This is a genomic window from Actinoplanes sp. ATCC 53533, assembly GCF_003947245.1.
In genome coordinates, this window is sequence record NZ_QHHV01000059.1 from 1 (window position 1) to 57,671 (window position 57,671).

General features: G+C 70.7%; 48 protein-coding genes (1 of these 48 running past the window's edge). 24 read left to right on the forward strand and 24 right to left on the reverse strand.

Annotated elements, in window-relative coordinates; translation table 11 throughout:
- The 10 genes from DMB66_RS19900 to DMB66_RS19945 all read left to right on the forward strand — a co-directional run.
- Positions 1–935, forward strand: a 935-nt coding sequence (locus tag DMB66_RS19900) for a reverse transcriptase domain-containing protein (protein WP_125805605.1), incomplete at its 5' end; no start/stop codon positions are given.
- Between the two features lie 968 nt (positions 936–1,903).
- Positions 1,904–3,172: an ABC transporter substrate-binding protein gene (locus DMB66_RS19905; protein WP_199752512.1), complete on the forward strand. Its 1,269-nt coding sequence runs from the start codon at positions 1,904–1,906 to the stop codon at positions 3,170–3,172.
- Positions 3,173–3,179: 7 nt separating this feature from the next.
- Positions 3,180–4,136: a carbohydrate ABC transporter permease gene (locus DMB66_RS19910; protein ID WP_125805607.1), complete on the forward strand. Its 957-nt coding sequence runs from the start codon at positions 3,180–3,182 to the stop codon at positions 4,134–4,136.
- A 13-nt stretch (positions 4,137–4,149) separates the two neighbouring features.
- On the forward strand, positions 4,150–5,049 hold the full coding sequence (locus DMB66_RS19915) for a carbohydrate ABC transporter permease (RefSeq protein WP_125805608.1): 900 nt from the start codon (positions 4,150–4,152) through the stop codon (positions 5,047–5,049).
- Between the two features lie 31 nt (positions 5,050–5,080).
- On the forward strand, positions 5,081–6,484 hold the full coding sequence (locus DMB66_RS19920; RefSeq protein ID WP_125805609.1) for a Gfo/Idh/MocA family protein: 1,404 nt from the start codon (positions 5,081–5,083) through the stop codon (positions 6,482–6,484).
- 6 nt (positions 6,485–6,490) lie between these two features.
- A complete protein-coding gene (locus tag DMB66_RS19925) occupies positions 6,491–8,095 on the forward strand; it encodes a glycoside hydrolase 43 family protein (RefSeq protein WP_125805610.1) in 1,605 nt (534 codons plus the stop codon).
- Between the two features lie 37 nt (positions 8,096–8,132).
- Positions 8,133–9,026: a PmoA family protein gene (locus DMB66_RS19930; protein WP_125805611.1), complete on the forward strand. Its 894-nt coding sequence runs from the start codon at positions 8,133–8,135 to the stop codon at positions 9,024–9,026.
- Between the two features lie 51 nt (positions 9,027–9,077).
- Positions 9,078–9,947, forward strand: a complete 870-nt coding sequence (locus DMB66_RS19935) for a PmoA family protein (protein WP_125805612.1) — start codon at positions 9,078–9,080, stop codon at positions 9,945–9,947.
- Positions 9,944–11,236 carry an ROK family transcriptional regulator gene (locus tag DMB66_RS19940; RefSeq protein WP_125805613.1) on the forward strand — a complete coding sequence of 431 codons (1,293 nt, stop codon included), beginning with the start codon at positions 9,944–9,946 and terminating at the stop codon, positions 11,234–11,236. Before DMB66_RS19935 ends, DMB66_RS19940 begins: the two co-directional genes overlap by 4 nt.
- Positions 11,237–11,506: 270 nt before the next feature.
- Complete coding sequence (locus tag DMB66_RS19945; protein ID WP_158647290.1) at positions 11,507–13,492, forward strand: nitrate- and nitrite sensing domain-containing protein; 1,986 nt, start codon at positions 11,507–11,509, stop codon at positions 13,490–13,492.
- 21 nt (positions 13,493–13,513) lie between these two features.
- Here the strand turns inward: DMB66_RS19945 and DMB66_RS19950 are convergent, their stop codons facing one another.
- The 7 genes from DMB66_RS19950 to DMB66_RS19980 form a co-directional block, all read right to left on the reverse strand.
- Complete coding sequence (locus tag DMB66_RS19950; protein WP_233624711.1) at positions 13,514–15,253, reverse strand: VWA domain-containing protein; 1,740 nt, start codon at positions 15,251–15,253, stop codon at positions 13,514–13,516.
- A 146-nt stretch (positions 15,254–15,399) separates the two neighbouring features.
- The gene (locus DMB66_RS19955) at positions 15,400–16,254 is read right to left on the reverse strand and encodes a carbohydrate ABC transporter permease (RefSeq protein WP_125805615.1); all 855 of its coding nucleotides are present in this window, start codon (positions 16,252–16,254) and stop codon (positions 15,400–15,402) included.
- Positions 16,254–17,201, reverse strand: a complete 948-nt coding sequence (locus DMB66_RS19960) for a carbohydrate ABC transporter permease (protein WP_233624712.1) — start codon at positions 17,199–17,201, stop codon at positions 16,254–16,256. Before DMB66_RS19960 ends, DMB66_RS19955 begins: the two co-directional genes overlap by 1 nt.
- Position 17,202: 1 nt before the next feature.
- Positions 17,203–18,468 carry an ABC transporter substrate-binding protein gene (locus DMB66_RS19965; protein WP_125805616.1) on the reverse strand — a complete coding sequence of 422 codons (1,266 nt, stop codon included), beginning with the start codon at positions 18,466–18,468 and terminating at the stop codon, positions 17,203–17,205.
- A 65-nt stretch (positions 18,469–18,533) separates the two neighbouring features.
- Positions 18,534–19,715, reverse strand: coding sequence for a carbohydrate binding domain-containing protein (locus DMB66_RS63840; protein ID WP_370318798.1), 1,182 nt, complete (start codon positions 19,713–19,715; stop codon positions 18,534–18,536).
- Positions 19,716–19,829: 114 nt separating this feature from the next.
- A complete protein-coding gene (locus DMB66_RS19975) occupies positions 19,830–20,465 on the reverse strand; it encodes a hypothetical protein (RefSeq protein ID WP_125805617.1) in 636 nt (211 codons plus the stop codon).
- Positions 20,466–20,474: 9 nt separating this feature from the next.
- Positions 20,475–21,272: an alpha/beta fold hydrolase gene (locus DMB66_RS19980; protein ID WP_233624713.1), complete on the reverse strand. Its 798-nt coding sequence runs from the start codon at positions 21,270–21,272 to the stop codon at positions 20,475–20,477.
- Between the two features lie 172 nt (positions 21,273–21,444).
- Between DMB66_RS19980 and DMB66_RS19985 the strand changes: the two genes are divergently transcribed.
- Positions 21,445–26,358: a diguanylate cyclase gene (locus DMB66_RS19985; RefSeq protein ID WP_125805618.1), complete on the forward strand. Its 4,914-nt coding sequence runs from the start codon at positions 21,445–21,447 to the stop codon at positions 26,356–26,358.
- A 20-nt stretch (positions 26,359–26,378) separates the two neighbouring features.
- Here the strand turns inward: DMB66_RS19985 and DMB66_RS19990 are convergent, their stop codons facing one another.
- Positions 26,379–27,584, reverse strand: a complete 1,206-nt coding sequence (locus DMB66_RS19990) for an epoxide hydrolase family protein (RefSeq protein ID WP_125805619.1) — start codon at positions 27,582–27,584, stop codon at positions 26,379–26,381.
- A 63-nt stretch (positions 27,585–27,647) separates the two neighbouring features.
- Here DMB66_RS19990 and DMB66_RS19995 point away from each other — a divergent pair, with 63 nt between their 5' ends.
- Both DMB66_RS19995 and DMB66_RS20000 read left to right on the forward strand, forming a co-directional pair.
- On the forward strand, positions 27,648–28,601 hold the full coding sequence (locus DMB66_RS19995; RefSeq protein ID WP_125805620.1) for a YafY family protein: 954 nt from the start codon (positions 27,648–27,650) through the stop codon (positions 28,599–28,601).
- Positions 28,602–28,828: 227 nt separating this feature from the next.
- Positions 28,829–29,536 (forward strand): response regulator transcription factor, encoded by a 708-nt coding sequence (locus tag DMB66_RS20000; protein ID WP_233624714.1) that lies wholly within the window; start codon positions 28,829–28,831, stop codon positions 29,534–29,536.
- Positions 29,537–29,553: 17 nt separating this feature from the next.
- Here the strand turns inward: DMB66_RS20000 and DMB66_RS20005 are convergent, their stop codons facing one another.
- Positions 29,554–30,012 (reverse strand): nitroreductase/quinone reductase family protein, encoded by a 459-nt coding sequence (locus DMB66_RS20005; protein ID WP_125805621.1) that lies wholly within the window; start codon positions 30,010–30,012, stop codon positions 29,554–29,556.
- A gap of 379 nt (positions 30,013–30,391) precedes the next feature.
- Here DMB66_RS20005 and fdhA point away from each other — a divergent pair, with 379 nt between their 5' ends.
- Entirely contained in the window at positions 30,392–31,639 is a 1,248-nt protein-coding gene (gene fdhA / locus DMB66_RS20010; RefSeq protein WP_125805622.1) for a formaldehyde dehydrogenase, glutathione-independent, read from the forward strand.
- Between the two features lie 42 nt (positions 31,640–31,681).
- On the opposite strand, the gene DMB66_RS20015 is transcribed toward fdhA, so the two are convergent.
- Both DMB66_RS20015 and DMB66_RS20020 read right to left on the reverse strand, forming a co-directional pair.
- Complete coding sequence (locus DMB66_RS20015) at positions 31,682–32,140, reverse strand: iron chaperone (protein WP_125805623.1); 459 nt, start codon at positions 32,138–32,140, stop codon at positions 31,682–31,684.
- A 65-nt stretch (positions 32,141–32,205) separates the two neighbouring features.
- A complete protein-coding gene (locus DMB66_RS20020) occupies positions 32,206–32,661 on the reverse strand; it encodes a carboxymuconolactone decarboxylase family protein (RefSeq protein ID WP_125805624.1) in 456 nt (151 codons plus the stop codon).
- 172 nt (positions 32,662–32,833) lie between these two features.
- On the opposite strand from DMB66_RS20020, the gene DMB66_RS20025 reads away from it, so the two are divergent.
- Complete coding sequence (locus DMB66_RS20025; protein ID WP_233624715.1) at positions 32,834–35,095, forward strand: helix-turn-helix domain-containing protein; 2,262 nt, start codon at positions 32,834–32,836, stop codon at positions 35,093–35,095.
- Between the two features lie 16 nt (positions 35,096–35,111).
- Here the strand turns inward: DMB66_RS20025 and DMB66_RS20030 are convergent, their stop codons facing one another.
- On the reverse strand, positions 35,112–35,312 hold the full coding sequence (locus tag DMB66_RS20030) for a hypothetical protein (protein WP_370318860.1): 201 nt from the start codon (positions 35,310–35,312) through the stop codon (positions 35,112–35,114).
- Between DMB66_RS20030 and lexA the strand changes: the two genes are divergently transcribed.
- Both lexA and DMB66_RS20040 read left to right on the forward strand, forming a co-directional pair.
- Positions 35,218–35,991: a transcriptional repressor LexA gene (gene lexA / locus DMB66_RS20035; RefSeq protein WP_125805626.1), complete on the forward strand. Its 774-nt coding sequence runs from the start codon at positions 35,218–35,220 to the stop codon at positions 35,989–35,991. The two genes, DMB66_RS20030 and lexA, sit on opposite strands and share 95 nt — an antisense overlap.
- 85 nt (positions 35,992–36,076) lie before the next feature.
- Positions 36,077–36,736, forward strand: a complete 660-nt coding sequence (locus DMB66_RS20040) for a hypothetical protein (RefSeq protein ID WP_125805627.1) — start codon at positions 36,077–36,079, stop codon at positions 36,734–36,736.
- Positions 36,737–37,021: 285 nt separating this feature from the next.
- Here the strand turns inward: DMB66_RS20040 and DMB66_RS20045 are convergent, their stop codons facing one another.
- The 5 genes from DMB66_RS20045 to DMB66_RS20065 form a co-directional block, all read right to left on the reverse strand.
- Complete coding sequence (locus tag DMB66_RS20045) at positions 37,022–38,242, reverse strand: ADP-dependent glucokinase/phosphofructokinase (RefSeq protein WP_125805628.1); 1,221 nt, start codon at positions 38,240–38,242, stop codon at positions 37,022–37,024.
- Between the two features lies 1 nt (position 38,243).
- A complete protein-coding gene (locus DMB66_RS20050; RefSeq protein WP_125805629.1) occupies positions 38,244–39,104 on the reverse strand; it encodes a ketose-bisphosphate aldolase in 861 nt (286 codons plus the stop codon).
- Positions 39,105–39,133: 29 nt separating this feature from the next.
- Positions 39,134–39,976, reverse strand: coding sequence for a carbohydrate ABC transporter permease (locus DMB66_RS20055; protein ID WP_125805630.1), 843 nt, complete (start codon positions 39,974–39,976; stop codon positions 39,134–39,136).
- A 6-nt stretch (positions 39,977–39,982) separates the two neighbouring features.
- Positions 39,983–40,945: a carbohydrate ABC transporter permease gene (locus DMB66_RS20060; RefSeq protein ID WP_125805631.1), complete on the reverse strand. Its 963-nt coding sequence runs from the start codon at positions 40,943–40,945 to the stop codon at positions 39,983–39,985.
- Between the two features lie 63 nt (positions 40,946–41,008).
- A complete protein-coding gene (locus DMB66_RS20065) occupies positions 41,009–42,310 on the reverse strand; it encodes a sugar ABC transporter substrate-binding protein (protein WP_125805632.1) in 1,302 nt (433 codons plus the stop codon).
- Positions 42,311–42,583: 273 nt separating this feature from the next.
- Between DMB66_RS20065 and DMB66_RS20070 the strand changes: the two genes are divergently transcribed.
- The gene (locus tag DMB66_RS20070; protein ID WP_233624716.1) at positions 42,584–43,402 is read left to right on the forward strand and encodes a DeoR/GlpR family DNA-binding transcription regulator; all 819 of its coding nucleotides are present in this window, start codon (positions 42,584–42,586) and stop codon (positions 43,400–43,402) included.
- Positions 43,403–43,444: 42 nt separating this feature from the next.
- Complete coding sequence (locus DMB66_RS20075) at positions 43,445–44,386, forward strand: helix-turn-helix domain-containing protein (protein ID WP_125805633.1); 942 nt, start codon at positions 43,445–43,447, stop codon at positions 44,384–44,386.
- On the opposite strand, the gene DMB66_RS20080 is transcribed toward DMB66_RS20075, so the two are convergent.
- Positions 44,309–44,965, reverse strand: a complete 657-nt coding sequence (locus DMB66_RS20080; protein WP_125805634.1) for a response regulator transcription factor — start codon at positions 44,963–44,965, stop codon at positions 44,309–44,311. The two genes, DMB66_RS20075 and DMB66_RS20080, sit on opposite strands and share 78 nt — an antisense overlap.
- A complete protein-coding gene (locus DMB66_RS20085; protein WP_125805635.1) occupies positions 44,962–46,188 on the reverse strand; it encodes a sensor histidine kinase in 1,227 nt (408 codons plus the stop codon). The genes DMB66_RS20080 and DMB66_RS20085 overlap by 4 nt, the downstream gene beginning before the upstream one ends.
- Before the next feature lie 207 nt (positions 46,189–46,395).
- Here DMB66_RS20085 and DMB66_RS20090 point away from each other — a divergent pair, with 207 nt between their 5' ends.
- Positions 46,396–47,538, forward strand: coding sequence for an ABC transporter substrate-binding protein (locus tag DMB66_RS20090; RefSeq protein WP_125805636.1), 1,143 nt, complete (start codon positions 46,396–46,398; stop codon positions 47,536–47,538).
- Positions 47,539–47,668: 130 nt separating this feature from the next.
- A complete protein-coding gene (locus DMB66_RS20095; protein WP_233624717.1) occupies positions 47,669–48,544 on the forward strand; it encodes a universal stress protein in 876 nt (291 codons plus the stop codon).
- Between the two features lie 84 nt (positions 48,545–48,628).
- Here DMB66_RS20095 and DMB66_RS20100 read toward each other — a convergent pair whose 3' ends face one another.
- On the reverse strand, positions 48,629–48,985 hold the full coding sequence (locus DMB66_RS20100; RefSeq protein ID WP_125805637.1) for a metalloregulator ArsR/SmtB family transcription factor: 357 nt from the start codon (positions 48,983–48,985) through the stop codon (positions 48,629–48,631).
- 170 nt (positions 48,986–49,155) lie between these two features.
- Here DMB66_RS20100 and DMB66_RS20105 point away from each other — a divergent pair, with 170 nt between their 5' ends.
- Positions 49,156–51,000, forward strand: a complete 1,845-nt coding sequence (locus DMB66_RS20105) for a SulP family inorganic anion transporter (RefSeq protein ID WP_233624718.1) — start codon at positions 49,156–49,158, stop codon at positions 50,998–51,000.
- Between the two features lie 51 nt (positions 51,001–51,051).
- Here DMB66_RS20105 and DMB66_RS20110 read toward each other — a convergent pair whose 3' ends face one another.
- The 3 genes from DMB66_RS20110 to DMB66_RS20120 all read right to left on the reverse strand — a co-directional run bounded on the left by DMB66_RS20110 (position 51,052) and on the right by DMB66_RS20120 (position 53,974).
- A complete protein-coding gene (locus DMB66_RS20110) occupies positions 51,052–51,426 on the reverse strand; it encodes a hypothetical protein (protein ID WP_125805639.1) in 375 nt (124 codons plus the stop codon).
- 220 nt (positions 51,427–51,646) lie between these two features.
- On the reverse strand, positions 51,647–53,212 hold the full coding sequence (locus DMB66_RS65250; protein ID WP_125805640.1) for a GAF domain-containing protein: 1,566 nt from the start codon (positions 53,210–53,212) through the stop codon (positions 51,647–51,649).
- 174 nt (positions 53,213–53,386) lie between these two features.
- Entirely contained in the window at positions 53,387–53,974 is a 588-nt protein-coding gene (locus DMB66_RS20120; RefSeq protein WP_199752516.1) for a DoxX family membrane protein, read from the reverse strand.
- Between the two features lie 224 nt (positions 53,975–54,198).
- Here DMB66_RS20120 and DMB66_RS20125 point away from each other — a divergent pair, with 224 nt between their 5' ends.
- Both DMB66_RS20125 and adhE read left to right on the forward strand, forming a co-directional pair.
- A complete protein-coding gene (locus DMB66_RS20125; RefSeq protein WP_125805642.1) occupies positions 54,199–54,420 on the forward strand; it encodes a dsRBD fold-containing protein in 222 nt (73 codons plus the stop codon).
- Between the two features lie 140 nt (positions 54,421–54,560).
- Complete coding sequence (gene adhE / locus DMB66_RS20130) at positions 54,561–57,200, forward strand: bifunctional acetaldehyde-CoA/alcohol dehydrogenase (RefSeq protein ID WP_125805643.1); 2,640 nt, start codon at positions 54,561–54,563, stop codon at positions 57,198–57,200.
- On the opposite strand, the gene DMB66_RS20135 is transcribed toward adhE, so the two are convergent.
- Positions 57,188–57,671, reverse strand: partial view of a universal stress protein gene (locus tag DMB66_RS20135; protein ID WP_233624719.1) — the 3' portion only. It continues 407 nt past the right edge of the window; only the last 484 of its 891 coding nucleotides appear in the window; its start codon lies off the right edge, out of view; it ends in the stop codon at positions 57,188–57,190. The two genes, adhE and DMB66_RS20135, sit on opposite strands and share 13 nt — an antisense overlap.

Sequence of the window (57,671 nt, forward strand, 5' to 3'; positions counted from 1 at the left end):
ATCCGGACTCGTATGGCTATCGTCCGTGGCGGGCTCCTGGGGACGCGGTCGAGGTCTGTAAGCAGCGGTGTTGGAAACGTGACTGGGTGATCGATCTCGACATCCAGAAGTTCTTCGACACCGTGGCGTGGGACCTGGTCGTCAAGGCGGTGGAGGCCAACACCGACCTCTCGTGGGTGGTGCTGTACGTGAAACGGTGGCTTGAGGCGCCGGTGCGGCAGGCCGACGGGACAACGCTGGTGCGAGATCGTGGAACCCCGCAGGGGTCCGCTGTCTCGCCGGTACTCGCGAATCTGTTCCTGCATTACGCGTTCGACGTGTGGATGGCCCGGGAGTTTCCCACGGTCACATTCGAGAGATACGTGGATGACGCGGTGGTGCATTGCGTGAGTGAGCGGCAGGCACGAACGGTGCTGGCGGCGATCGGTGCGCGGATGGAACAGGTCGGGTTGCGGTTGCATCCCGATAAGACACGGATCGTGTATTGCCAGGACGATAAGCGGCGTGCCTCGTACGAGCACACCGAGTTCACGTTTTTGGGGTTCACGTTCCGTCAGCGAGAGGCGCGGGACAAAGGCGGGCGGCGGTTCAGTTCGTTTCTGCCCGCGATCAGCAAGAACGCCCTGAAGAAGATCAGCGCGGAGGTGCGGTCGTGGCGACTGTACAACCGTACTGGTCAGGACCTGATCGACGTTGCGCGGGACATCAACCCGATCGTCCGTGGCTGGATGCAGTACTACGGAAAGTTTTACCGGTCGGCGATGTACTCGCTCCTGGCGCGTATCAACGCCTATTTGATGCGTTGGATCCGTAAGAAGTACAAACGGTTGCGGGCGAAGGGGAAAGCGTTCCGGTGTTGGCGTGGGATTGTCCAACGGTTCCCGCGTATGTTCGCGCACTGGGTATGGGTGCCCTCCGTCCCAAGCGTCTGGTGAACAGGGTGACAGGAGCCGTATAAACCGAGAGGTTTACGTACGGATCTGTGGGAGCCCCGGGCTGAAATGCCCGGGGCGACCCGGCCTTCCCCATCGGAAACGTCCTGCTCTGCTTCCCCATCGGAAACGTCGCCCGGTCGAGGCGCGGCGACCGGCAAGCGGAACCCGCGCACCCCCTATCCGGTGTTTCCTATGGGGAAGCAGAGCAAAGTAGTTCTGACGCATCGTGGTGCCCGGGAGAGGTGCGCGGTGGTCGCGGCCGTGGCTCGGCACGAACCCCAACAAGCGCTGCCGCTCGACCCGATCCGGGAGATCAGCCCCGCCCGGTGCGGCTCGCCGCTCGCGTCGGCTCGCCGCTCGCGTCGGCTCGCCGCTCGCGTCGGCTCGCCGCTCGCGTCGGCTCGCCGCTCGCGTCGGCTCGCCGCTCGCGTCGGTTCGCTGGCGGTGTCGGGCTCGCCGTTCGTGTCGGTTTGCTGGCCGTGTCGGCGCGTTCGAGTAGTCGTCCGGGTCGTGGTCGGGCGGCGCCGTGGGATGTCGCTCGCAGGGCCACCACGGTAGCGATGGCTATCAATGGGCGTCAATGGATTCCGGCAATCCTGGTGAGTTTATTTTGTGGGTTGACGTAATCCGAAATTCGCTCTTAACCTGACCTGCGGGCTCGTCGGTTGGCGTCGGACGCCGGCCCTTGAGGGCTCGCAACTTCCATAGGTAAGCGCTGTCCTGGCGCAGCCCCGCAGTGGTTGCGCCGGGGTGGCCGATCGTGCATGCAGTGATTGATCTCGATGCGCGCGGGGTGCTTGGGTCGGCTCTGCCCGGCAGTGGCGCGCCCGGCGCGCAGTACCGAATTCTTGTCTCGTGACGCCGGTCCGCCGGCATTTCAGGAAGGGACAGCGATCCCGATGACCGATAGATCCCACGGATCCTTCCGGACGGCTGTGAGCCGCCGGGACATGATCAGAATGGCCGGGTTGTCCGGTCTCGGCCTGGGCCTGGGCGCGTGCGGCCGTGGGTTCGGCGGTGGTGGCGACGACTCCGCGGGCGATGCCGTTCGGCTGAACATGGTGTGGTGGGGCGACGCGACCCGGGCCCAGAAGACTCAGGCGGCGCTGGACATCTTCCAGCGCAAGCACTCCGGCATCACGGTCAAGACCGAGTATCAGGACAGCGGGCCGTACAAGGATAAGCTCGCGACCCGCTTCGCCGCGGGGGAGCCGCCGGACCTGCTGGCGATGCGCACCGACAGCCTGCGGGAATATGCCGATCGGGGCGCGCTGCTCGATCTCAGCAAGCATGCCGACATCCTGGACCTGGGCAGCGTCGTGGACAACGCGCGCAAGCTGGGCGTGGTCGGCGACAAGAACTTCGGCGTGCCCTCGGGCCTGAACAGCGTCGGCTTCGTGGTCAACAAGACCCTTGCCGACAAGTACGGCGTCACGATTCCCGACGGCGACACCTGGACCTGGGACGACCTCGCCTCGTTTGCCCGGCGGCTCACCCTCAAGAGCGGCCGCAAGGTGTACGGGACGGTGTTCGAGCCGGCCACCCTGGCCAACGTCATAGTCTTCACCCGGCAGCGGGGCGAGGACTTCTACACCGCCGACGGGAAGCTGGGCCTCACCGAGGCGACCCTGACCGCCTGGCTGGAGATGATCGAGAAGATGCGTGCCGAGGGCGGCTTCCCGCCCGCCGGCTTCGTGGACCCGAGCATCGGCAGTTCGCCGGACAAGTCATACCTGGCCAAGGGTACGGTGGCGTCGCAGATCATCCCCACCAACAATTTTCTCAACTACAACGCCGCGGCCGGCGGCAACCTGGTGCTGCTGCGGATGCCCGGCGAGACCACCGCCAAGCGGCGGGGTCAGTCCATCGACACGCCCGCGCTGTGGTCGGTCTCGGCGAAGTCCAAGCATCCCAAGGAGGCCGTCACCCTCCTGAACTTCCTGATCAACGATGTCGACGGCGCCAAGGCGGTCGGTACGACCAGGGGTGTGCCGTCCAACAAGAAGATCGCCGAGGACATCAAGGCGACGCTGCAGCCCGACGACAAGACCGCCACCGACTATCTCATCGGTTTGCAGGCCGAGAGCCTGCCGCCGGCGTACACGTATCCCACCGGCTCCAGCAAGCTCAACGGGATCCTGCTGTCGCTGACCTCCGAAGTGGAGTTCAAGCGTAAGGCCCCGGCGCAGGCGGCCAAGGAATTCCTCGACGGAGCCCGCGAAGCGCTGGCGCAGTGAGCCTGGCATGAGCACGTCATCCCCGACGACCACCCGCGCCGGCACTCCGCCGCCGGTGGACGGGAATCCGGTGGCCTCGGAGCGGTCCCGCGCGAAGCGTCGCAACGACCGGGCCGGCTATCTGTTCCTGCTGCCCTGGTTCATCGGGATGCTCTTCATGGTCGTCCCGTTCTTCGCGTCGCTGTACCTGGCCTTCACCGACTACAACCTGCTCAACGCTCCGCAGTGGATCGGCCTGGACAACTTCCGGACCATGCTCGGCGACGAGAAGCTGCATCAGTCACTGAAGGTCACCTTCATCTACAGCTTCGTGTCCGTCCCGCTGTCGCTGGCGGTGGCCCTGGGCGTCGCGATGGTCCTCAACCGGGGCATCCGTGGCCTGCCCGTCTACCGCGCGGTCTTCTACCTGCCGTCGCTGCTGGGCGGCAGCGTCGCCGTCGTCCTGCTGTGGCGCTACATCTTCGGCCTGGACGGGGTGGTCAACCAGTTCCTGGGCTGGCTGGGCATCGAGGGGCCGGGCTGGACCTCCGACCCGCGGTACGCCCTGACCACACTGATCATTCTGCACATCTGGACCTTCGGGTCCCCGATGGTCATCTTCCTCGCCGGGCTCCGCCAGATCCCGGCGCTCTACTACGAGGCCGCCGCGATCGACGGCGCGAACCGGTTTCAACAGTTCCGGTCCGTGACCCTGCCGCTGCTGAGCCCGATCATCTTCTTCAACCTGATCCAGTCGCTGATCGCGTCGTTCCAGACCTTCACGCAGAGCTTCGTGATGAGCAACGGCACCGGTCAGCCGGCCAACTCCACGCTCTTCTACAACCTCTACCTGTACCAGAAGGGCTTCACCGAGTTCGACATGGGCTACGCCTCGGCCATGGCCTGGGTGCTGCTCGTGATCATCGCTCTCTTCACCGGGCTCAACTTCGTGGCAGCCCGGTACTGGGTCTTCTACGACAACTAACGATCGGGCCGGCATGTCGATCATCAACAGTCAGCTGCCAGAGACGCCACCGGACGACGAGGACACCTACCTGGAACGCAGCACCGGGTCCCGCCGGTCGCGGTTCACCCGCCACGTCCTGCTGTGCGCGATCGGCGTGGTGATGGCGTACCCCCTGCTCTGGATGATCTCCAGCTCGCTCAAGCCCAGCGGGCTGGTCTTCACCGACCTCGCGTTGTGGCCGGCCACCTGGGACCTGAGCAACTACCCGCGCGGGTGGACCGCGCTGAGCGAACCGTTCAGCGTCTACCTGCTGAACTCCTTCATCATCGTGACGCTCAGCATCGTCGGCAATCTGTTCTCCTGCTCGCTCGCCGCCTACGGTTTCGCGCGGTTGAAGTTCACCGGCCGCAAGCTGTTCTTCGCGCTCATGCTCGGCACGCTGATGTTGCCCGGGCACGTCCTGCTGGTGCCGCAGTACATCGTCTTCGCCAAGCTCGACTGGCTCAACACCTACTATCCGCTGCTGGTGCCGCACTTTCTGGCCACCAACGCGTTCTACATCTTCCTGATGGTGCAGTTCATGCGGGCCCTGCCCACCGAGCTCGACGACGCGGCGCGCATCGACGGCTGCGGGCCGTTCCGCACCTTCTGGAGCATCATCATGCCGCTGTCGCTGCCGGCGTTCGCGACCACCGCGATCTTCACCTTCATCTCGGTGTGGAACGAATTCTTCAGCCCGCTGCTCTACCTGACCGATCCCCAGCTGTACACCGTGCCGCTGGCGTTGCGGCAGTTCGTCGACTCCGAGGGCCAGTCCCAGTGGGGCCAGATGTTCGCGATGTCGTTCGTCTCGCTCGCGCCCGTCATCGGCTTCTTCATCGCCGGCCAGAAGTATCTGGTCCGGGGCATCGCGACCACCGGCCTGAAATAGCAGTCCAGCGGAAATCGAGGATCCCACCTTCATGACACCCCAGCAGCGACCGGCCGGCCGCCGGTACGCGTTCGTCGGCACCGGCTCGCGCGCCCGCATGTATCTGGCCGCGCTGCTCGGCAGCCACGCGGACGTCGGATACCCGGTGGCGTTCTGCGACACCAACGAGGTGCGCATGGCGTACTACGACCGGCTCGTCGGCGAGGCGGGCACGGCCGCGGCGGTGCCGCACTACCGGGCCGAGGACTTCGACGCGTTGCTGCACCGGGAACGGCCCGACGTGGTCGTGGTGACCTCGCCCGATGCCACCCACGCCGGCTACGTCAGCCGGGCGCTGCGGCGGGGCGTCGACGTGATCGTCGAGAAGCCGATGACGGTCGACGTCGCCGGGCTGCGGCAGATCCGCGACGCGCTCGCCGCCGGCACCGCCGAGCTCTCCGTGACCTTCAACTACCGCTACTCCCCGCGCAACACCGAGGTGCGCCGGCTCATCGCTGACGGCACCATCGGCGACATCACCTCGGTCGCTTTCGAATGGTGCCTGGACACGGTCCACGGTGCCGACTACTTCCGCCGGTGGCACCGCGACAAGGCCACCTCCGGCGGCCTGCTGATCCACAAGGCGACCCACCACTTCGACCTGGTCAACTGGTGGCTCGCGGACACCCCGTCGGTGGTGTTCGCGCTCGGGGGCCTGCGGTTCTACGGCGCGGACAACGCCCACCGCCGCGGGCTGGGACCGCGTCCTCACCGCGGCCGCGACGCCCCTGCCGGTGACCCGTTCGCCCTGGACATCACCGCCGACGACCGGCTGCGGGAGCTCTACCGCGACGGCGAACACCTCGACGGCTACATCCGCGACCGGGACGTCTTCTCCGACGGCATCTCCATCGAGGACAACCTGAACGTGGTCGTGGGCTACCGGGGCGGGGCGTCGATGTCGTACACGCTGCACGCGCACAGCCCGTGGGAGGGCTACCGCGTCGCGATCAACGGCACCGCGGGGCGCATCGAACTCGAGGTCGTCGAGCGTGGTCACGTCGTACCCGCCTCGGCCGGGACGGCGATCGGCGCGGCGACCGCCGCGGCCGTGGTCGACCCCAGCGCGACCGGGGCGGCGCGGGAGGCCGGGGCGTCGTCGCTGCGCCCCCGCGGCACGCACCTGCTGGTGCAACGGCACTGGGAACCGGCCCGGGAGGTGCCCATCCCCGCCGGGCACGGCGGGCACGGTGGCGGCGACACGATGCTGCTCGACGACGTGTTCCGCGGTGCCGCGACCGATCCGCTGCGCCGGCACGCCGGCTTCGCCGACGGGGCCGCGAGCGTCCTGGTCGGTATCGCCGGCAACGAGTCCCTGCGTACCGGGCGGGCGGTCCATCTCGACGAGCTCGGGCTGTCGCTCGTTACCGGGGCGCCCACCGGAAGCGAAGGGTGATCGACCATGGAACCCGGCGGGAGCGTCGACCTCTCCGGCACGGACCGGCCGCCCTGGGTGGCCGACAACGGTGACGGCACCTACCGCAACCCGATCCTGCACGCCGACTGGTCCGATCCCGACGTCATTCGGGCCGGCGACGACTTCTACCTCGTCGCCTCCAGCTTCCACCGGGTGCCGGGGCTTCCCGTGCTGCACAGCCGCGACCTGGTCAACTGGTCGATCCTCGGCCACGCGCTGCCGCGCCTGGCACCGGAGGAGGACTTCGGCACCCCGCAGCACGGCTGCGGGGTGTGGGCGCCGGCCATCCGGCAGCACGACGGCCGGTTCTGGATCTTCTACCCGGATCCGGACCGGGGGATCTTCGTCGTCACCGCCGCCGATCCCGCCGGCCCCTGGAGCCGGCCGCACCTGCTCAAGGCCGGCCGTGGCCTGATCGACCCGTCTCCGTTGTGGGACGACGGGTCGGCCTACCTGGTGCACGGCTGGGCCAGGAGCCGGGCCGGGTTCAACAACAAGCTCACCGGCCATCGGATGGACCTCGAAGCCACCACGCTGCTCGACGACGGGCACCTCGTCGTCGACGGCGACGCCCTGCCCGGCTACCGGACCCTGGAAGGACCGAAGCTCTACCGCCGCGACGGCTGGTACTGGATCTTCGCCCCGGCGGGCGGGGTCAGCACCGGCTGGCAGTCGGTGTTCCGCTCGCGGCACGTCTTCGGCCCGTACGAGGACCGCATCGTCCTGGCCCGGGGCGGCACCTCCGTCAACGGGCCGCACCAGGGCGCCTGGGTGACCACCCCGGCCGGTACGGACTGGTTCGTGCACTTCCAGGACAAGGGTGCCTTCGGACGGGTCGTGCACCTGCAACCGATGCGCTGGCCAGCAGGCGAGTGGCCGGCCATCGGCGACCCGGCGGAGGACGGCGTCGGCCGCCCGGTCCCGGGCTGCGCCAAACCGGTGACGGAGCCCGCCGAGTTACCGAGGGCACCCGCGGCCGGTGACACGTTCGCCGGACCCGGGCTCGGGCCGCAGTGGAGCTGGGCCGCGAATCCCGACCCGGACTGGTGGACGGTCCGCGGTGGACTGCGACTGACCTGTGCCGCCACCGATGCCGATGGTGACCTGCGCCGGCTGCCCAACCTGCTGGGCCAGCGGCTTCCGGCCGACCGGTTCCGGGCCACCACCACGCTCCGCCTGACCGGCGCCGCGGTCGGCGCGCGGACGGGCCTGACCGTGCTAGGTGCCACCTACGCCTGGATCGGGCTGGAGCGCCGGGCCGGCGGATACGCGCTCGTGCGCCGCACGGCGGCCGCCGGCCGGCCGGAAGTCGAAGCCGCGGATCCGGTGCTGATCCCGGGCACCGCCGACGGGCCGCCGCCGCGGGTGACTGTCGGCGTCGACGTTCATCCCGATGCCCGGTGCCAGTTCTTCGCGGCGGTCGAAGCCGGCCCGCCGAGGCCGGTCGGGCCCCCGTTCACCGCGACGGCCGGCCGGTGGGTCGGTGCGACCCTCGGCCTCTTCGCGACCGCGCCGGTGGCCGCCGGCCCGGCGGGTACGGCGGAGGTGACCGCGTTGGCCATCACCGGGCGTACCGGCGAAGAGCTCTGATCCGGTGCACCGCACCGCCCAACCGGAGAGGCCACCCATGCCCGACCAGGCCGCGACGGTGGACGCCGCGCATCTCGCGGTCGGCGGACGCCGCGTCGCGAGTTACGTCTGGCAGCCCCGGCTGCCGGCGGCGCTGTCCCCCCGACCGTTCGTCCACCCGGTGCGCACCCTGACCGGCACCGAGGTCACCGAGATGATGCCCGCGGATCACCCGCACCACCTCGGTGTCGGCGTCGCGGTGGCCGACGTCGGCGGTGCCAACTTCTGGGGCGGCCGCACCTTCGTGCGGTCCCGCGGCTCGGTGCTGCTGGCCAACCACGGCGTCCAGCAGCACCGGGAATGGGCCACCCGGACCAGCGCGGCACTGGTCCACGAGCTGCGGTGGACCGGCCCCGACGGCGTCGACCTGCTGCACGAGCGCCGGCGCATCACCGCGCTGCCGGTCGACGACCGTTGCTGGGCCCTGGATTTCACCTTCGAGCTGACCAACATCACCCCGGTGCCGCTGACCTTCGCCAGCCCGGCCACCAACGGCCGCCCGGGAGCCGGCTACGGCGGGTTCTTCTGGCGGGCGCGCCGTGGCGACGGGCGGATCCACGTGCTGGGCCCGGAACGGTCGGGAGAGCGTCACCTGCACGGCCGGCGCACCCCGTGGCTGGCGCTGACCGGCAACCACACCGCTCCCTGGACGCTGATCTTCGTCACCGCCGGGCCGCAGCCGGAAACCGATCCCTGGTTCGTCCGCAGCCGTGACTATGCGGGCGTGGGCTCGTCGCTGGCCTGGACCTGCCCGCTGGTCGTCGCCCAGGGCGCGGGCATCCGGCGTCGTATCGTCACCGTCGTCGCGGACGGAAGGCTACGCTCGCGGCAAATCGCAGACATCGCCGGCGCTGTCGTCGCGGGCTCGGCCGAATCCGGACGGCTGTCGTGACCACCGGCCGGCGGGCCGCACACGTCGCACGGCGAAGGGTGGAGGACAGTCATGGCCGACCCGCCGCACGCGACCGCGGTCCTGCGAGTCGACGGACGTGACGTCGCCGAGTACGTCTGGCGGCCGGAGCTGCCCCTGTCCAGCTCGCCGCGGCCGTACCTGCATCCGGTGCGGACACTGGCCGGCCGGACGGTCACCGACGCGGTGCCCGACACCCATCCGCATCAGGTGGGGATCAGTATCGCCGCACCGAACGTCGACGGCTGCAACTTCTGGGGCGGCCGCACCTGGGTGGCCGGCCACGGCCCGGCCTGGCTGGACAACCACGGCACCCAGAGCCACCACCGGTGGCTGCGGCACACCAGCACCGATCTCGCACACACCCTCCGCTGGGTGGATCCGCACCACACGACCCTGCTGCGCGAACGCCGCTCGATCACCTGCCGGGGCCTGGGGGAGACGGCCTGGTCCCTGGGCGTCCGGACCGAGCTGACCAACGCCACGGACCGGCCGTTGGTGCTGCGCAGCCCGGCCGCCCAGGGCCGGGCCGGTGCCGGTTACGGTGGATTCTTCTGGCGTGGCCCCGCCGTGTCCGGCGCGGCCCGCATCCTGAGCCCGGCCGGCACGGACGTCCGTGCCGTGCACGGCGCCGTCGCGAGCTGGGTCGCCGTCACCGGCGACAGCGACGGCGGTACGTGGACGGTGCTCTTCGTTCCCGCTGACGAGACCACCGCCGCTGACCGCTGGTTCGTCCGCGCGCGTGACTACCTGGGCGTCGGCTCGTCGATCACCTGGGACCGTCCCCTGGTGCTGGCCCCGGAGCAGACCATCGAACGGCACATCGTGGCGGTCGTCCTCGACGGCGTGGTGTCCCCCGCGACGGCTGCTGATCTTGCCGGCAGCGTACGGTCGACGCCATGACGGCACCCATCCGTCCGAGCCGACCCCGGCAACCCGAGGAGCCCGCCCGGCAGGAGAGCCTGCGGACCCTCAACCTCGAGCTGGTCTTCCGGCACATCCTGGCCGCGGGGCAGCCCATCTCCCGCACCGAACTCGCCACGGTCACCGGCCTGACCCGGCCCACCATCGGCCGCATCGTCGAGGAGCTCCTCGCCGGCCAGCTGATCACCGAAACCGGCATCGCCCGGGACGGGCGCGCCGGCCGGCCCCGCGTCGGCCTGACCATGTCCAGGACCGGCCCGGCCGGCCTGGGCCTGGACATCCGCGCGGACGGCCTCGCCGCCTGCATCGTCGACCTCACCGGCAACGTCCGCCATCTGGCCTTCGAACCGGCGGCCTACACCGGCGGCAACGCCACCGCCGTGCTGGCCGACGTGGCCCGGATGGCCCGGATGGCCGTCGACGCCGCCTCCGGGGAACAGCTCACCGTGGTCACCGCCACCCTGGCAGTCCCGGGACCGGTGCACGCCGGCGTCGTCCGCACGGCGCCCGGACTCGGCTGGCGCGACGTCGACGCCGGCGCCCTGTTGCGCGGTTTCACCCTGCATCTGAACCTGCCGGTCGCGGTCGACAACGAGGCCAATCTCGCCGCGCTCGGAGAGCTCTACGCCAGCGTGAACGCCCTCGACAGCTTCGTCTACGTCTCGGGCGGGCTCGGCATCGGCGCGGGCATCGTCCTGGACGGCCGGCTCATGCGCGGCGCGCGCGGCTGGAGCGGCGAACTCGGGCACGTGACGGTGCACCCGGACGGCAAGCCGTGCCCCTGCGGCTCCCGCGGCTGCCTGCACACCTACGCCAGCCTCGAAGCCATCCTCAGCGCCAACCCGGTGCCGGAAGGCGCATCGCCCGACGCCGCCATCCTCGCCCGGGCCGAGGCCGGCGACGCGGCCACCCTCGCCGCGCTCGACACCGCCGGAACCGCGCTCGGCGTGGCGCTGTCCGACATGGTCAACATCCTCGACATCGACACCGTGCTGCTCGGCGGCAGCTTCTCGCTGCTGTCGTCCTGGCTCGCCGCCAACGCCAGGACCGAGATAGACCAGCGCGTCCTCACCGCCGCGTGGGCCCCCGTCACCATCCGGCCCGCGCTGCTCGGCCCGGACGCCGCGGTCATCGGCGCGGCCCTCACCTCGATCGACCAGATCCGGCAGCATCCGATCGCCTGGCTCGCCCAGCAGCCGCAGGGGTCCGGTCAGCCCCTGGGCGCCGACGGGATGATCGAGCTACCGGAGGACACGGCGATCCGGTGACCGTCATCGGTGTCCGGGCCCGGGGGTTCGTGACGCGGCGTCACCTTACCGGTCAGTATCAGGAAACCTGACTCTCCCGTTGAACCGTTGAGGGCTCAGGGGAGTATTCCATCATGGTCATGACCTGCGGAGCTCCGAGCCCGGTGTACCGATTCTCGCGGCCGTGACTTCCGGCGTTCGGTGCCAGCGTGAGGATGAGATCATATGCGGAGAAAACCGAAGTCCATCCGCTCGAGAATCATCGTGTCTCTCGTCGTGCCACTGGTTGCTTTGAGTGCTTTGTGGGGTCTGGACGTGTACGGGTCGCTCGCCGACGCGTTCGCGCTCAGGAGCGCGCAAAGCACCCGGGACCAGGTGGGCCGCCCGTGCGATCTCCTGGTCCAGGCGTTCCAGGCCGAGCGGAGCCGGTCCCAGGAATTCCTGGCGGTCACCCCGCGGAACGTCGAACCGCTGCGTGCCCAGCGGGCGGAAACGGACGCGACCGTGGCCGAGTTCCGCCGCCTCTCCGCGCAGTACGACGCCCAAGGGACGGCTGCCGAGATCGCCCGCGCCCGGATCAACGACATGATCACCAATCTGGACGCGCTGGCCCGGCTGCGAACCCAGATCGATGCCGGGAGTATCACCCGCGCCGCCGCCCTGACCGGGTACAGCAGCCTCATCAGTTACGCCTTCGGGGTGCTGTCGGCGGCTGCTTCCTTCGTCGACCTGCCCGTGGAGCGGACCATGCACATCGTGGTCGAGATCCGCCAGATCGGGGAGTTGTTCAGCCAGGAGGACGCCCTGCTGACCGGCGCGGCGACGGCGGGCCGGTTCGGCAACGGGGAGTACCTGCAGCTGATCAAGATCGTCGGAGCGCTGCGCTTCCAGATCACCGCGGCCGGCGCGGGACTCCCGGAGAAGGAGCAGGCCGCCTATCTCGGCATGCTGAACAGCCCGACGTTCTCGGTGTTGCGCGCCACCGAGGACGAGATCATTCGCAACAGCCGCGCGAGGGGCACCGTGCCGATCGCCATCGAGGCGTGGCGAACGACCTTCAACCCGGTCGCCAGGCAGCTCTACGACTTCCTCTCGGGCGGGTACGACGCGGCCATCACGCACGCCCGCGAGGCCGGCGACCGCATCCTGCTCCGCTTCGGCCTCGCGGGCGGCCTGGGCCTGTTGGCGATCATCTGGTCACTGTTCCTGGCGATCCGCATCAGCTGTTCCGTGGTGGACCGGCTGTCCGTGCTCCGCGCCGCCGCCACCGACCTGGCCAGCAGGCAACTGCCCGAGGTGATCGCCCGGTTGCGGGCCGGCGAGCAGGTCAAGGTCGATGACGATGCGCTGCGCCCACCCGTCGGCGACGACGAGATCGCGGAGGTCGCCCTCGCCCTCAGCGAGGTGCGGCGCAGCGCGATCGATGCCGCCGTCGCCGAGGCGGCCCTGCGCTACGGGATGAGCAAGGTGTTCGTCAACATCGCCCGCCGCAACCAGACTCTGATCGATCGGCAGCTCAGGGCGCTCGCCCAGCTCCGCGCCCCGGGCACGGCGGAGCAGTCGCAGCCGGCCGCTCAGGCCGAGCAACTGGCGACCCAGATGCGCCGGCACGCCGAGCATCTGGTGATCCTCGCGGGCTCCGCCCGCAGCCGCGGCGGGTTCCGTCCGGTGCCGCTGGCCGAGATCATCGGTAGCGCCGCCGGCGAGGTGGAGGTCGCCGAGCGGATCGAGGCCGGGTCCGTCGTCGATGCCGAGGTCCCCGGGCGCGCGGCGGCCGACATCGTGCACATCTTCGCCGCGCTGCTGGAGAACGCCATCGCCTTCTCCCCGCCGGACACTCCGGTGCGGGTCTCGGCCCAGCGGGCTCCGCAGGGTGTCGCGGTGGAGATCGAGGACCGCGGTCTGGGCATGACGCCGTCAGCGCTGGAGGAGACCAACCGCACGCTGGCCCGGCCCCCGGACTTCGACCCGGCCAACAGCGCCCGGCTGGGCCTGTTCGTGGTCGCTCAGCTGGCTGCCCAGCGCGGGATCCGGGTCTTCCTGCGACCGTCCGATTTCGACGGCATCACCGCCGTGGTGATCCTTCCGCCGGACCTGGCGGACGTGGCATCCGGGGACGGCCCGGACCCGGCCGCGCAGCCGGCCCGGGCCGGGCACCGGGCGGACGAGGCGGGACCGGTCGGCGAGCCGGCGACACCCGATCTGGTGTCAGCGGCATCCGCGACGATGCTGCCCCGGCGCAAGCGCACCACGGGGACACCGCCGCAGGCGTCGTGACCGGCAGGGGAGTCACGGGGGTCACTTGGACTGGGTGTGCAGCGCGAGGGCTTTGAGGAAGATGGCGGCGATGTCGGCCGGGTCCGGCGCGGTGAACACGCCGCCGCCCGTGGTGCCGGTGATCTGCTGGAGCGGCCCCTGGGTGACGTCGGGCCCGATGCCGATGGCCACGATGTCGACCGGTCGGGTCGGGTCCTTGAGCTGCCCCAGCCGGGCCAGCAGCGCCGGCAGGGACACACCGTTGTCATCGTCGTTGTCACCGTCGGTCATGATCACGACGGTGTTGAGCCGGCCCGGGTCCCAGCCGTCCTGCATTTCCTGGTAGGCCGCCAGGATCGTGTCGTAGAGACCGGTGTCGCCGTTCTTCTTCGGCTTGATGGCGGCCAGCTGCTGGACGGCGCGGTCCCGGCTAGCCACCAGCGGCCCGACCGGCAGGAGCTCGCGGTGGTCGCGGGGGCCGTCGAGGTTGGTCGAGAAGGTCCACAGCCCGAGGGCCCAGGAGTCGTCGAACAGGTCCAGGCCGCGCGTGGCCGCTTCCACGGTCACCTGCTCGCGAGTCCGGTTGCCGGCGGTGGGCACCTTGGTCAGCATCGAGCCGGACACGTCGATGACGGCCAGGATGCGGCCGGGGTGGGTGAGCGCCAGCCACGCCTCGAGGGTCCGATCGACGGCGCTCAGGTCCACGCCGCCGGACGTACCGCCAGATCCTCGGGCGGTGGCGCTCGGGGTGGGCGCGCCGGCGGGATAGGCGAAGCCGGCGCCGCCGGCACCATCCGCACCGCGCAGGCCCTGCCGCGCGAGAGCGTCGCGGAAGCCGGGGGACCCCAGCGCGGTGCGCAGACCGGCGGCCGCTTGCGACACCGCCGGGGCGGCACCGGGCATGACCAGGAACGGATAGTCCAGCGAGGGTGGCGCGGGCGTGACGTAGCGGGCGGCCAGGGGAATCGGCGCGGCCGCCGCGTTGTATTGGATGACCGCCTGTTCCGGCAGCACCGCCGCGGTCAGCGAGCTCGCGATGGCGGCCGCGTCGAGCGAGCGGGGGAAGCGGCTGAGCAGGTCGTCCCGCACCGCCGAGCCGCCCTTGGCCAGCGCGCGCAACGTGGCCACGGTCGCGGGCTGTGCCTTCGGGCCGAGCTTGGCCGCGGCCTGTCCGAAGGACAGCAGACCGGACAGCCCGGCGGTGTCGCGCGTCGGATCGACGACGCCGGCCGTGATCTTGTTGCCGGCCTGGGTCTGCCGCAGCAGCGAATCCCACGTCAACTCCGCGCCGGCCGGGCCGAAATTGCCCGCCACCGGCTGGGGCACGGCCAGCACCACCGGGCTGACCGCGATCGACGTCGTGTCGGTGGGCCGGAAGCCGGCCGCGGCGGCCTGCAACCGCAGCCGCCACATCGAGGAATCCGGCACCCACACCTGCGGGACCTGCGCGCTGCCCTTCGCCTCGCCCAGACCGAGCAGCCGCTGCCCCTGCTGGGCGGCCACCCCGGCCGCCACATCCGCGGACTCCTGCCCGGTGACCTGCACGGCCACGCACTTGCCGTCGACCGTGGCGGTCTCGGTCCAGTCGGCAGCCGTCGAGCGGATGGCGGGCGCGATCTCCGGCGCGGCCACGACCGACAGCCGAACCTCCCCGGCGCAACGCGGCCCGCTGAGCAGCCGGACACCTGCCCAGCTCGCCGTGGCGACGACGGTCAGCGCCAGCACGGCGGCGGCGACCTTGAGGGTCCGGACTTGTCTCTGGGTTCGGTGTCGACCTGGCACCGGGCAATGGTCCATCACGGGAACCGAGATACCGACCATCCAGCCAGGAATGTATGCGGGCACACGTTGTGGGCGCGGAACTGTGGCGCACTACCTGCCGTTTTCGGGAATATCGAGGTCGGCGCCGGCGGTCCGGCGCTGCCACGTCAGCCCTTGAAGGCGCCGTCCATGATGCCCGTCACCATCCGCCGGCCGACGAAGACGAAGATCACCAGCAGCGGGACGGTGGCCAGGAACGACCCGCTCATGGCCAGGCCGAGATCGATGTCCCGATTGCTCTGCAGGGCCTTGATGGCGATCTGCACGGTGTACATCTCCGGCGACTTGAGCACGATGAACGGCCAGAGGAAGTCGTTCCAGGCGGTGACGAATCCGAACAGGCCCAGCACCAAGGCGGCCGGCCGGACCAGCGGGAACGCGATCCGCCAGAAGATCTGCCAGGTGTTGGCGCCGTCGATGCGCGCCGCCTGCAGCAACTCGTCGTTGAGCGCGCTGGACAGGTGCTGCCGCATCCAGAAGATCCCGAAGGCGCTGGCCAGCCCGGGCACGATCAGCGCCTGCAGGGTGTCCACCCAGCCCAGCGACGAGATGATCAGGTACTGCGGAATGACCGCGAGCTGGGTCGGCACGGTCATGGTGAGCACCACGAAGAGAAACAGCGCGTTGCGGAAGCGGAACCGCAACTTCGCGAAGGCGAAGCCGGCCAGCGCGCACAGCACGGCCTGGCCCACGCCGACGCAGACCGCGACGATCAGGCTGTTGGCGAGCGAGCGCAGGAACGGCACGGTGGTGAAGACCAGGTCGGCGAGGTGGAGGAAGTTGTCGCCGGGCACGACCGCCGGCGGCAGCTGGTACGCCGTGGCGCTGTCGGTGGTCGCCACGACGAACATCCAGTAGAGCGGGAACAGGCTGGCTGCCACGGCCAGGCCCAGGCCGAGATAGGTCCACCAGCGCACCCGTTCGACGGGCCGGCGGCGTGAGCGGCGGGTCATCGAGGTCATCAGCGTTCCCGTCGGACTCGGGCGGACAGCAGATAGTTGATCCCGGCGAGCACCACGACCATGACGAACAGCGCGACCCCGATGGCCGAGCCGTAGCCGAACTGGAACTGCCCGAAGCCCTGCTCGTAGAGGAAGAGCGTGAGCGTCTGGCATTGCCGGATCGGCCCGCAGGTCAGGCTCGCGGAGGGGTTGAGCAGCAGGGGCTCGGTGAAGATCTGCAGGCCGCCGATCGTGGAGGTCACCACGGTGAACACGATGACCGGCCGCAGCGAGGGCACGGAGATGTGGCGGAACTGCTGCCAGCCGCCGGCGCCGTCGACGGACGCCGCCTCGTACACCTCGCGGGGGACCGCCTGCAGCGAAGCCAGGTAGAGCAGGGTCGTGTAGCCGCACCAGCGCCAGGTGACCATCGCGGCGATGAGCAGGTGACTGCCCCAGGTGGACTGTGCGAAGTCGACGGGATCGATGCCCACGAGGCCGAGCAGCCAGTTGAGCATGCCGTAGTCGCGGTCGAAGAGTTGCGCGAAGACGATGGTGGTGGCGGCCACCGAGGTGACGTACGGGACCAGCAGGGACATCCGGAACAGCAGCGCGAACCGGAGCCGGACATGGTTGAGCAGGTGCGCCACGAGCAGGGCGATGATCAGCTGCGGAACGGTGGAGAGCACCCAGATGCTCAGCGTGTTGCGGACGGCGCCGAAGAAGCGGGGATCGTCGAAGAGCCGGCGGAAGTTGTCGAACCCCACGAAGACGTGCTCCCCGATGGGGTTCCAGTCGAACAGCGCGACGTAGAAGGTGAACAGCAGCGGGACGAGCCCGAAGATTCCGAAGATCACGAAGAACGGTGCGATGTAGACGTACGGTGCGATCCGTTCGCCCCAGCCTTCCCGGACCGGCCGGGCCGGTGCGGTGCGGACGCTCCGCACCGGGTCGAGAAGCGTGGCCACGCTACTTGCCGATGGCGGTCTTGATGTTCTTGACCGCCGCGTCCCACGCCTGCGCCGGTTGGCCCTTGCCCTGCTCGACGTTGGTGATGGCGTTCAGGAACTCACTTCCGATCGCGGAGCTGTCCGGCCCGATCAGGAACGGCTTGAGCCCGAGCAGCGAGTTCGTGTAGATCGTTCCGGTGGGCGCGTCGGAGAAGAACGGGTCCTTGAGACCGGTCAGCCTGGGGTCGGTGTAGACCGACGGCGTGGTGGGCAGCGCCCCCACGCTGACGAAGTGCTCGAGCTGGCCCTGCGGTGACTGGGTACCGGCGATGTAGTCCCAGGCCGCCTTCGCGTTCTTGGCGTTCTTGGGGATGGCCAGGTAGCTGCCGCCCCAGTTGCCCGACTTGCCGGGGATCGTGGCGATGTCCCACTTGCCCTTGGTGCCGGGGGCGTTGGTGCGGATGCTGTTGAGCATCCAGGAGGGCGCCGCGATGGTGGCGAACTGGCCCTGGTTCATGCCGGCGTTCCAGCCGCTGGAGAACGAGCTCTGCTTCGCGGTGATACCGGCCCCCGCGGCCTGTAGGCCGTAGTCGAACGCCTGCCGGACCTGCGGATTGGTGGCGTAGACCGGGGTGCCCCGCGGGTCGTAGTACTTTTCCGTGCCCTGGTTGACGGCCTGGTAGAAGACGCTGGTGGCGGCGTTGTCCACGAACGGCTTGCCGGTCTTCGCGGTGTATTTCCGGCCGGTCTCGATGTAGGCGGGCCAGGTGGGCCAGAGCTCGCTCACCGCCGCGCGGTCGGTGGGCAGGCCGGCGGCCTCGAACAGGTCGGTGCGGTACGCCATCGCCATGCCGCCGACGTCGGTCGGGATGCCGATGATCTGGCCGCTCTTCGCCGAGCTCTGCGCGATGACCCAGTCCAGGTAGTCGCCCTTGATCTTGTCGGCGCCCAGCTCCCGCAGGTCGTAGAAGTTCTGCGGCTGCTGGACGAACCTCGGCAGGTCGTCGCCCTGGATCAGGACGAGGTCGGGGATCTTGCCGCCGGCCAGCGCCGTGGTCAGCGCCTGGGCGGTCTCCGTGGAGGAGCCGACCTCGGTCAGTTTGATGGTCACGTCCGGATGCGTCTTCCGGTACTCGTCCACCGACTTCTTCTGGTTGATCCCGGTGAACGACCAGAACTCGAACGACTTGCCGTCTCCGGTGCTTGGCTCGGACCCACCGGAGCATCCGGCGCTGAGCGCGAGCACCGCAGCCAGCGCTATCGATGCCGCTCTGCGGAATTTCATGGATTCTCCCCGGAACTCATGAGTGTTCTGGCCGTGCCTCCGGTCGTTCCGGGATCCCCGGCGATTCACTGGAGGGACGCGTCGTCGATCAGGAACGGGGTCGTTCCGGACGTGCTCTCGACATAGAGGGTGGCGGCGGAGAGGGCGCCGGCCCAGGACACGGTCGCCGTTCCGGAGAGCAGCGTCCAGCCGCCGGCGCTGATCGGCGCGTCCGGCGTCAGCCGGACGTAGCTCGTGGTGCCGTTCGCGGTGACCGCCAGGGTGGTTTTGACGGTGGCCGTGCCGCTCTGCGCCCGGGCCCAGACGCTGGTGGTGTAGCTCCTGCCGTTGCTCAGCTTCGCCGTCACGGCCTGGCCGGGCCCGTTCCAGGACGCCGTGCGCCCGGTGGCCAGCAGCGATCGGGTGCCGCCGTGGACGGTGCCGGTGACCGACGACAGTGTCGCGCCGCCGAACGGTGCCCAGTCCGTCGTGCCGTTCTCCATGGTGCCGTTGGCGAGCAGGTTTCCGCCGCCGACCTCGCCGATGCTGCCCGGCACCGCACGCAGGGCCGCGAACCAGGTGGCGGCCATCTTGTCGTAGCCGCCCGCGGTGGGATGGACACCGTCGATGAGGTCGGCGGTGTTCAGCGCGGCGTGCATGTCGACGAGGTGGACGTGCCGTCCGGCGTTCACCTTGTTCCGCACGATGCCGGGAATGGTGGCGTTGAAGGCGCGGCCGGCCGTCTCCTGGCTCGCGGATGCCAGCGGGACGATGGTGGCGACGAAGACGTCGGCCTCCGGCGCGGCCGCGGTGATGTGGTCGATCAGGGTGGACAACCGGGCCGGTGCGCTCGCCAGGTTGTAGTTCTGCAGGACGTCGTTGGTGCCGAGGTGCAGCAGGACGCTGCGCGGCCTGGTGGCCGTGACCCAGCCGGTGATGGCGGCGTCGACCTGGTCGATGCGCCAGCCGGGGTGGCCCTCGTGGTCGTGGTCGCCCAGGGCGGCGGGCCCGTTGAACTGCGAGCCGACGAAGTCGGTCCGGTATCCGGCTGCGGCCAGGCGCTGCCACAGCCCGATGCGGTAGCCGCCCGGCACCTGGGTGCCCTCGGTGATCGAGTCGCCCAGCGGCAGCACGCGCACGCCGCCGTTGGACTCCGCCCGCGCGGCGTCGCCCGGGATCGCCGTACCGGCGACGACCAGGGCCAGCAGCACCAGGATCGACCGGATCCGATTGCCGGCCCGGGGGCGGGGGTCGTGGTTCGGCTGCACGGGAACTCCTCGGATGAGGGCCGGGACCGGCCGTCGGCGCTGATTCGATGTGAACGCTCACAATGCCTGGCACACATTCAGGTTCGCCAATATTGACAGACTGTTTCGCGTGGTTCAAGGCATGCGCTGACGACTCGCTGGCCGGCCTTCTCGTAACAGTTTTCGGCCCATTCTTTCCGGCGGCCCGCCATTGATTAATGGCCGCGGAGGAAATGCCCGGCGCGGCCACGCGACGTCGTCGATCGCGAGCCAGGGCGCGGCGGCCACGGCCGTGGGAGCGAGCCCGGCCAGGGCCATCGTCTCGCGGTGGAGGTGGGACTGGTCGGCGTAGCCGGCGGCGCGCAGCCTCTCCTCGGCCCGGCCGGCGTCGCGGCCCCAGACCTCGTCGAGGGCCACCACCGTCCCGCTGAGCTCGGCCGACGCGCCGAGCACGGCGGCCGCCGCGGCCGGCTCCAGCCGGATCTGGAGGCACTCGCCGAGCCCCCAGCCGGTCGCCCGGAGATCGCCGGGGAGGAGCCCGACGGCGACGCTGCCGCGCTCGTGCCGGCCATGGATGTCGTAGCCGATGCCCGCCCCGTCGCTCAGGTCGATGAGCAGGGTGACGGATGGATGCGCGACCATGGCGATGCCCACGGGCGCCGGGGCGTGCTGGCGGAATCCGGCCATGCTGATCCCGGGCAGCCGACCCGGCCGGCGCGGGACGGCGATGTCCACCCGCGCCCAGTCCGGCGGTGCCCCGCTCGACAGCACGTGACCAGCTTAGGGCGTGCCCAGCAGCAGCCGGCTGGTCGCCTCGGGCGCTTCGAGCACAGGCAGGTGACCGACGCCGGGCAGCAGCTCGACCCGCGTGTTCGGCACCGCGTCGTACCGGTGTGCCGACGAGGGCTCCCAGCGGGGATCGGCGGAGCCGAAGATCACCAGCACGGGGATCCCGAGGGCGGCGAGACGCTCGGGCACGCTCCGCTCGGCGACGTACGCGGTGTTCCGGCTCAGCACCGCCCTGAACGCGCGGTACGACGTGCCCCGCAGCTCGGCGACCAGGTCGTCCGGGACGTCCACCGGGCGGGCGGCCGTGGCCCTGATCCCGCCTCGGATCATCGCGTCCGACCGGATCGACCAGATGAGCGGGCCGAGCGGCGGGCCGAGCAGGACCCGCAGCACGAGCGGTTGCGGAAGGAGCGCGTCGAGACTCGGGCCGGTGCTGATCAGCGCGAGCGACCCGACCAGGTCGGGGCGCTGCTCGGCGAGCGCGGTGGCGACGTAGCCGCCGCTGGAGTGCCCGACCGCGGTGACCTGGCGAAGGCCGAGGCCGTCGAGCACCGCCGCCACCCGCCCCGCCTGCCCGGGCACGTCGTAGGACGGCGGAGGCGGGGACTGGCCGCAGCCGGGCAGGTCGACCCGGATGACGTGACGATGGCGGGCGAGCGCCGGGACCACCGGGCTCCAGCAGCCGCCCGAGGCTCCCGAGCCGTGGATGAGCAGCAGCGGCGGTGCCTGCCGCGGGCCGTCGTGGACCACGTGCATCCCGGGCGAGTGTGCGACGTCGTACTCGTTCATGCGGGAGATGATGCGGGGGCTGCCGGCCGCCGGTCTTGGAGAAATGTCGTGGTGGAGTCGATGACCGCCGGCCGGCGGTTCCGCTCAGACTTGCCGCGTTCCGGACGAAACAGAGTGAGAGGCCGAGCGACGCCGGCCGCAGCCCGGCTCGACCGCCTTGCGAGGACGACTGATGACGATCAACCTCGGTCAGCAGCTCGAACGGCCGGAGGTGGGCGTGTGCGCACCACCCGCCGAGACCCTCCATGAGAGCGCGCGGACCAGGATCCGGCGGGTACGGCTAGCCGGCGGGCTCGGCACGGTCATGCACAAGGAGCCGCTCGGCGCGGACTCCGAGCAGCGGCGCCGCCACGAGACGGCGATGCTGCAGCGCCTGGCGGGGGTGGCCGGGGTCGTCCAACTGGCCGCCGGGGCCGCCGGGCCCGAGGTGATCGTGCTCCAGGACCTCGGCGGCACGCCGCTGTCGGCCGCCGCGCCGGTCACCGGCCCGGCTCTGGTGGAGCTGGCGCTCAAGCTCGCCACCATCGTGAGCGGGATGCACAAGCGCGGGGTCGTGCACAAGGACATCAGCCCCGCGAACGTGGTCCGCACCGACGGCGGCGACCCGGTCCTCATCGACTTCGAGCTGGCGACGACGTTCGCCGAGGACCGTCCCAGCTTCGTGCACCAGAGCCAGATCGCGGGCACCCTCGCCTACATGGCACCGGAACAGACCGGCCGTACCGGTGGGGTGGTCGACCAGCGGGCCGACCTGTACTCCCTGGGGGCGGTGCTGTTCGAGCTCGCCGCCGGGCGGCCGCCGTTCCGCGACCAGGATCCCCTCCGGGTGATCCACGCGCACCTCGCCGAGCAACCCGCGGCGCCGGTGGACCTCAACCCCGAGGTGCCGCGGGTGCTCTCCGACATCATCCTGCGGCTGCTGGCGAAGGAACCGGACAAGCGGTACCAGAGCGCGGAGGGGCTCGCGTTCGATCTCGGCCTGGTCCGTGCCCGGCTCGCGGCGGGCGACCCGGCGCCGGTGGTCCTCGGCGAGCGTGATTTTCCGCTGCGGCTGGCGCCGCTGTCCCGGCTCGTCGGCCGGGACGCCGAGAGCGCCGCGCTGAAGTCCGCGTTCGAGGGGTCGCTCCGCGGCGAGTGCCGCGCCGTTCTGGTCTGCGGCCCGCCAGGCGTCGGCAAGACCTCGCTGATCGGCCAGTTGCGGCCGGCCGTCGCGGCCCGGGGCGGCTGGTTCGTCACCGGAAAGTTTGATCAGAACCGGTCAGATCTGGCGTCGGATGCCGTCGGCGAGGCGATCCGCGGGATGTGCCGGCTGCTGCTCGCCGAGCCGGAGGTACGCCTGACGCAGCTACGGTCGCGGATCGGCGCCTCGATGGGGGCCAACGCTCCCGTGCTGGCCGCCGTCCTGCCCGAACTCGCGGCGCTCCTCGACCTGCCCGCGGCGGAACCGGCCGCCCCGGACGGCGACTCGGAGGCCCGCCTGTTCCAGGCCGGCCTGCAGCTGCTGCGCGCGGTGGCGTCACCGGACCAGCCGCTGGTGATGCTCATCGACGGCCTCCAGTGGGCCGGGCCCACGCCGGTCCGGTTTCTCGACCTGGTCCTGCGCGACGAGGCACTCGACGGGTTGCTGATCGTCGGCGCCTATCGTGAGGTCGACACCGACCACCCCTGGGCGACGATGCTCGCGCGCTGGCAGCGGCTCGGGTGCGCACCCACCGTGGTGCGGCTGGAGAACCTGCCGAGGACCGAGCTGAGCCACCTGCTCGCCGAGATGTTGCGGCTGTCGGAGACCGACGCCGCAGCGCTGGCCGAGGCCGTCGCCGCCCGCACCGACGGCAACCCGTACGACAGCGTCGAGCTGGTCAACTCGCTGCGCCGCGACGGCGTCCTGACCGTGGGTGACGCGGGGTGGACGTGGGACCCCGCCGCGTTGCTCGCCTTCGTCGGCGACGGCGACGTGGCCGACCTGCTGTCGGCCCGGCTGCGGCAGCTGCCGGCCGCGTCGAGGGCGCTGCTGGACGTGATCGCGTGTCTCGCAGGCGACGTGGAGCTGGACCTGCTGGCGGCGGCCACCGGGGAGCCGGCCGCGACGATCCTCGAGCGGCTGGCGCCGGCGCTCGAGGACGGCCTGCTGGCCCTGGAACGTCCCTTCGGCCAGGGCGCCGAGGGCGGCTCGGTCCGGTTCAGCCACGACCGGGTCCGGCAGGTCGCGGACGCCGGCCTCGGCGACCGCCCGGCCCTGCACCTGGCGGCGGCCCGCCGGCTCGCCGAATACCCCGCGTTCGATACGGTCGCCGCGCAGCAATATCTCGCGGCCGTCGACTCCGTGCGCGAACCGGCCGAATGCCTGCGGGTGATCGGTCTGTTCCGGCTCGCCGCGGTACGGCTGCAGGTGGTCAACCCCGTCGCCGCGGAACAGTTCCTCGCGGCGTCGGCACAACTTGTCACCGAGGTGGCCGCCGCGGACCGCGAGCCGCTGCTGGCGGACGTGCGGATCGAGTGGCACGCGGCGCTGTACGCGCTGGGCCGGCTGGCCGAGGCGGACGAGATCTACTGCGAGATCGAGCGCCGCGACCCCGCTCCGCTCGTGCTCGTCTCCCCGGCCTGCGTGCACATGAGCAGTCTCATCTTTCGCGGGCGAACCGGCGAGGCGGTGGCGCTGTGCCTTGATCTGCTGCGCCGGCTCGGCCTGCAGGTGCCGGACCTGGAGGACATGGCCGCGGCGGCCGGGCGAGCGCTCCAGGCGTTGTCCGAGTGGGCCGAGGAGGTGAGCGCGGACGCCGACCAGCAGCGTCCGGAGATCAGCGATCCGCGGATCTCGGCGGCGGCCCGGGTGATCAACAGGGCGATGCCCGCGGCCTTCTTCAGCGACGAGCTCACCATGGCGTGGCTGGTGGCCGAGGCCTGCCGGCTCTGGACCGAGCACGGCCCGCATGCCGCCCTGGTGTGCCCGATCGCCCACGGGGCGGTGGTGACGGCAGCCCGCGACGACTTCCGGACCGGGTACGCGGCGGTGCGGCGCGCGCTGGCGGCCAGCGAGGCGCGCGGCTACGAACCCGAGACCTCGCAGGCCCGATTCCTGTTCGCGGTGAGTGCCGGGCACTGGTTCGAGCCGCTGGAGGACGACATTCAGCAGGCCCGCCAGGCGTACGAGGGATTGGTCCGCGCCGGGGACCTGCTGTTCGCCAGCTTCACCTTCCACGCCTCGACACCGTCGATGCTCGACTGCGCCGGCAGCCTGGACAGCTACGCGACCGAGGTGGAGGCCGGCATGTCCTTCGCGGCGCGGACGGGCAACGACCAGGCCAACTCGGTGTCGCTGCCGTTCCGCCAGCTGGTCCGCGCCCTGCGCGATGACTCCGCGGACCCGGCCGGCTGCTTCGCGGAGCCGGACTACCTGGCCGTCATCGACGAGCATCCCATGGCGTCCGCCTACCACCACATCACCCGGGCGCAGGTCGCGGCGATCTTCGCCGATGCCGGCGGCCTGCTCCATCACTCGGCCGCCGCGATGCCTTTGCTGCCGTTCATCCGCGGCGCCTACGCCACCGCCCGGGCGTACCTGCTGCGGGCTCTCGCATGTGCGGAACAGGTCCGCACCGGCGACCCGGGCGAGCGGGCCGGCGCGCTGGCCGAGCTCGACGCCTGCCGGCTGTGGCTCGCCCGGCGGGCCGTCGACGCGCCCGCCACCTTCAGCCACGTCGCCCGGCTGGCCGACGCGGAGCACGCCTGGGCCGTGGGCGACCACCGGGAGGCGGCCGTCGCCTTCGACGCCGCACTGGACGAGGTCGCCCCGCGGCGGCGCCTGTGGCAGCACGCGCTGATCGCCGAGCGCGCCGCGCGGTTCCACCTCGCGCAGGGCACGTCCCGCACCGGCCGGACGCTGCTGGCGGAGTCGGCGCAGCTGTACCGCGGCTGGGGGGCCGCCGCGAAGGTGCGGCAGTTGGAGGCGGCCCACCCGTACCTGCGTGCCCAGGGCGGCAACCAGCGGCTGCCCGGCGATTCGATCGCCACCACGATCCGGGTCTCGGTGGACTCCATCGACCTGATCGGGGTGCTCAAGGCGTCGCAGGCCCTGAGCTCCGAGACCAACCTGGACCGGCTGCGCACCCGGGTGGTCGACGTGTTGCGCACGCTGACCGGCGCCGACCGCGTCCAGGTCCTGGTCCGCCGGGAGCCGGACGGGTGGTTCCTCGCCCCGGACACCCGCGGCACCGAGCTGCCGGTGGCCGAGGCCGGCGAGCGCGGGATGCTCCCGCTGTCGGCCTTCCGGTACGCCGAGCGCACCCGCACCCCGCTGCTGGTGGAGGACGCCACCCGCGACGACCGCTTCGCCCGTGACCCGTACGTGGCCCCGCTGGAGTGCTGTTCGTTGCTGGTCGTGCCGATCCTCATGCACGGCGCCCCGCACGCGATGGTCGTCCTCGAGAACCGGCTGGTGCGGAACATGTTCACGCCGGGCCGCCTCGACGCGGTCCTGCTGATCGCCGGCCAGCTCGCGGTCTCGCTGGAGAACGCGACGTTGTACGCGTCGCTCGAACGGAAGGTGACCGAGCGGACCCAGGAACTGGCCTCGGCCAACCGGCAGCTGCAGCTGTTGAGCGTCACCGACCCGCTCACCGGCCTGGCCAACCGGCGCCAGCTCAGCGACCGGCTCGCCACGGAATGGCGACGCGGGCTCCGCTCCGGCACCGCGATGGCCGTCGCGATGATCGACGTCGACCACTTCAAGCTCTACAACGACCACTACGGCCACCCGGCCGGCGACGTCTGCCTGCGCCGGGTGGCCCAGGCGGTGAGCGACGCGATGCGGGCCGAGGACATCGTGGCGCGCTACGGCGGCGAGGAGTTCGCCGTCGTGCTGGTCGGGCACGACGCGGAAGAAGCCCGGACGGCCGCCGAACGGGTCCGCGCGGCGGTGGAGGCGCTCGACGAGCGGCACGCGATGGTCGCCGCGGGCCGGGTCACCGTCAGCATCGGGGTCGCCACGGTCGTGCCGACCGCGGAGTCCACACCGGAGCAACTCGTCGCCGCCGCCGACGCCCAGCTCTACCAGGCCAAGCGCGGCGGACGGAACCGGGTGGCCTGAGCCGGGGTGCGGTGCCCCGCTCAGCGCACCGTACGGAAGAAGTCGCGGACGTCGGTGACGAAGAGCCCGGGCTGTTCCATCGCGAAGAAGTGCCCGCCGCGGTCGTACTCCGACCAGTGCACGACGTTGTGCTCGCGCTCGGCGAAGCGCCGGATCGTGATGTCGCGCGCGGTGGAGACCAGCACCCCGGTGGGCACGGTGCCCCGCGCGGCGCCGGACCAGTCGCCGTCGGCGGAGTCCCCGCTGTCCCAGTCACCCGAACCGCTGTCCCAGGCGTTCGCGGTGATGTCCTCGTAGTACACCTGCGCGGCCGAGCCGCCGGCGGCGGTGAGCCAGTACAGGGTGACGTTGGTGAGCAGCCGGTCCCGGTCGACGACCTGCTCCGGGCCCTCGTCGGCGGGGTGGTCGGTCAACCGCTGGAACATCTCGACGATCCAGGCGAGCTGCGCGGCCGGCGAATCGGTCAGCCCGTAGGCCAGGGTGTGCGGCGACTTCGCCTGGATCTGCAGATAGCCGTCGTTGTAGCTGTTCGCCGCCCGCAGCCGCTGCTGCTCGGCCTCGGTGAGCCCGTCCAGCTCGCCGTCGGCGCCGATCGGGTACGTGACCAGCGCGTTGACGTGGACGCCGAGGACCCGCCGCGGGTCCTGCCGGCCCATGGCGGGCGCGACGTAGGAGCCGGTGTCGCCGCCCTGCACCCCGTACCGCTGATAGCCGAGGCCGGACATCAGCGCGAGCAGGGCGCCGGCCATCTTCTCGCTGCCCCAGCCCGATCCGGCGAGCGGTGTGGAGAATCCGAAGCCGGGCAGCGACGGGATCACCAGGTGGAACGCGTCGCCGGGGTCGCCGCCGTGGGCCCGCGGGTCGGACAGCGGGCCGATGGTGTCGGCGAACTCCACGAACGAGCCCGGCCAGCCGTGCAGCAGCAGCAACGGGGTCGCGTCCGGCTCGGGGGAGCGGACGTGCAGGAAGTGGATGGTCTGGCCGTCGATAGCGGTGACGTACTGGGGAAACTTGTTCAGCGCCGCCTCGTGCGCGCGCCACTCGTAGCCGGTGCGCCAGTATTCGGCGAGGCCCCTCAGATACGCCGCCGGCACCCCGCGGCTCCAGCCGACATCCGGCAGCGCGTCCGGCCAGCGGGTGTTGGCCAGCCGGGCGTTCAGGTCGTCGAGCTGCGCCTGCGGGACGTCGATCGTGAACGGGCGGATGTCCACTTCGTTGTTCGTCATAACCACAACGCTAGAAGGCGCTTAGGTCAGTTTCGGTCCTAACAATGGTGCAGACTTCGTGGCATGGCGCAAACGTCGGCCCGGCTGCTGAAACTGTTGTCTCTGCTTCAGACCTACCGGCACTGGTCCGGCGCGGAGCTGGCCGAGCGGCTCGGCGTGGCCGGCCGGACCGTGCGCCGCGACGTCGAGCGGCTGCGCGAGCTGGGCTATCCGGTGCACGCGACCCAGGGCACCGCCGGCTACCGGCTGGGTGCCGGGAACGCCCTGCCACCCCTGCTGCTCGACGACGAGGAGGCGGTCGCCGTGGCGATCGGCTTGCGCACCGCCACCGCCAGCTCGGTGACCGGCATCGAGGAGACCTCGGTGCGGGCACTGGCCAAACTGGAACAGGTGCTGCCGGCGCGGCTGCGGCACCGGGTCACCACCCTGCAGCGCGCCACCGTCCGGGCCGGTGGCCACGGGCCGACCGTCGACCCGGACGTGCTCGTCGCGATCTCCGAGGCGTGCCACCGCCGGGAGCGTCTGCGCTTCGACTACACCACGCACGGCGGCGACCGGATCACCCGGACAGCCGAGCCGCACACCCTGATCAACTGGGGACGGCGCTGGTACCTGCTCGCCTGGGACGTCGACCGCGAGGATTGGCGTACCTTCCGGGTCGACCGGATCCGGCCACGGACCCCGACCGGACCCCGCTTCGCCCCTCGCGAACCGCCCGGCGGCGACGCCACCGCCTACCTCGCCCGCCAGCTCTCCGCAGGCCAGTGGGCGGTCCGGGCGACGATCACGATGCACCAGCCGGCCGAGGTGGTCTCCGCGCGCGTCTGGCCCGGCATGGGCGCCGTCGAGGCAGTCGACCGGGACAGCTGCCTGCTGCACCTCGGCGCCGAGTCGCCCGCCGACCTCGCCTGGATGGTCGCGGTGATCGGGGTCGACTTCACCGTCACCGAGCCGCCCGAACTCGTCGCGGCCATCCACGCCCTCGGTGAGCGCTGCCGCCGCGCCCTCGACCCCTGATCTCTTGACCTGAAGTGAGGTTGAAGCTTGCGGCCTGGTGGGGGTGTCGGCCGCAGCCGGTAGTGATACGCGCCCGGATGGTCGAAGGTTCAATGTTTCGGTTGTGTTAATGACCACCTCTGATCGCCGGTCCGCGGGCCGGGTCGGATCCGTACCAGGGGGCACTGAAGGCTCGTCAACGATCGTTGTTGCACACCAGAAGGAGCCCGCGGCATGGAATCGAACACGTGAGGACCGTCGACCGCGACCAGGTGTGCCTGGTATCGACGGTCGATGAGGCCGCGGCGGCGTCGATATCCATCGCGCTCGTCAGCCACGACGGGGCACAACCACCGACGTTGACCCCGCTGCGTCCGCGGGTGACCGGCAACGTCTCCGCCGTGCGTCCCACCGACGACGTGGTCATCTGCTACAGCGACGCCCCGGCCTCGGATGTGGCGGGGCTGCACCGGGCCCTGGGCAGGGACATGCCGGCCGTGCTCGTCGCGGCCCGCGGCTTCGACCCGCAGGACGTGATCACGGCCTTCGACCACGGTGCCACCAGCTATCTGGTGCTCACCCAGACGCCGGAATACTGCATCGTGGACGCCGCGGTCACCACCTCCCGGGGCGAGAGCTGCCTGAGCCCGATCGCCGCCACCACGCTGCTGCGGCATGTGCACCGGGCCACCTTCGCCGAGCCGGGCGAGCCTGTCCAGACCGACAAGCTCACCCTGCGCGAGCGGCAGATCATGGAACTGCTGGTCATCGGGCACACGATCGCGGAGATCGCCGGCCACCTCACGCTGACGGGCAAGACGGTGCGCAACAACCTGAGCAACATCTACGCCAAGCTGCAGGTGCGCCGGCAGTCGGAGGCCATCCTGCTCTGGCTGAGGTATCAGCCCCAACCGGAGCCGGTCGGGGTGGGCGGCCGCTACCGGATCGCCACCTGAGGCAGCAGCCGCCGATCTCAGCCGAGGTCGGAGCCGTCCACTCCGGACGTGTCGATCCGGGTCAGCGTGACGACCGGGATCACCCGGGTGGTCTTCCGCTGATACTCCCCGAAGCCGGGCGCCGCCGCGACCACCTCGGCGAAGAGCGCGTCGCGTGCGGCGCCGGCGGGCGCGGCGGCGATCGCCTCGTAGGTCTCCCTGCCCGTCTCGACGGTGACGACCGGGTGCCGCAGGATGTTGTGGTACCAGTCCGGGTTCTTGTCGGCGCCCATCGCCGAGGCGACCACGACGGGCCGCCCGCCGATCGTCAGGTATGCCAGCGGGCTCGTCCGCGGCTTGCCGGTGCGGGCGCCGACGGTGGTCAGCAGCGCCAGCGCCGAGCCCTCGAAGGGCCCGCCGACGCGTCCCTCGTTGGCCCGGAATTCCTCGATCACCTGTCGCTGGAAGGCGTTGAAGTCGAAGCCTGTGTCGGTCATGCGTTCCTTTCGTCCGGTCGTGGATCCGGCGGAAGGGGCGGCACCATGAGAAAAGGGCACAACGATCCGTATGTCGACCACATATCGACGGAGGGGCGCCACAATGCGACCGCGATCACGCGGTGAAGAGTGAGCATTGGGCGGTGCAAGAGACGGAATCGCGCCGATCTCTCAATGGCAGAGCCACTACCTCCGGGGTAGGCCCATACGGGGCACCCGAGCACTTTACTTCAAGATCGTCGGCAGTGGCAACGGGGCCGTATGTGATGAATGCGACTATCGGCATGTCTTGTACATATTGATGGTTCTTTTTGCCGGGCGACGCGAGAAACATGGGAAGTCCGGCACCGTCGCGTGCAATCAGGAACGGAGCAACGAGATGACAGGCAACAGAGCGGTTGTCTATCAGGGGCCCGGCCAGGTCGAGGTCCGCGACAGCGACTACCCGACGTACGAGATGAAGGACGGGCCCGGCGTCAACAAGGCCAATGTCGGCCGGCGGACGCCGCACGGCGCGATCCTCAAGACCGTCGCCACCAACATCTGCGGCAGCGACCAGCACATGGTTCGCGGGCGCACCACCGCCCCGGAAGGGCTCGTGCTCGGGCACGAGATCACCGGGGAAGTCGTCGACACCGGTCCGGACGTGGAGTTCATCAAGGTGGGCGACGTCTGCTCGGTGCCGTTCAACATCTCCTGCGGACGGTGCCGCAACTGCAAGGAGCGCAAGACCGGCGTCTGCCTCAACGTCAACCCGGACCGGCCCGGCTCGGCGTACGGCTATGTCGACATGGGCGGCTGGGTCGGCGGTCAGGCCGAGTACGTGATGGTGCCGTACGCCGACTGGAACCTGCTGAAGTTCCCCGATCGGGACCAGGCGATGGAGAAGATCCTCGACCTGGCCATGCTGACCGACATCTTCCCGACCGGATATCACGGGTGCGTCAGCGCCGGCGTGACGACCGGATCCACGGTGTACGTCGCCGGCGCCGGCCCGGTCGGCCTGGCCGCCGCGACCTCGGCGTTCCTGCTCGGCGCGGCCGTCGTCATCGTCGGCGACCTCAACAAGGAGCGGTTGGAGCAGGCGCGCAGCTTCGGCTGCGAGACCGTCGACGTCGCCCAGGGCGACCCGGCCGAGCAGGTTCAGCAGATTCTCGGCCGGGACGCCCCGGCGGTCGGCCAGCCGCTGGTCGACGCCGCTGTCGACGCGGTCGGCTTCGAAGCACGCGGGCACGGCGCGAATGCCGGGACCGAGATGCCGGCGACCGTCCTGAATTCGCTGATGGACCTCACCAGAGCCGGCGGCGGCATCGGGATCCCGGGCCTGTATGTGACCGGCGACCCCGGCGGGGTCGACGAGGCGGCGAAACAGGGCTCGCTGTCGATCCGGCTCGGCCTCGGCTGGGCCAAGTCGCATTCGTTCGTCACGGGCCAGTGCCCGGTGATGAAGTACAACCGGGAACTGATGATGGCGATCCTGCACGACCGGGTGCGGATCGCGAAGAACGTCAACGCCACCCCGATCCCGCTCGACCAGGCCCCGCGCGGCTACCAGGAATTCGACCAGGGCGCGGCACGCAAGTACGTCCTCGACCCGCACGGCATGCTCGGCGGGCGCGCCAACTGACCGAACAGGCTGCCGCGCCGGCCAGGCCGGCGCGGCAGCCGCTCAGCTCACCGCCTGCTTCACGAGCGCGCCGATCCTCGCCTCGGTCTCGGCGGTCAGCCCGGTCAGCGCGAAGTACGCCGGCCACATGGCGCCGTCATCCAGGTTCGCCTCGTCGCTGAAGCCGAGCATCGCGTACCGCGTCTTGAACTTCGCCGCGCTCTGGAAGAAACAGACCACCTTGCCGTCGCGGGCGTAGGCGGGCATCCCGTACCACAACTTCGGCGAGAGGCCCGGCGCGCTGGCCTTGATCACGGCGTGCAGCCGCTCGGCGATCGCGCGGTCGGACTCCGACATCTCGGCGATCTTCGCGAGCACGTCGTTCTCCGGGTCGGGCTTGGCCGCCCGCCGGGCGCCCGCCTTCAGTTCCTTGGCGCGCTCCTTCATCGCGCCGCGCTCCTCGTCGGTGAAACCGTCGTACTTCTCGGCGTTCGCGGTCGTGGTCTTCGTCGTGTTCGGCATGACAATGTCCTATCCGTGGTGGGTGGTTGACGCGGGTGGTCGATGCGGTCGTGCTCAGAACCGGGTCACCAGCTGCCCGCCTGCTGGCGGGTCGGCGCGTTGAGCCGGTTGAAGGCGTTGGCCATCGCGATGGTGAGCAGCAGCGCCGCCAGCTCCTTCCGGTCGAAGTGCTTGGCGGCCATGTCCCACACCTGGTCCGGCACCGGGTCCGGCCGGTCCGCGAGCCGGGTCACGGCCTCGGTCAGGGCCAGGGCGGCGCGTTCCTCGTCGCTGAACCAGGGCGTCTCCCGCCACGCGGCGACGGCGTGCACCTGGTCGTCGGTCGCACCGTGCCGGCGGGCCTGGTGGACGCCGCCGGCCACGCACGGGCCGCAGCCGTTGATCTGGCTGGCCCGCAGGTGGCTCAGCGCCAGCAGCTTGCCGTCCACCCCGGCGCCCGCGACGGCCTTGTTGACGGCCATCAGGGCATCCATCGCCTCGGGGAGCAGAACCGCCGGGTTCGGCATGCGCTCGGTCGACATCGCGTCTCCTTCGTCGGGGGAGTGGTGGGTGTTGCTGACAGGAGTCATCCGACCACCGGCGCGCCGCGGCCCGCGCGGTCCGTGGGACACCGTGGGACACCGAGACCCGGGCCCAGCTGCACCAACGCCTCGCCGATCCGCTCGCGCGGGGCGGGACGGTACGGTGTTGCACGTGTCCAGCCCCCAGGAACGACTGGTGGCCCAGCTCGCCCGGATCAAGGAGCTGAGCGGGCACAGCCTGCGCGCCCTCGCCCGCGAGTCGGGCCTGAGCAGCTCGTCGCTGTCGCGGTATCTGACCGGGCGGCTGGTGCCGCCGTGGGAGGCCGTCGTGGCGCTGTGCCGCGTCGTGGGCCGCGACCCCCGGCCGCTGCGCGCGGTGTGGGCCGAGGCCGCCGACGCCGGCGCGGCGCCCGCCCCGCGCCGCAACGACCTGCCGGCCGACCTGTTCGACTTCACCGGTCGGGAGGAGGAGTCCGCGCTGGTCGAAGGGCTGCTGCGCACCGCGGGCGCGGTCGCGGTCGACGGCATGGGTGGCGTGGGCAAGACCAGCCTGGCCGTGCACGTGGCCCATCGGCTCGCTCCCGGCTATCCGGACGGCGGGCTCTACCTCGACCTGCGGGGCTTCACCCCGGGCCAGGAGCCGCTGGACCCGCAGGCCGCGCTGGGCCGGCTGCTGGGCGCGCTGGAGGTCACGCATCCCCCGGCCGGCACCGCCGAACGCGCGGCGCTCTGGCGGTCGGAGCTGTCCCGCCGGCGGGCGCTGGTCGTGCTCGACAACGCGGTCGACGCGGAGCAGGTGCGCCCGCTGCTGCCCGGCGCGGGGAAATCCGCGGTCCTGGTCACCAGCCGCCATCGGATGGTCAGCCTGGACGGGGTGCCACCGGTGTCCCTGGAGCCACTGGCCGACGGCGCCGCGGCGCGGCTGTTCGGCCGGGCGGCCGGGCTTACCGAGGACGCCGGGCATGCGGAGGAGGCAGGGGTCGGCCAGGTGCTGCGGCAGTGCGGCGGGCTCCCGCTGGCACTGCGGATGGCGGGCGCGCGGCTGCGCCACCGCCCCGGCTGGACGGTGGCGGTGCTGGCCGAGCGGCTGCGCGACAACGCCGGCCGCTTCGACGCCGTGTTCGGCATGTCGCTCCAGCAGCTCGACGCGGCCCAGCGCCGGATGTTCCGGCTGCTCGGCGTGCTGCCGGGCGCCGACTTCGACGCACCGGCGGCGGGCGCGCTCGCCGACCTGCCGCCCGGCCAGGTCGGCGCGGTGCTGGAGGAGCTGGTCGACGCCCACCTGATCCAGGAGCTCACGCCGGGCCGGTACAGGATGCACGACCTGATCCGGCAGTACGCCACTGACCTCGCCGCCGACGAGGAGCCGCAGGCCGACGCCGCCCTGCGCCGGGTCCTGAACCACTATCTGGCGCAGGCGGCCGCCCACGATCGGCAGCTGCCCTCGCCGCACCGCCCGGAGCCCGCACCGGGCGATCCGGTGCGGGCCATGGCCTGGTTCGACCTCGAATACGTCAACCTGGTCGCCTGTTTCGACGCCGCAGTGCGGCTCGGTGCGGACGAGGTGGTCGCCGAGCTGCCGCAGGCCCTGCGGGTCTGGTTCTTCCGGCACCGCGGCACCGACGACCAGGCCCGCCTGCTCGAAGCCGCCGCGGCCGCCGCCGCCCGGCTCGGCCGCGACCAGCAGCGGGCCGGGCTGCTCGCCGAACTCGGCTACGCCCGTGCCGCCGCCGGGCGCCTCGCCGAGGCGCTCTCGGCGTACGAGCTGGCCGAGCGGTCCGGGCCGGACGACGACGACCTCGCGGCCGGCCTGGCGCTGCGGATCGGCCTCGTGCGTAGGGATCTCGGCGACCTCGAAGCGGCACAGGCGCACTTCCGGCGGGCAGGCGAGCTGTTCGAGAAGATCGGGCGCCCGGCCGGGCGGTCCCAGGCGCTGGCCTTCGACGGATGGGTGACGCTTCGCCTCGGCCGGCCCGGCGCAGCCGTCAAGCTGGCCCGGGTATCCGTCGCCCTGGCCGACGGGCCCGCCCGGATCACCGGGCTGGTCACCCTCGGTGTCGCCCTGGCGGGGCAGGAGCCGGTGGAGTCACTGCGCACCCTGCACGACGCGTTGCGGCTGGCCGAGCAGCACGACCTTCAGCACCACCAGGCGTGGTGCCACAACTATCTCGGCGTCGCGCTGCGGATCACCGGTTCGATCGACCAGGCGCTCGAACACCACCGGCGCGCCTTCGAGCTGCTGGAGCCGCTGGCCGAGGCGCAGCTGGAGATCGACTGCCTGCACACCTTCGCCGAGACGTGCCGGGTGGCGGGCCGCCACGACGAGGCGCTGGAGCTGCTCGACCGCACCATCGCGCTGGCGCGTGAGCTGGGCCGGCCGCACGACGAGAAGCTCGCCCGTGCGGCGCGGAAGACCGTGCGCGCCGGCGGTTGAGCCGCCGGCACCGTTGCTACGGCGACCGGGTCGCGGAGGCGTGGGCAAGCGCCGACGGCGTTCGATTGCCGACGATCGCCGGTGCCTCGTGGATCAGCTCGTCGTTGGTGAGGGCGTCGACCATGAACAGCGCGAAGTCCACCCGGCGCGTGGGGTCGCACTTGAGGATCGGGTCGCCCGCGTGCCGTTGCTGTCGGTCATTCCCAGCGAGCCTCACCGCGTGCGGGCCGGGGATGGGGCAGGATCCTGAGGTGCTAGAAGCTGATTATCCCGACACGTCCGCGCTCACCCCTCGGCAACGGGCGATTCTGACCGTCATCCGGGACTGGGCGGTCAGGTACGGCTACTCGCCGTCCACCCGCGAGATCGGCGACGCGGTCGGGCTGGCCTCGACCTCGTCGGTCAGCAGGCACCTGCGCGTCTTGGAGGAGCGCGACTTCCTGCGCCGGGGCAGCACCGCGACCCGCCCGGTCGACGTGCGCATGTTCCTGGAACCGGCGGCCCGCGCCGAGGGCGACCCGACCACGGTGGGCGTCCCGCTGGTCGGCACCGTCGCCGCCGGGAGCCCGATCCTGGCCGAGGAAGCGCCCGGGGAGACCCTCACGCTGCCCCGTGAGCTGGTCGGCCGGGGCAACCTGTTCTGCCTGCGGGTCCAGGGCGATTCGATGATCGACGCGGCCATCTGCGACGGTGACATCGTGGTGGTGCGCCAGCAGCCCGAGGCGTACAACGGTGACATCGTCTGCGCGATGATCGACGACGAGGCCACCGTCAAGGTCTTTCGGCGCCGTGCCGGCCACGTGCTGCTCGAGCCGCGCAACCCGGCGTACCAGAATATCGACGGTGACCGGGCGGTCGTGCTGGGCAAGGTGGTGTCGGTTCTCCGACGCGTCTGAGAAAAGCCGGGCCGGCGGTGAACGAAGCTCCGATTCGGTGGGACGAACAAGAGGACAGAACCCACGAACAAGGAGCAACGCCGTTATGCGTTTTCATTTGTCTTCCCGCCGGCTCGGCACCGCCGTGCTGCTCGGACTCGCACTGACCCTGGCCGGCACCGCCGGTGTCGCCACCGCCGCCGGGAAGGCCGGGAACGCGGCCAGTGCGGCCGCTTGTGAGGGCGCGGTGGTCCACACCGTCGACGTCGCTCAACCGGGCCCGCTGCCGCGGCTGTGCGTCGCCGTCGGCGGGGTCGTGCGGCTGGTGAACATCGGGCCGGGCTCGCTGGTCGCGCAGCCGTCCACCATGGTCAACTGCTTCTACGCGGCCGGCACCTACCAGTGCCGCCTGATCGGCACGGGCACGGTGCGCTTCACCCTGGCGCCGGATGCGCGCGTGCTGACCGTCCAGGTGCCCGCGGCCGTGCCCGGGCAGCCCTCGACGGCCTGCTCGCCGAAGGGCAGCGTGCTGGACTTCGACACCAACGAAGAGATGCCCTGGTGGTCGCCGTGCCTGCGGGTCGGTGCGACGCTGCGGGTGGTCAACCTCGGGCCCGGCCTGTTGAAGGTCACCCCGGCCGACGCGGTGACCTGCTACTACGAGGCCGGCATCCACGCCTGCCAGTTCCGCCGGCCGGCGAGCGTCGTCTTCACGGCCACCCTGGACTCGACCAGTCGTTCCGTGACGGCCGTGGCAGTCCGCTAGCCATATGACTGCCGGCCCACCCCACGCCCGGTGTGGAGTAGGCCGCGGTCATCGGCATCGTGCAGGGTCCGGGCCGTGGGTCATCCCGCCGCGGCCCGCTCGACCTCCTTGAGGACCAGCCGCAGCGTCTGCGACTGGCGCTCCGCCGGCAGTGCGTGCATCGCGGCCCGTGCGTATGCCAGGCCTCCCTGATGGTCTGCACTCTGCGCATGGCCGTCACCACGTCGCGCTCGTCGAAGCTTTTGCCGGCGACTGTCTCGGAAACAGGATCACACGACACCAGCGTCAGCGAGTTCCGCGGCTGACCGCACGCTGGAGACCGCCCCGGGAGAGGGCGGCCAGGAAGCCGCCGACGAACGCGTCGCCGAGCCCGACGGTCGTCGGCTCGGCGACGTCGAGGCGGATGCCGGGGAGACAGCGGACCGCCTCGCCCATGCGGGCTTCCAGCGCCGCGGCGAACTCCACCGCCTCCGTTCGTCTCGGCCCGTTCCGCATGAGTTCGTAGTCCTGGTCGGTGTGTTCGTCGCCGTGGCGGTAGCGGGTGCTCGCGATCACGATGCCCTCGTCCAGCGGCCCCGCGTATCCGCCGGCGCCCGCGCCGAATGCCGCCGACCAGTATTTGGTGTGCACCACCAGGGTCGGCACGGGGATGCGTGCTCGCAGCGACTCGAGGGCCGGCGCCACCTCCGCCACCGAGAGCAGGTCGACGGCGTAGCCCAGGTGCGACTGCATCTCGTCCTCGTTCAGCCCGTAGACGTCGATGACCTCCAGCAGCGCGTCGCGGACCCGTTGGCTGAGCCCCGGTTCGTGGAATCCGGCATCCTCGTAGTAGACGACCGCTTCGGCCGGAAGCTGTCGCATGTGGCCGCGCAGCGTGGCAAGGCGCTGGTCGAGCACTCGCCGGTCCCGGACGGCGTTGAGTCCCGAGATCAGGAAGACCCGCGCGGCGCGAAGCAGCGCCCCCAGCCCGTCGCTCAGCAGCATGGACTCGTTCGCCGGGTCGTTGACGTAGATCAGCCGGTTCGGGAACGGCGCGCGGATGTCGATGTCGCCCGCCCGAACCCGCAGGTCCTGGTCGTACTGCACGATCAGGTGCGGGTAGAAGGTGTCGTGGTCGCCGCTGCTGATGGAGTCGCAGTCCGCCGGCAGCAGCCTGCGGACGACGTCGTTGGTGCTGACCAGGTGCAGGGTGGACGGCACGCCCAGCCGGCTCATCTCCTTCGCCGCCCGCACGGAGGTGCCCCCGAGGGTCGTCCGGGTGGGGAACCGCTCCGCGAACGCGCTCAGGCACCCGGAGGAGGCGACGAAGTGCTCGCCTCCTCCGCCCTTCCTGAGGTACGTGAGGATCGAGATGACCAGCGCACGCTCGTCGGTCACCGTGGCCGTCGACGTCAGCTCGGCATCGCGGATCCGGTATTCGCCGACGAGGCGCTCCATGACCGGCGCGGACAGCTTGAGCTCGTAGTCGACGCCGCCGCCGAGGCCCAGCACGACATTCGCGGCCATGTCAGTAGAGGGTCGCCTTGCCGGCCGCCTCGAAGAGGTCGATCTTGTGGGCGGCCACCGCCTTCATGGCGGCGATGCACGGCGGCTGGATGGAGTTCGGCTCCCGCAGGCCGGCATCGGCCAGCACCTCGCGCATCTTCGCGTGGTAGGCCGACTTGATGTCGCTGGAGATGTTGATCTTGTTGATGCCGAGCCGGACCGCCTGGGCGATCTCGTCGTCCGGATTGCCCGAGCCGCCGTGCAGCACCAGCGGGATCCGCACCCGGTCCTTGATCTCCTTGAGCAGGTCGAGCTTGAGCTCCGGCTTCAGGGTCTTCGGGTAGAGGCCGTGGTAGGTGCCGATGGCCACCGCCAGGCTGTCCACGCCCGTCGCCTGGACGAACTTCACGGCGTCCACCGGATCGGTGTAGATGATGGTGTCGCTGCCGTCCTCGGCCTCGCCGTCGGTCTTGCCGATCGTCCCCAACTCCGCCTCGACCGACAGGCCCACGGCGTGCGCGGTGTCGGCGACCTTCCGGGAGATCGCGACGTTGTCCTCGAAGGACTGCAGCGACGCGTCGATCATCACCGAGGTGAAGCCGATCTTGATCGCGGTCAGCATCTCCTCGTACGTCGCGCCGTGGTCCCAGTGGATCGCGATCGGCACGGATGAGCGGTGGGCCCGCTGGGTCATCGCCGCGATCACGTCCACTCCGATGTGCCGCACCTCGTCGGGGTGGATCCCGATGAACAGCGGTGCGTGCATTTCCTCGCTGATGTCCACGATGCCGTTGAACATGGCGTAGTCGCTGATGTTGAAGGCGGGCACGGCGAAGTTTCTCTCATGCGCGACATCCAGGATCGCCTTGCCGGTCGTCAGCATAGCCGCATTTCTCCTTCAGGGTAGGGTGCTCAGGCCTTGACGGCGCCGGAGGTGAGGCCGCCGATGAATCGTCGCTGGAACAGCAGAAACAACACGAGCACCGGAATGGATCCCAGGATGCTCATGGCCATCATCTGATTCCACTCGTAGGAGTGCTGGCCCATCAGGAGTTGGATGCCGATGGGCACGGTTCGCATGTCGTCGGTGCGGGTGAGCGTCAGCGCGAACAGGTATTCGTTCCACGAGATCATGAACGTGTAGACGCCGACGGCGACCATGCCCGGAACCGAGATGGGCACCAGGATCCGCCACAGCGCCGTCCAGCTCGAGGCCCCGTCGACCTTGACGGACTCGTCCAATTCCTTGGGCAGGGTGTTGAAGTATGCGGTCATCATGATGATCGCGTACGGCAGGGTGAACACCATGTGCGTGAGGATCAGCCCGGGATAAGTGTTGTACAGGCCCAGCGCCACGACAAGGCCGAAGTAGGGAATGACCAGTGTGATCGGCGGCACGGCCTGAACGCTGACGATGACGGCGTTGATGGACCGCTTCAACGGGAATTGATAACGGCTGAATCCATAGGCCGCGAGGATCGCCACGAACAATGTCAGCGCGGTCACCGAGAGCGCGACGATGTAGCTGTTGAGGAAGAATCTGAGCTGGGCCGGGTCGCTCAGGATCGCGGTGTAGGCGTCGAACGAGAAGTTCTCGGTGATCAGCCGCGGCGGCACCTCGAAGACCTCCCCGTTGGCCTTGAACGACGTCGAGAGCATCCAGACGACCGGCAGGCCGGCGAAGGCGGCACCGGCGCTCAGGCCGGCGAGCACCGCGATCTTCGCGCCGAGGCGCCGCCGTTTGCGGGTGAGCACGCGTGATCACCTCTCCTTTTGCAGGCGAACGTAGAAGAAGGCCAGGATCATCGTGAGGAGCAGGACGATGACGGCGGCGGCGGACGCGGTGGCGAACTCGTAACTGCTGAAGGCCTGCTTGTAGGTGTAGGTGCTGAGCATCTCGGTGACATTCAGCGGTCCGCCGCCGGTGGTCATCCAGATGAGGGCGAATTGCTGAGAGGTCCAGATGAGATCGAGCACGGCCATGCTGATCAGGATCGGCTTCAGCTGCGGGAGGGTCACGTTGCGAAACTGCTGCGCCGGGCTGGCGCCGTCCACGGAGGCCGCCTCGTACAGATCGGCCGAGATTCCCTGCAGCCCGGCCAGGATGCTGATCATGAAGAACGGGAATCCGGCCCAGACGTTGATGAAGGTCAGCGCCCAGAGCGCCGTCGCGGGGTCGGAGAGCCAATTCACTCCCTCTTTCATCCCGCCGGCCGTGGTGAGGAGGTAATTGACCACCCCGGACGGGTCCAGCATGAGTCGCCAGATGACCGCGATCACGGCGACCGTGAAGAGCCAGGGCAGGATGTAGATGATGCGGAAGACGGCCTTCGTCACGCCGCCCAGCAACGGCGTGTTGAGCATCATGGCGAAGGCCATTCCGAGGACGAGGTGCGCGACGGTGCTCACCGTGATGAAGATGAAGGTGTTCTTCAGCGCGGCCAGGAAGTCGGGATCGGTGAGCACCGTGGTGTAGTTGGCGAGGCCGGCGAAGACCGGGTTCTGCTCGACGATCACGTTGTCCTTGAACGAATAGCTCACCACCATCGCGATGGGGATGATCATCAGAACGAAGATCAACAGCATCGTCGGCGAGAGGTATCCGTACGGGGCGACACCCCTCGCGGTGAGACGCCGCCGCCGTCCCCCGGGGGTCGCGGGGGGTTCCGATGCCACCACCGCGGCCCGCGGCGGGGCCGCATGATCGAGTTTTGCGGGTTCCATCGATGTCTCCTTGGTTCGGAGCCGCGCCGCGGAGCCGGCCCGGCCCCCACGTCGCACGGAAGCTCAGATCAACGGCTCCCAGGCCTGCTGCGACTTGCTGAGTGCCTCGTCGACGCTCTGCTTGCCGGTGAGCGCGAGCTGGAGCTGCTCATCGAAGCTGCGCATGAGGTCCTCCGCCTTGGGCAATCCCACGAATTCGTTGGCCGGCTGCCCCGCCTGGTAGATCTCGAAGGCGGTCTTGAACAGCGGGTCGCTCGTGCTGAAGTCCGGCTCGGCGGTCTTGTTGCCCGGGAAGCCGTTCGCCAGCGTGCTGAGCTGAGCGTTGGTCTGCTGGCTCATGAGGAACTGGACCAGCTTGAACGCCTCGGCCTTGTGCTTGGAGGAGTCGGCGACGCCGATGCCCCACGACGCGTACGGGATGCCGCGCTTGCCGGTGTAGCTGTCCTCGGCGGGGATCGGCGTCACCGTGAACTTCAGCTTCGGGTTGTTCTTCTTGATCAGGTTGATGTGTGCCAGGGAGTCGATCACCATGCCGACCTGGCCGGTGGTGAACTTCTCGACCTTGTCCTGCTCTTTCATGGTGAGCGAGCCGGGCGCGATGACGCCCGCGTCGTTCAGGCTCTTGACGAACTCCACGGTGCTCTTGACGCCGGGGCCGGTCAGATCGGGCTTGCCGTCCTGGGTGAGCATGCTGCCCCCGGAGGCCCACAGCCACGACATCACGTCGTTCTGGATGCCGTTGGGCACGGCGGTGTCGAGCGGCAGGGCCCAGCCCTTGACGTTGCCGCCGAGCGCGCTGACCTTCGTGGCCGCGTCCAGGAATTGCGTGCGGGTGGTCGGCGGGGTCGTGACCCCCGCCTTGGCGAGCAGGTCGTTGTTGACGAACATCGGGTAGACGAAGTTGACCACGGGGATCATGTAGGTCTTCCCCTTGACCTGGATCTGGCTCGCGAGCTGGTTGGAGTCGTACTTCGCCTCGGCCATGAGCGCGGTCAGGTCGGTGATGGCGCCCTGCTTGGCGAAGTCACTCACCCAGGCGCCGTCGAGGCCCACGACGTCGGGCAGCGTCCGCGACGCCGCTCCGGAGACCAGTTGCTGCTTCGTGGACGCGTACGGGCCGCTCAGCAGCTTGACCTTGATGGTCGGGTTCTGCGCCGTGAAGTCGGTCATGAGCTTGTCGAACGATCCCGCCGGCAACTCCGGCGCCCACCACTGCGCGAACTCCAGCGTGACGGTGCCGTCCCCGCTCGTGCCGCCGTCGTCAGAACCGCACCCCACCGCCGTGGCGCCGACCATCGCCGCCACCGTCACCACCCCGAGTAGCCGCCTCAGCCGGCCGTGCGACCCGGTGCCGCCTCCGCTCATCGCGTACTCCTTCATGTATAGGTGTTACTGCTCTCTGCTGCTTTGCGCCACGTTAACAGCGTGTTACGCCGGTCCACAAGACTAGAAATGCAGAGTATGGCTAGATGCTGCACAGTATGGCGTCGCAAAGCGGAAGATCCGTTCGAATGCAGCAAACTCACGCCATCGTGTCCCCGATGGCGTCGATGCACGGCACAAAAGCGGCAGAGTGATGCTGTACTCTGCGGCTCTGAGCATCGCCCTGGTGCGGCTACCGCAGAAGTAGGAGGTTCAGTGGCCCTGGAGAAAGACGACCGGCAGCGCCGGCTGCCCGCCGGGCGCAAGGCCCAGCTGGCGGCGTACGTCGCGGAGACCGGGGAGGTCACGGTCGGGGCGCTCGCGGAGCGCTTCGGCGTCTCCATCGACACCATCCGGCGGGACCTCGACCAGCTCAGCGCCGACGGCGTCCTGGTGCGCACCTACGGCGGAGCGGTCAGTCAGTCGACCCTGTCCCGGGTCGACCGCACCGTGGACGCGCGGCTCACCATGGAGGCGCGCGAGAAGGAGAAGATCGCGGTCCTGGCCGCTGCCCTGGTCGAGGACGGGTCGGTGGTCATGATCAACAGCGGGACGACCACCCTCGCCGTCGCCAGGAACCTGCGCAACCACCGCGACCTGACGGTGGCGACGAACAATCTGCTCGTGCCCGCGGCGCTCCCGCCCACCGCCGTCCGCGACGTCTACCTCTTCGGCGGCGCGGTCCGCACTCTCACGCTGGCCACCGTCGGCCCGGTCAGCTTCCGGGCGGCCGGCGGCGGCGAGCTGGACATCAGCTGTGATCTGGCGCTGATCGGCGTCGGTGCCGTCTCGGCGACCGCCGGGTTCACGACGAGCAACCTCGCCGAGGCGGGGATGATGCGGGAAATGATCTCGCGGGCGACCCGGGTGGCGATCCTGGCCGACTCGTCGAAGTTCGGCCGCCGGCTCTTCGCCCAGGTGTCCGAGCTCGGCGGCGCCGACTACCTCGTCACCGACTCCACCCCGCCGCCCGATCTCGTGGAGGCTCTGCTGGAGAACGAGGTCGAGCTGATCACCCCGGAAGCCAACCCCTGACCGGGTGTGGCTGGGCTGTGCCGCGGCGGCGACACTCGGTGCATGGACGGTAAACCACCGCTGGGCGAGTTCCTGCGGCAGCGACGCTCCCAGCTGCGACCCGAGGACGTCGGCGTGGTGGCCTACGGCGACCGGCGCCGCGTGCCCGGTCTCCGGCGTGAGGAGCTGGCCCTGCTGGCGGGGGTGAGCCCGTCGTACTACTCGCGGCTGGAGCAGGGGCAGTCGTCCAACGCCTCGGTGGAGGTGCTCGACGCGATCGCCGGGGCGCTGCGGCTGGACGAGGCCGAGCGCCGGCACCTGCGCGACCTGGCCGCCGGCCCCCGGCGCCGGGGCAAGGCGCGCCGCCCGGCACCGGAACGGGTGACACCGGCGATGACGCAGCTGGTGGCGGCGCTGGCGGAGGTGCCGGTGCTGGTGCTGGGCCGCCGCGGCGACGTGCTGGCCTGGAACCGTACCGGTCACGCGCTCTACGCGGGGCACCTCGACCCGGACAGCCCCGGCCGGCCGGCCGAGCGTCCGAACATGGCCCGCCTGGTGTTTCTGGACGCGCACACCCGCGACCTGTACGCGGACTGGCGGGCCAAGGCCAGAGCCGTGGTGGGAAGCCTGCGCCTGGCCTCCGGCCGGCACCCGGACGACCCGGCGCTGGCCGCGCTGGTCGGCGAGCTGACGGTCAAGAGCACCGAGTTCGCCTCGATGTGGGCCGACCACCCGGTCAAGGTCAGTGATGTCGCGACCTACGAGATGCGGCATCCGCTGGTCGGCGGCATGCGCGTCACCCAGCAGATGCTGCACACCGAGTCCGGGCCGTACCTCGTGGTCGCGACCACCGAGCCGGGCTCGCCGTCCCAGGCCGCGATGACGCTGCTGGCGCACAGCGCGACGGACGGCCGGAGCCGGGCCTCGTCAGGTCGGCTGGTCGAGTTCGATCAGGCCGCGGCGGACCGCCTCGGCGACCGCGCCGGTCCGGTTGTCGGCGCCTAGCTTGCGGCAGAGCCGGATGAGGTGGGTCTTGACCGTGGCCTCGGTGAGGAAGAGGGCCGCGGCGATCGCGCGGTTGCCGAGGCCCTGGGCGACCAGCCGGACCACCTCGACCTCGCGGCCGGTGAGTATCGGCTCCGGGTCGGTGAGGTGCCCGACGATGCGGGCGGCGGCTTGCGGCGAGAGGCCCAGGTCGCCGCGCGCCGCCGTCCGTACGGCGTGGAACAGCTCGGCCGGCTCGCCGGCCTTGAGCACGTAGCCGCGGGCGCCGGCCGTCATCGCCCGGACCACGTCGGCCTGGGTGCCGTAGCTGGTGAGGACGACGACGGCGGCGCCCGGCGTGGTGGCGACGATCCGGCGGGTGGCCTCGACCCCGTCGAGGCCACCGCGGTCGCCGGTCAGCCGCAGGTCCATGAGGATCACCTCGGGACGCAGCTCGGCGGCGAGCCGCACCGCGTCCGCGCCGTTGCCGGCCTCCCCGACGATCAGCAGGTCGGGCTCGCCCTCCAACAGCGCGCGCAGGCCCGCCCGGAACATCCGGTGGTCGTCCACCAGCAGGATGCGGGTGGGCGTGGCGGTCATCCGGCGACCGTGAGCAGCGGCGCCTCGGCCCGCCGCAGCGGCAGCCGGCCGGTGAGGAGGGTGCCGCGGCCGGGCGTGCTCGCCACGGAGAGCGCCCCGCCGTACGCCTGGAGCCGCTGCCGCATCGCGGGCAGGCCGAATCCCCGCATCGGCGCGGTGCCGGCGCTGCCCGGCGTGAAGCCGGCGCCGTCGTCGCGCACCTGCAACGTCACCTCGTCGGTGTCCTGGCACAGGGTGACGGTGACCTGGCCGGCGCGCGCGTGGTCGCGGATGTTCGCCAGGGCGCCCTGGGCGACCCGCAGCAGCGTGGCGGTCAGCTCGTGCGGCAGCGGCCGGGGCTCGCCGAGGCTGCGGAAACAGACCTCGGCGGCGGTGCCGCACCGCTGTTCCCGGGCGCAGAGCGCGACCAGCGCCCCGGCCAGGTCGTGGTCGTCGAGCTCGGGCGGGGACAGGTCGGCGATCATGCGGCGGACCTCGACGAGGTTGTCGCCGAGCGCCTCGGTGACCGTCCGGACCCTCGTCCGGGCCCGGTCCGGCCGAGTCGGCCAGTCGCGCTCGGCCGCCTGCAGCAGCGTGCGGCTCGCCCCGAGCTCCTGCGCCAGGGTGTCGTGGATCTCCCGTGCGAGGCGGGCCCGTTCCGTCAGGATGCCGGCCGCGCGCTGGTGGCGGGCTAGTTCGCGGCGAGTGCCGTGGAGCTGGTCGATGAGGCGCTGGCGGATCTCGGTGTCCCGCACCTGGCCCCGGAAGAGCGCGGCGGCGGCCCAGAGGCCGGCGATCGGCGCGATCGCGCTGTCCGGTTCGAAGCCGCCGGGCTGCGCCGCCGCGGCGGCGGCGAGCACCGCGGTGATCCCGGCGATGACGCCGAGGTAGGCGGTGGGGGCCAGCGCGCGTACGGCGAGACAGGCCAGCGGCAGCGCGCACCAGGCGAAGGCCGGGCGGATCGAGGCCGGCGCGACGATCATCAGCGCCAGCCAGAGCAGGAGCAACGCACCCAGCCACGCCGCGCGCCAGCGGTGCAGGCGGCCCCAGAACGCCAGGCCGGCCGCGTAGGCCGCGGCCAGCAGGAGCGTCACGGCGATGAGGTACGGGCACAGTGGACCACCGACGCGCCACATGCGGACGACGGAGCCGGCGACGATCAGGAAGAAGGCGGCGTGCAGCAGATATCCGGCCTCAGGTGTCCATCGCCGCCCGGCCGATGATCCGGTGGTGTCGACGTCCATGGATATCCCTTCGGTCGGAAGCGCGGCCGGAGCCGAAGATCCGAAGTTTAGGCCGTCCCGGATCCCGCCGTTCCACCGAAAGGTTGAATCCGGCTTCAACCACCCGCTCGCTCGGATTCGATCGCGTTGGTGAGGTCGTCGCGTCCCGTGCCGGGCACAGTTCGCAGTCGATGCCCGCAACCCGGCGGGCGGGGGAGGACAGTGGCGATGACCAGCTTCAGCAGGCGACGCGTGCTCGGCGCGGGCGCACTACTCGGCGTGAACGCGCTCGGCATGTCGATCGGCACCGGGGCCGGGGCCGCGGTGCCGGCCTCCCGGGCGGGTTCGGCCGGGCCCGAGGAGAAGAAGTCGCTCGACCAGCTGTACGCCGACGCGGTGCGCGAGGGCGGCGAACTCGTCGTCTACGCCGGCGGGGACACCCCTACCCAGCAGGACCGCACCAAGCAGGCGTTCCTGTCCCGCTTTCCGGACATCAAGCTGACCATGGTGGTCGACTACAGCAAGTACCACGACGTCCGCGTCGACAACCAGCTGGCGACGGGCACGCTGGTGCCGGACGTGGTCCAGCTGCAGACGGTGCAGGACTTCGTCCGGTGGAAGAAGGCGGGGGTGCTGCGGCCGTACAAGCCGGCGGGGTTCTCGGCGCTGCACCCGGCGTTCAAGGACCCGGACGGCGCCTGGTTGGCGATCGGAGTGATCGCGTTCAGCTACATGTACGACGTAGCCGCCGCCGGCGGCGCGGCGCCGTCCTCGCCGCTCGACCTGGTCGACCCCCGGTGGAAGGGCGCCATCGCCTCGTCGTATCCGCACGACGACGACGCGGTCCTGTATCTGTACCGGCTGTACGCCCAGCGGTACGGCTGGGACTGGGTGGCCCGGTTCGCCGCGCAGGATGTGCAGTTCGCTCGCGGCAGCAACAGCCCCGGCATCGCCGTCTCCACCAAGCAGAAGGTCATCGGCGTCGGCGGGTCCGGCTCGCTGACCGCGCCATCGACCGCCGCGGTCCGCTGGGCGGCGGCGGACGGTCACCCGTTCATGGCCTGGGGGCAGCGGGCGGCGATCCTGGCCGGCGCGAAGCACCTCGCGGCGGCGAAGCTCTACCTGAACTGGCAGATCTCCACGGCCGTGCAGCAGACCTCGTTCAGCGGCTGGTCGGTGCGCACCGACGTCAACCCGGCCGGCGGGCTCAAGCCCATCTGGCAGTACGAGAACGCCAACCTGGACGGCTTCCCGCGCTTCATGGCGGACCGGGCCGAGATCGAGCGCTGGAAGCAGACCTTCGCCCTCTACTTCGGCGAGGTCCAGGGCGCGCCCACCCCGGGCTGGCTCGGGCTGCACCCCGGCCGGTAGGCCTTCTTGCCCAGGTTCCTAGGATGCTTTAGGGGATGTGAGCCGGTCGCCGGGTGCCGCAAGACACCTGCGACCGGTCGGGTTGGGGGAGGAAGCTGGAACGGAGACCGACGACGGAGAGGAGCCGGCCATGACGACCGCGCCCAGCCAGGTCCGCATGATCGTGGGATACGACGGGTCACCACAGGCGAGCGCGGCGATCGACGCCGGCACGGCGCTGTTCCCCGAGGCCCACGCGTGGATCACCCACCTGTGGACGCCGCCGTTCGCGAGCGAGTCGCTGCGCCGGCGGCTGTGGAACGGCACCGGGCACCTCGATGAGTTCGTCGTGGCCGTCGAGCGCGAGGGTGAGCGCGAGGCCGAGCGGCTGGCGGCGAACGGGGTGACGCTCGCCCGCGCCGCCGGGTGGGCGGCGGAGCCGCTGGTGCGGCGCACCTACGGCGGGGAGGGGGTGCAGTTCGGCCAGCTCGCCGGGGAACTGGGTGCCGACCTGGTGCTGGTGGGCTCGCGCGGGCTCGGCGGCACCCGGGCCGTCCTGGGCAGCGTGTCCGACATGGTGACGCACTACAGCCCGCGCCCCGTGCTCGTCGTTCCACACCCGTTGCTGGCGGCCGAGACGGCCGCCCTGGCCGACGGCCCGGTGCTCGTCGGCTGGGACGGATCGACCGGCGCCGGCCAGGCACATGCCGCGGCACGACGCCTCTTCCCGGCCCGGGAGCTGCTGCTGGTCTCCGTCGACCGGGCGGCGCAGGAGCCGGCCGACGTGTCGGATGCCGCCGGTGGCAAGGTCACCGTGGTCCACGTCGACAGCCGGCACCAGGGATCGGCGCCCGCCGTCGCCGAGGCGCTGATCGGCTACGCCCGCGCCCAGGCGGCGGCGGTGATCGTCGTGGGTTCCCGGGGCCGATCCGCGGTGCGGGAGATCCTGCTCGGATCCGTGGCCATGGCGACGCTGCACCACTCCCACCGGCCAGTCCTGGTCGTTCCGCACGATCTCCACCGCTGAGCCGCCGGCCCGGCCCTGGCCGGGCCGGCTTGCCGCGCGCGAGCACGGCGCAGCCGTCTCAGCGGCTGAGTCAACCCCGCGGGCTCAGCTCGTGCGGGCGGTGGGGACGGGCGGGGCGTCGGCGTGCAGGTCGCGCAGGAGGTCGGCCTGGCCGCTGAGCACGCCGGACAGGATGCGGCGGGCGACGGCTAGCAACTCGGCGACGTGCGGGCTGGTCAGCGCGTAGTAGACGGTGGACCCTTCCTTGCGGGTGACGACCAGGTTGGCGCGCCGGAGCACGGCGAGTTGCTGGGACAGGTGGGCGGGCTCGATGCCCACTTCGGGCAGCATCTCGGCCACGGAGTGTTCTCGTTCGCTGAGGAGTTCCAGCACGCGGATGCGCGACGGGTGGCCGAGTGTTTTGAAGAACTCGGCCTTCAACTGGTACAGCGGTCTGCTCACCGTTACCACCTTGGTCATCGGTCTTCCCACCATTGTCCCCGAGCCCGGCGAGCACGTCTGCGGTGGCCGGTCGCATCGGCCCTCGTCGCCAGGAAGTAATGCCAACTTGCTGATGTACGCAAGTCATTGATCAGGTGCGGACGGGGGCGTCGTCCCGGGAGGGTTCGTTGGTGGTGTACGTGAGCGTCGCCCGGCTTACCCGGTCGTTCGGTGCCCGGTTCGCCGGCTTGCTGCCGCAGCGCTCCGACTGGCTGGCGGTGCGCCGTTCGCCGCGTGGTGACCTGGTCGCCGGGCTGACGGTGGCCGTGGTGGCGCTGCCGTTGGCGTTGGCGTTCGGCGTCACCTCGGGGCTGGGCGCGCAGGCCGGCCTGGTCACCGCGATCGTCGCCGGCGCGGTGGCGGCCGTGTTCGGCGGGTCGAACCTGCAGGTGTCCGGGCCCACCGGGGCGATGACGGTGGTGCTGGTGCCGGTCGTCGCGGAGGTCGGCGCCGCCGGGGTGCTGATGGTCGGCGTGCTGGCCGGGTTGATCCTCATCGGGTTGGCGGTGGCCCGCCTCGGCCGCTACGTGCGATACCTGCCCACTCCGGTGATCGAGGGTTTCACCGCGGGTATCGCCGTGGTCATCGCCCTGCAGCAGGTGCCGGCCGCCCTGGGGATCTCCGGCGCACACGGGGACAAGGTGTGGGCGGTGGCCGCCGACGCGGTGGCCCGCTTCGCCCGCCATCCGCACCCGGCCCCCGTCGCGGTGGCCGTGGGCGTCGCGGCGCTGATGCTGCTGGGGGCGCGGTGGCGCCCCGGTGTGCCGTTCTCCCTGCTCGGGGTCGCCGCCGCGACGGTGCTGGCCGAGACCACCCCGATCGGCCTGGCGCGCATCGGCGCCCTACCCGCCGGTCTGCCGGTCCCGTCGCTGAGCTTCCTGGACCTACCCGCGGTGCGGACGCTGCTGCCCGCCGCCTGCGCGGTGGCCGCGCTGGCCGCGCTGGAAAGCCTGCTGTCGGCCACCGTCGCCGACGCGATGAGCGTCAGCGAACAGCACGACCCCGACCGGGAACTGTTCGGCCAGGGCCTGGCCAACCTCGCCGCGCCCGTGTTCGGCGGAGTCCCCGCCACCGCGGCGATCGCCCGCACCGCGGTCAACGTGCGCGCCGGCGCCCGCTCGAAGCTGGCGTCGCTGACCCACGCCGTCGCGCTGGCCGTCATCGTGCTGGCGGCCGCACCGCTGGTCGGGCGCATCCCGCTCGCCGCGCTGGCCGGGGTCCTGCTGGCGACCACCGTGCGGATGGTCGAGGCGGGGTCGCTGCTCGCGCTGGCCCGCGCCACCCGCGGCGACGCGCTGGTGCTGATCCTCACCTTCACCGTGACCGTCGCGCTGGACCTGGTCACCGCCGTCGCGGTCGGCGTCGGGGTCGCGATCGTGCTGGCCCTGCGCGCGGTGGCCCGCACCGCACGCATCGAGCGGGTCCCCCTGGAGGCCGGCGACCACAGTGCCGAGGAGCACGCCCTGCTCGCCGAGCACATCGTCGCCTACCGCCTCGACGGCCCGCTGTTCTTCGCCGCCGCCCACACGTTCCTGCTGCAGCTCTCCGAGATCACCGACGTGCGGGTGGTCATCCTGCGGATGTCGCGGGTCTCGACCGTCGACGCGACCGGAGCGCAGGTGCTCGGCGATGCCATCGACCGCCTGCGACGCCGCGGCATCGCCGTGCTGCTGTCCGGCATCGCGCCCGGCCACGAGGAGATCCTCAAGACCCTCGGCGTCGCCGAGCGACTTCGCCGCGAGGGACGGGTCTTTCCCGACACCCCCACCGCCATCGCGTACGCCCGCAACCACGTCCTGCGGCACCACGGCACCGACCGGACCCCACCGTCGAACGGCGCCGGATACGTCGGCACCGGCACCGGCACCGGCAACGACGACGGCACCACCACCCGCACCGCGGCGCGCCGATCCCAGCCGCGGACCGCACCCTTCCGGCCCTCGCCCCCCGGAGCGTCCCCATGCGACTACTGCTGATCGGCGCGCCCGAGCACCCCGCACCGATCGGGCCGAGGCGTCGCAGCGGGTTCAGCTGAGTTCGAGGGCGCGCTCGATCAGTCGGAGCCGGTGCCGGGCCATGGCGAGGTTCGCGCGATCCCGGTTCAACGCCAGGTACATGAAGAGTCCCTCGCCGGAGGACCCCTTCACCGGCCGAATGAGATGATATTGAGAGCCGAGCGTGACGAGGATGTCGTCGATGGTTTCGCGCAGCCCCAGCAGGTCGATCGTGCGGAGCTTGGCGCGCAGCACCTCCGTGTTTGCCGCCGCGGCGGTAGCGATGTCGAAGTCCCGGCCGCCGCCGGCCGTGCCGAGGGCCATGCCGCTGGTGTAGTCCACGATGGCCGCCGCGATCGCGCCGTCTACCTGCAACGCGTCCTTGAGTGCCACATCCATCTCTGCCATTGCAACCCTTCCCACGTGATGTGCCGTCTGCACCGAGGATGGGCGGCACGGGCGGGGGACAAGCGGACGCTGTGTCCGGTTTCCCCGCGGCACCTCGGCGAACAATCGGGACAGCACGGGATCGAGTTGCAAGTATTGGCAACTCAATAGGTCAGCAATTTCTGACAGTGTGCGACTTGGATCCGGACCGGCCGGGCAGGCCCCGTCCGGACCGGTCGGTTCAAGCGCCGACGATGTCGCGGGTGACGGCGGCCTGTTCGGTGAGCACTCCGCTGATCATGGTCTGGGTCTCGTTGATCTTGTCGACGATCTGGGCGATGCCGGCGAGGGCTTCGACGACGGTGGCGGCGTCGGTCTGGATCGCGGTGACGAGGTTGCCGACGTCGTCGGTGGCGCGGGCGGTGCTTTGAGCGAGCTCCTTGACCTCGCCGGCGACGACGGCGAAGCCCTTGCCCAGCTCGCCGGCTCGGGCGGCCTCGATGGTGGCGTTGAGCGCCAGCAGGTTGGTCTGCTCCGCGATGCTGGTGATCACCTTGACGACGTTGCCGATCTCAGCGCTGGACTCCTCGAGCCTGCGCACCGAGGCGTTGGCGTCGGCGGTCATGCTCTGTGCCTGGACGGCGACGGAGGTGGCCTGGACCACGTTCCGTTCGGCTTCCTCGATCGAGGTGACCAGTTCCGCGCCGGCCGCGGTGATCCGGTTGGCCTCCTCGATGCGCTGCATGGCCTCGGCGACCAGGTAGACCGCGTTCCGCAGCGCCGCGGCCCGGGTGTCAGACAACTCGGTCAGTATCTCGGTGGAGAAGAAGTCCATCGTGCCGACCACGGCACCACGCACGAGCAACGGCAGTGCCACCCCGGACTTCACCCCGGCCCGTTGCGCCGCGGGCGCGCGGACACAGTCGGTCATCTCGCCCAGATCCGGGACGAACAACAGGTCCCGCTTGCGCCACGCCTTGCCGGCGAGCCCGACACCCTCGGTGAAGCTGGCCCGCTCGGTAACCTCGCGGAACTCCTCGCCCGCGGTGCCGGATTCCACGACGAAATGCAGCGCGTTGTCCTGCGGATCGATCCGCCAGTAGGAGCCGTAGGCCCAGCCGAACTCGTGGCGGATGGTGTCCAGCGCCTTGCGGGCCGCGTCCTGCGCCGAGGCGGCAGCGGACACCTCCCGCAACACTGCGGTCACCGCTTTCGCGTCGGCCGTCGCGGCGGCCTGCCGCTCGCTGTCGGCAAGCCGTTCCAGGGTCTGCGACACCAGCCGGCCGACAACCCGCAGCGTGTCCAGCCGCTGCGGCGACGGGGCCAGCGTCTCGGTCGCGAAGAAGTCCATCGTCGCGACCACCTCCCCTCCCTCGAACAGCGGGAAGCACACCCCGCTCTGCACACCGACCTGCTGCGCCACCGGGGCGCGGACACAGTCGGTGAGCTGACCGATGTCGGGCACGAACACCAGATCCCGGGCCCGCCAGGCCCGCCCGGACAGGCCCACCCCCTCGGGAAACGACGCCGACAGGGTCACCGTGCGGAACTCCGGGCCCGCATCTCCGGACTCCACCACGAAATGCAGCGCCTTGTCCTGCGGGTTGACCCGCCAGTACGAGCCGTACGCCCAGCCGAAACACTTCCGCACCACATCCAACGCGGCCTGCGCCGCGCCTGCGGCACTGTCGGCACGCGCCAACGCGTTCAGCACCTCGGTGATCGCCGCCGAGTTCCCCTGCAATTCGCTTACCAAGGCCTGCGCCTCAGCCAGACCAGCGGTGTTACCCGCACCGAACAGCCCCATGCTCCAACTCCGGTTCGATCACCAACGCGTCCGCCTGTCAGCATCACTCGTCGACGGCCACGGTGAGTGCCAAACCGCCAATACCGCCGAACTACCCACCCCGGGTTCCGACGGGCTGTTGGCCGGGTGGGGCGGCATCCGGTTTCGGATGCCGCCCCAGGTTGGTGGCCGGGTTCACTTGAGCCAGGGGAGTTTCTGCACGATGGGCAGGCGGTTCCAGTAGGTGCCGAGGCCGAGGGTGTTGCCGGCGGCGGTGAGGGCGAGGACGGCGAGGATGCCGGCGTAGATGAGGTGGTCGTCCATGAAGGGGTTGTTCTCCGGGGGCAGCACGGCGGTCCACATCAGGACGAGCAGCAGCGAGCCCGCGGCGGCGGCGATGCGGATGCCGACGCCGGCGATCAGGGCGATGCCGATCCCGGCGAGGCCGATCATGAACAGCCAGTCGGCCCAGGCGGCGCCGGCGATGCTGTGGTAGAAGCCTTCGAAGGGTCCGCTGACGGCCTTGCCGAGGAATCCCTTGGTGGGGCTGCCGCCGTCGATCCAGGCGTTCGCGGCGGGGGTGGCGCGGCCGAGTCCGAACAGTTTGTCGAGGAAGGCCCAGAGGAAGACCCAGCCGAGGGCGAGGCGCAGACCGGCGAGCACGTAGCGGGTGGCCTTCTGGACGGTCGTCTCGGTGACGGTGTCGGTGGCGCGCACGGCGGCGGGGGTGGTCCGGGTGGTGGTTGCGGGGTGGTGGTGAGTGGCGGCGGTCATGGCTTCCACGTCCTTTCAGGATTCGTTCTGCTACCTCTATTCAGCCCGGTGGATGGCGCCGGATGGAGAGTCGGCGTACCGGTTGACGCGGGACCTTCGGCCCGTCTTCGCCGCGGTGGGGCGACCACCGTCGCGACTCGGGACCAATGGCACTGCACACGGCGGGCTCCCGGCGCTGGGATGTGTGCAGGACGGCGCCGGCCGGGCCTACCGAGCTTGAAGGAGGTGCCGTCATGACTCGTACGCGTACCTGGACGATCGAGATCAACATCACCGAGTATGAGGACGGGCGCCGTAGCCATGCGGGCGCGATCCTGCACAGTCAGGAGGCTCCGGAGACCGGCGACGAATCGGCCACCGCGCGAGCGCTCGCGGACCTCGCACGCAAACTGCTCGACGTCGCCCCCGGCGACATCGAGCGGCCGACCCATCGGTCCATGCGGATACTGTCCTGAACGGCGCGCCGGATGTGTCCGTTGCGGGACCAACGGCCTGTCAGGTGAGGTCGTTGTGGCCAGGTGCGGCGGCCCTCGATTGGTGACAGTGGACGGTGAGCGGGCGGCACGCGCCGGCTCCCGACCTGGAGGATGCTGCCATGGCTGACACCGCGATCGTCACCGGAACGCCCGCAGCGGCACCGGACGAGATCGACGGCACCATCGACCCGCTCGTCGACCACGGCCTTGAGGCGCTTGCCGCGTACGACGGGTTCACCCAGGAGCAGATCGACACGATCGTCGCCAAGGCGTCGGTGGCCGCGTTGAGCCGGCACACCGAGCTGGCCCGGCTGGCCGTCGACGAGACGGGCCGGGGCCTGTTCGAGGACAAGGCCGTCAAGAACATCTTCGCGTGTGAGCACGTGCCGCACCACATGGCCGGGCTCAGGACCGTCGGGGTCATCTCCCGGGACGAGATCAACGGCATCGTGGAGATCGCCGAGCCGGTCGGCGTGGTGTGCGCGGTCACCCCGGTCACCAACCCGACCTCCACGACGATCTTCAAGGCGCTGCTCGCCCTCAAGACGCGTAACCCAGTGATCTTCGCCTTCCACCCGGCCGCCCAGCGGTGCAGCGCCGAGGCGGCGCGCATCGTCCGCGACGCGGCGATCGCGGCCGGCGCGCCCGAGCACTGCATCCAGTGGATCGAGAGCCCGTCCGTCGCGGCGACCGGCGCCCTGATGCGCCACCCCGGGGTGGCGGTCATCCTCGCCACGGGCGGCAATGCCATGGTGCGGTCGGCCTACTCGGCAGGCAAGCCGGCGCTGGGCGTCGGCGCCGGTAACGTGCCCGCGTACGTGCACCGCAAGGCGAAGCTCGCCCGGGCCGTGCACGATGTCGTGCTGTCCAAGTCGTTCGACAACGGGATGGTGTGCGCCTCCGAGCAGGCGGTGATCATCGATGCCGAGGTCTACCCGGCCGCGCTCGCGGAATTCGCCCGGCTGCGCGCCTATCGGGCCACCGCGCAGGACAAGGCCAAGCTCGAGGAGCTCATCTTCGGCGCGTCGGCGGGCAGTGACGACTGCGCCCAGGGACGGCTCAACGCGGAGGTCGTGGGACAGAGCGCGGAGTGGATCGCCGAGCGGGCCGGGTTCTCCGTGCCGCCCGGCACCTCGATCATCCTCGTCGAGGTGAGCGGCGTGGGACCGGCCGAGCCGCTGACCCGGGAGAAGCTGTGCCCGGTCCTGGCCGTGCTGCGGGCCGACTCGGCGCAGCAGGGCTTCGACTACGCCGCGCGGATGGTGGAGTTCAACGGTCTGGGGCACAGCGCGGTCATCCACACCGAGGACGAAGCGGTCGCCGAGGCGTACGGCCGGCAGGTCAAAGCGGTCCGGATCATCTGGAACGCACCGGCCTCACAGGGCGGTATCGGTGACATGTACAACGCCTTCCTGCCCTCGCTCACGCTGGGTTGCGGCAGCTATGGGCGTAACTCGGTGTCCCACAACGTCACCGCGGTGGATCTGATCAACATCAAGCGGATCGGTCGGCGCAGCAACAACCTGCAGTGGTTCAAGGTGCCGCCGAAGATCTACTTCGAGCCGAACGCGATCCGCTACCTGGCCGACATGCCGGAGGTGCGGCGGGTCACCGTCGTCACCGATCACACCATGACCCGGCTGGGTTACGTGGACCGGATCATCACCGTGCTGCAGCGCCGGCCGGAACGGGTCGCTCTGCAGATCATCGACGACGTCGAGCCCGAACCGAGCCTGGCCACCGTCGACCGCGGGGCGGAGCTGATGCGCTCCTTCCGGCCGGACACCATCATCGCGCTCGGCGGAGGATCGGCGATGGACGCGGCGAAGGTGATGTGGCTGCGCTACGAGCACCCCGAAGTGGTCTTCTCCGACATGCGGGAGAAGTTCTTCGACGTGCGCAAGCGTGCCTTCACGTTCCCGACCCTGGGGGAGCGGGCCCGGCTCGTGTGCATCCCCACCACCTCGGGCACCGGCGCGGAGGTGACCCCGTTCGCCGTCATCACCGACGGTTCAACCGGCAAGAAGTATCCCCTGGCCGACTACGCGCTGACGCCCAGCGTCGCCATCGTCGACCCGGTGCTGGCCGCCGACCTGCCACCGGCGATCACCGCGGACAGCGGCTTCGACGCGCTGACCCACGCCGTCGAGTCGTACGTGTCCGTCTACGCCAACGACTTCACCGACGGACTCGCGCTGCAGGCCATCAAGATGATCTTCGGCTACCTGGGTCGGGCCGTCGCCGACGGGGCGAACGACCCGGAGGCCCGGGAGAAGATGCACAACGCCGGGACCATCGCCGGAATGGCCTTCGGCAGTGCCTTCCTCGGCATCGTCCACGCCATGTCACACACCCTGGGCGCCACGTTCCACATCGCACACGGGCGCACCAACGCGGTCCTGCTGCCGCATGTCATCCGCTACAACGGCACCGTGCCCGGCAAGCTCACCGGCTGGCCCAAGTACGAGAGCTACCGGGCCCCGGAGCGGTTCCAGGACATCGCCCGGATGCTCGGGCTGTCCGCCGCGACGCCGGCCGAAGGCGTGGAGTCCTTCGCTCACGCGGTGGAGCAACTGCGCCGCGAGGTCGGCATCCAGGAGTCGTTCCAGCAGATCGGCGTCGACGAGCAGGCGTTCCTGCACGCCGTGCCGCAGCAGTCCCTGAACGCCTACCAGGACCAGTGCGCGCCGGCCAACCCCCGGATGCCGATGCTCGACGACATGCAGGACATCATGCGAGCCGCGTACTACGGCAAGTGAACGGCCCCGGTCCGAGGCCGAGCGATCAGCACCGGGCAGTCGGCGTGGTGCGACAGCTGCGATCCGGTCGAGCCGAGCAGCACGCCGGCAATGGTGCCGTGACCACGGCTGCCGACGACGACGAGCTGAGCGTTGTGGGACACGCCGGTCAGCACCGCGGCGGCGCTGCCGTGTGACACCAGCGCCTCCACCGCGATCTGCGGGTGCCGCTGCCGCCAGGGCTTGAGCAACACCTCCAGGCGTTCATGTTCCGCGGCGTCGTCCTCCGGTGTCTGGATCTCGGTGGGCGGCACAGCGCCGGCCCAGATCGGCACCACCGGCAGGAAGGTACGGATGACCACGAGGGCGGCGTCGCGCTGCGCGGCCGCCTCGAAGGCGGTCGCGAGCACGTGATCGGCTGCCGGGGAGTCGTCCACGCCGGCCACCACCGGGCCCTGCCCCGCCTCGCTGCGGCCTCGTACGACCACGACC

Excerpts from the sequence above, each read along its gene's own strand:
- DMB66_RS19910 (WP_125805607.1), top strand. The coding sequence starts at position 3,180 with ATGAGCACGTCATCCCCGACGACCACCCGCGCCGGCACTCCGCCGCCG.
- DMB66_RS19915 (WP_125805608.1), top strand. The coding sequence starts at position 4,150 with ATGTCGATCATCAACAGTCAGCTGCCAGAGACGCCACCGGACGACGAG.
- DMB66_RS19920 (WP_125805609.1), top strand. The coding sequence starts at position 5,081 with ATGACACCCCAGCAGCGACCGGCCGGCCGCCGGTACGCGTTCGTCGGC.
- DMB66_RS19925 (WP_125805610.1), top strand. The coding sequence starts at position 6,491 with ATGGAACCCGGCGGGAGCGTCGACCTCTCCGGCACGGACCGGCCGCCC.
- DMB66_RS19930 (WP_125805611.1), top strand. The coding sequence starts at position 8,133 with ATGCCCGACCAGGCCGCGACGGTGGACGCCGCGCATCTCGCGGTCGGC.
- DMB66_RS19935 (WP_125805612.1), top strand. The coding sequence starts at position 9,078 with ATGGCCGACCCGCCGCACGCGACCGCGGTCCTGCGAGTCGACGGACGT.
- DMB66_RS19940 (WP_125805613.1), top strand. The coding sequence starts at position 9,944 with ATGACGGCACCCATCCGTCCGAGCCGACCCCGGCAACCCGAGGAGCCC.
- DMB66_RS19955 (WP_125805615.1), bottom strand. The coding sequence starts at position 16,254 with ATGACCTCGATGACCCGCCGCTCACGCCGCCGGCCCGTCGAACGGGTG.
- DMB66_RS19965 (WP_125805616.1), bottom strand. The coding sequence starts at position 18,468 with ATGAAATTCCGCAGAGCGGCATCGATAGCGCTGGCTGCGGTGCTCGCG.
- DMB66_RS19980 (WP_233624713.1), bottom strand. The coding sequence starts at position 21,272 with ATGAACGAGTACGACGTCGCACACTCGCCCGGGATGCACGTGGTCCAC.
- DMB66_RS19985 (WP_125805618.1), top strand. The coding sequence starts at position 21,445 with ATGACGATCAACCTCGGTCAGCAGCTCGAACGGCCGGAGGTGGGCGTG.
- DMB66_RS19990 (WP_125805619.1), bottom strand. The coding sequence starts at position 27,584 with ATGACGAACAACGAAGTGGACATCCGCCCGTTCACGATCGACGTCCCG.
- DMB66_RS19995 (WP_125805620.1), top strand. The coding sequence starts at position 27,648 with ATGGCGCAAACGTCGGCCCGGCTGCTGAAACTGTTGTCTCTGCTTCAG.
- DMB66_RS20005 (WP_125805621.1), bottom strand. The coding sequence starts at position 30,012 with ATGACCGACACAGGCTTCGACTTCAACGCCTTCCAGCGACAGGTGATC.
- fdhA (WP_125805622.1), top strand. The coding sequence starts at position 30,392 with ATGACAGGCAACAGAGCGGTTGTCTATCAGGGGCCCGGCCAGGTCGAG.
- DMB66_RS20015 (WP_125805623.1), bottom strand. The coding sequence starts at position 32,140 with ATGCCGAACACGACGAAGACCACGACCGCGAACGCCGAGAAGTACGAC.
- DMB66_RS20020 (WP_125805624.1), bottom strand. The coding sequence starts at position 32,661 with ATGTCGACCGAGCGCATGCCGAACCCGGCGGTTCTGCTCCCCGAGGCG.
- lexA (WP_125805626.1), top strand. The coding sequence starts at position 35,218 with ATGAACAGCGCGAAGTCCACCCGGCGCGTGGGGTCGCACTTGAGGATC.
- DMB66_RS20040 (WP_125805627.1), top strand. The coding sequence starts at position 36,077 with ATGCGTTTTCATTTGTCTTCCCGCCGGCTCGGCACCGCCGTGCTGCTC.
- DMB66_RS20045 (WP_125805628.1), bottom strand. The coding sequence starts at position 38,242 with ATGGCCGCGAATGTCGTGCTGGGCCTCGGCGGCGGCGTCGACTACGAG.
- DMB66_RS20050 (WP_125805629.1), bottom strand. The coding sequence starts at position 39,104 with ATGCTGACGACCGGCAAGGCGATCCTGGATGTCGCGCATGAGAGAAAC.
- DMB66_RS20060 (WP_125805631.1), bottom strand. The coding sequence starts at position 40,945 with ATGGAACCCGCAAAACTCGATCATGCGGCCCCGCCGCGGGCCGCGGTG.
- DMB66_RS20065 (WP_125805632.1), bottom strand. The coding sequence starts at position 42,310 with ATGAGCGGAGGCGGCACCGGGTCGCACGGCCGGCTGAGGCGGCTACTC.
- DMB66_RS20075 (WP_125805633.1), top strand. The coding sequence starts at position 43,445 with ATGGACGGTAAACCACCGCTGGGCGAGTTCCTGCGGCAGCGACGCTCC.
- DMB66_RS20080 (WP_125805634.1), bottom strand. The coding sequence starts at position 44,965 with ATGACCGCCACGCCCACCCGCATCCTGCTGGTGGACGACCACCGGATG.
- DMB66_RS20085 (WP_125805635.1), bottom strand. The coding sequence starts at position 46,188 with ATGGACGTCGACACCACCGGATCATCGGCCGGGCGGCGATGGACACCT.
- DMB66_RS20090 (WP_125805636.1), top strand. The coding sequence starts at position 46,396 with ATGACCAGCTTCAGCAGGCGACGCGTGCTCGGCGCGGGCGCACTACTC.
- DMB66_RS20095 (WP_233624717.1), top strand. The coding sequence starts at position 47,669 with ATGACGACCGCGCCCAGCCAGGTCCGCATGATCGTGGGATACGACGGG.
- DMB66_RS20110 (WP_125805639.1), bottom strand. The coding sequence starts at position 51,426 with ATGGCAGAGATGGATGTGGCACTCAAGGACGCGTTGCAGGTAGACGGC.
- DMB66_RS65250 (WP_125805640.1), bottom strand. The coding sequence starts at position 53,212 with ATGGGGCTGTTCGGTGCGGGTAACACCGCTGGTCTGGCTGAGGCGCAG.
- DMB66_RS20125 (WP_125805642.1), top strand. The coding sequence starts at position 54,199 with ATGACTCGTACGCGTACCTGGACGATCGAGATCAACATCACCGAGTAT.
- adhE (WP_125805643.1), top strand. The coding sequence starts at position 54,561 with ATGGCTGACACCGCGATCGTCACCGGAACGCCCGCAGCGGCACCGGAC.